The sequence below is a fragment of the Moraxella sp. CTOTU46934 genome, from assembly GCF_031979465.1.
GTDB classification, from domain to species: domain Bacteria; phylum Pseudomonadota; class Gammaproteobacteria; order Pseudomonadales; family Moraxellaceae; genus Faucicola; species Faucicola tetraodonis.
Genome location: NZ_DALZEG010000008.1, coordinates 1 through 57,671 on the forward strand (window position 1 = coordinate 1; position 57,671 = coordinate 57,671).

53 protein-coding genes (1 of these 53 running past the window's edge) are annotated in these 57,671 nt (G+C 44.3%); 35 read left to right on the forward strand and 18 right to left on the reverse strand.

Features of this window, described 5'->3' with window-relative positions:
* The first annotated feature begins 113 nt into the window (after positions 1-113).
* The 5 genes from RTN07_RS07420 (at position 114) to RTN07_RS07440 (ending at position 5,219) form a co-directional block, all read left to right on the forward strand.
* Complete coding sequence (locus RTN07_RS07420; protein WP_312177220.1) at positions 114-1,067, forward strand: c-type cytochrome; 954 nt, start codon at positions 114-116, stop codon at positions 1,065-1,067.
* Positions 1,068-1,280: 213 nt separating this feature from the next.
* Positions 1,281-2,270, forward strand: coding sequence for a formylglycine-generating enzyme family protein (locus RTN07_RS07425; RefSeq protein WP_309593649.1), 990 nt, complete (start codon positions 1,281-1,283; stop codon positions 2,268-2,270).
* 70 nt (positions 2,271-2,340) lie between these two features.
* Positions 2,341-3,057 carry an SCO family protein gene (locus tag RTN07_RS07430; protein WP_138017834.1) on the forward strand — a complete coding sequence of 239 codons (717 nt, stop codon included), beginning with the start codon at positions 2,341-2,343 and terminating at the stop codon, positions 3,055-3,057.
* A gap of 160 nt (positions 3,058-3,217) precedes the next feature.
* Positions 3,218-4,912, forward strand: a complete 1,695-nt coding sequence (locus RTN07_RS07435) for an ATP-binding protein (protein WP_312177042.1) — start codon at positions 3,218-3,220, stop codon at positions 4,910-4,912.
* 97 nt (positions 4,913-5,009) lie between these two features.
* Entirely contained in the window at positions 5,010-5,219 is a 210-nt protein-coding gene (locus RTN07_RS07440) for a hypothetical protein (RefSeq protein ID WP_260856491.1), read from the forward strand.
* A gap of 110 nt (positions 5,220-5,329) precedes the next feature.
* On the opposite strand, the gene RTN07_RS07445 is transcribed toward RTN07_RS07440, so the two are convergent.
* Positions 5,330-6,706 (reverse strand): ATP-binding protein, encoded by a 1,377-nt coding sequence (locus RTN07_RS07445; RefSeq protein ID WP_312177046.1) that lies wholly within the window; start codon positions 6,704-6,706, stop codon positions 5,330-5,332.
* Positions 6,707-6,810: 104 nt separating this feature from the next.
* Between RTN07_RS07445 and RTN07_RS07450 the strand changes: the two genes are divergently transcribed.
* Genes RTN07_RS07450 through RTN07_RS07460 form a run of 3 tightly spaced genes read left to right on the forward strand, consistent with a single transcriptional unit; the run spans position 6,811 to position 9,732 of the window.
* A complete protein-coding gene (locus RTN07_RS07450) occupies positions 6,811-8,145 on the forward strand; it encodes a valine--pyruvate transaminase (protein ID WP_312177049.1) in 1,335 nt (444 codons plus the stop codon).
* A gap of 60 nt (positions 8,146-8,205) precedes the next feature.
* Positions 8,206-9,222, forward strand: a complete 1,017-nt coding sequence (locus tag RTN07_RS07455) for an AAA family ATPase (RefSeq protein ID WP_203171275.1) — start codon at positions 8,206-8,208, stop codon at positions 9,220-9,222.
* Between the two features lie 6 nt (positions 9,223-9,228).
* A complete protein-coding gene (locus RTN07_RS07460; protein ID WP_282842149.1) occupies positions 9,229-9,732 on the forward strand; it encodes a hypothetical protein in 504 nt (167 codons plus the stop codon).
* Positions 9,733-9,754: 22 nt separating this feature from the next.
* Here RTN07_RS07460 and hisH read toward each other — a convergent pair whose 3' ends face one another.
* Complete coding sequence (gene hisH / locus RTN07_RS07465; protein ID WP_312177052.1) at positions 9,755-10,390, reverse strand: imidazole glycerol phosphate synthase subunit HisH; 636 nt, start codon at positions 10,388-10,390, stop codon at positions 9,755-9,757.
* Positions 10,391-10,565: 175 nt separating this feature from the next.
* Here hisH and RTN07_RS07470 point away from each other — a divergent pair, with 175 nt between their 5' ends.
* A complete protein-coding gene (locus RTN07_RS07470) occupies positions 10,566-11,558 on the forward strand; it encodes a J domain-containing protein (protein ID WP_312177055.1) in 993 nt (330 codons plus the stop codon).
* A gap of 112 nt (positions 11,559-11,670) precedes the next feature.
* Positions 11,671-11,997, forward strand: coding sequence for a chaperone modulator CbpM (locus RTN07_RS07475; protein WP_282850525.1), 327 nt, complete (start codon positions 11,671-11,673; stop codon positions 11,995-11,997).
* A gap of 101 nt (positions 11,998-12,098) precedes the next feature.
* Here RTN07_RS07475 and RTN07_RS07480 read toward each other — a convergent pair whose 3' ends face one another.
* The 4 genes from RTN07_RS07480 to lptF form a co-directional block, all read right to left on the reverse strand.
* Positions 12,099-12,920, reverse strand: coding sequence for a DUF305 domain-containing protein (locus RTN07_RS07480; protein WP_312177059.1), 822 nt, complete (start codon positions 12,918-12,920; stop codon positions 12,099-12,101).
* A gap of 190 nt (positions 12,921-13,110) precedes the next feature.
* Positions 13,111-13,776 carry a DNA glycosylase gene (locus RTN07_RS07485; protein ID WP_312177061.1) on the reverse strand — a complete coding sequence of 222 codons (666 nt, stop codon included), beginning with the start codon at positions 13,774-13,776 and terminating at the stop codon, positions 13,111-13,113.
* A 1-nt stretch (position 13,777) separates the two neighbouring features.
* Positions 13,778-14,851 carry an LPS export ABC transporter permease LptG gene (gene lptG / locus RTN07_RS07490; protein ID WP_312177063.1) on the reverse strand — a complete coding sequence of 358 codons (1,074 nt, stop codon included), beginning with the start codon at positions 14,849-14,851 and terminating at the stop codon, positions 13,778-13,780.
* The gene (lptF, locus tag RTN07_RS07495; RefSeq protein ID WP_409455551.1) at positions 14,848-15,963 is read right to left on the reverse strand and encodes an LPS export ABC transporter permease LptF; all 1,116 of its coding nucleotides are present in this window, start codon (positions 15,961-15,963) and stop codon (positions 14,848-14,850) included. Before lptF ends, lptG begins: the two co-directional genes overlap by 4 nt.
* Before the next feature lie 379 nt (positions 15,964-16,342).
* On the opposite strand from lptF, the gene RTN07_RS07500 reads away from it, so the two are divergent.
* The 3 genes from RTN07_RS07500 (at position 16,343) to sstT (ending at position 19,708) form a co-directional block, all read left to right on the forward strand.
* Positions 16,343-17,857: a leucyl aminopeptidase gene (locus tag RTN07_RS07500; protein WP_312177066.1), complete on the forward strand. Its 1,515-nt coding sequence runs from the start codon at positions 16,343-16,345 to the stop codon at positions 17,855-17,857.
* 22 nt (positions 17,858-17,879) lie between these two features.
* Complete coding sequence (locus tag RTN07_RS07505) at positions 17,880-18,347, forward strand: DNA polymerase III subunit chi (protein ID WP_312177069.1); 468 nt, start codon at positions 17,880-17,882, stop codon at positions 18,345-18,347.
* A gap of 125 nt (positions 18,348-18,472) precedes the next feature.
* Positions 18,473-19,708, forward strand: coding sequence for a serine/threonine transporter SstT (gene sstT / locus RTN07_RS07510; protein WP_284034961.1), 1,236 nt, complete (start codon positions 18,473-18,475; stop codon positions 19,706-19,708).
* Positions 19,709-19,880: 172 nt separating this feature from the next.
* Here sstT and RTN07_RS07515 read toward each other — a convergent pair whose 3' ends face one another.
* On the reverse strand, positions 19,881-20,372 hold the full coding sequence (locus tag RTN07_RS07515) for a hypothetical protein (protein WP_099833323.1): 492 nt from the start codon (positions 20,370-20,372) through the stop codon (positions 19,881-19,883).
* 654 nt (positions 20,373-21,026) lie between these two features.
* Between RTN07_RS07515 and RTN07_RS07520 the strand changes: the two genes are divergently transcribed.
* On the forward strand, positions 21,027-21,182 hold the full coding sequence (locus RTN07_RS07520) for a DUF1328 domain-containing protein (RefSeq protein WP_007115844.1): 156 nt from the start codon (positions 21,027-21,029) through the stop codon (positions 21,180-21,182).
* Between the two features lie 152 nt (positions 21,183-21,334).
* Here the strand turns inward: RTN07_RS07520 and RTN07_RS07525 are convergent, their stop codons facing one another.
* Both RTN07_RS07525 and RTN07_RS07530 read right to left on the reverse strand, forming a co-directional pair.
* Positions 21,335-22,321: a putative bifunctional lysylphosphatidylglycerol flippase/synthetase gene (locus RTN07_RS07525; protein WP_099807399.1), complete on the reverse strand. Its 987-nt coding sequence runs from the start codon at positions 22,319-22,321 to the stop codon at positions 21,335-21,337.
* Positions 22,322-22,357: 36 nt separating this feature from the next.
* Complete coding sequence (locus tag RTN07_RS07530; protein WP_312177075.1) at positions 22,358-22,648, reverse strand: DUF1289 domain-containing protein; 291 nt, start codon at positions 22,646-22,648, stop codon at positions 22,358-22,360.
* A gap of 261 nt (positions 22,649-22,909) precedes the next feature.
* Here RTN07_RS07530 and RTN07_RS07535 point away from each other — a divergent pair, with 261 nt between their 5' ends.
* The 6 genes from RTN07_RS07535 (at position 22,910) to RTN07_RS07560 (ending at position 28,852) form a co-directional block, all read left to right on the forward strand.
* On the forward strand, positions 22,910-23,539 hold the full coding sequence (locus RTN07_RS07535) for a YqiA/YcfP family alpha/beta fold hydrolase (RefSeq protein ID WP_312177078.1): 630 nt from the start codon (positions 22,910-22,912) through the stop codon (positions 23,537-23,539).
* A gap of 46 nt (positions 23,540-23,585) precedes the next feature.
* On the forward strand, positions 23,586-25,475 hold the full coding sequence (parE, locus tag RTN07_RS07540) for a DNA topoisomerase IV subunit B (protein WP_312177081.1): 1,890 nt from the start codon (positions 23,586-23,588) through the stop codon (positions 25,473-25,475).
* A gap of 202 nt (positions 25,476-25,677) precedes the next feature.
* On the forward strand, positions 25,678-26,016 hold the full coding sequence (locus RTN07_RS07545; protein WP_065253566.1) for a YnfA family protein: 339 nt from the start codon (positions 25,678-25,680) through the stop codon (positions 26,014-26,016).
* Positions 26,017-26,113: 97 nt separating this feature from the next.
* Positions 26,114-26,749, forward strand: coding sequence for a lysophospholipid acyltransferase family protein (locus tag RTN07_RS07550; RefSeq protein WP_312177084.1), 636 nt, complete (start codon positions 26,114-26,116; stop codon positions 26,747-26,749).
* A 362-nt stretch (positions 26,750-27,111) separates the two neighbouring features.
* Complete coding sequence (locus tag RTN07_RS07555) at positions 27,112-27,957, forward strand: BamJ family beta-barrel-assembly machinery protein (RefSeq protein WP_312177087.1); 846 nt, start codon at positions 27,112-27,114, stop codon at positions 27,955-27,957.
* A gap of 100 nt (positions 27,958-28,057) precedes the next feature.
* Positions 28,058-28,852 (forward strand): BamJ family beta-barrel-assembly machinery protein, encoded by a 795-nt coding sequence (locus tag RTN07_RS07560; RefSeq protein ID WP_076775418.1) that lies wholly within the window; start codon positions 28,058-28,060, stop codon positions 28,850-28,852.
* A gap of 81 nt (positions 28,853-28,933) precedes the next feature.
* On the opposite strand, the gene argA is transcribed toward RTN07_RS07560, so the two are convergent.
* Positions 28,934-30,292, reverse strand: a complete 1,359-nt coding sequence (gene argA, locus RTN07_RS07565) for an amino-acid N-acetyltransferase (RefSeq protein ID WP_096489580.1) — start codon at positions 30,290-30,292, stop codon at positions 28,934-28,936.
* A gap of 516 nt (positions 30,293-30,808) precedes the next feature.
* On the opposite strand from argA, the gene RTN07_RS07570 reads away from it, so the two are divergent.
* The gene (locus RTN07_RS07570) at positions 30,809-31,342 is read left to right on the forward strand and encodes a hypothetical protein (protein WP_065253570.1); all 534 of its coding nucleotides are present in this window, start codon (positions 30,809-30,811) and stop codon (positions 31,340-31,342) included.
* A gap of 95 nt (positions 31,343-31,437) precedes the next feature.
* Here RTN07_RS07570 and RTN07_RS07575 read toward each other — a convergent pair whose 3' ends face one another.
* Positions 31,438-32,334 (reverse strand): patatin-like phospholipase family protein, encoded by an 897-nt coding sequence (locus tag RTN07_RS07575; RefSeq protein ID WP_282850508.1) that lies wholly within the window; start codon positions 32,332-32,334, stop codon positions 31,438-31,440.
* A gap of 155 nt (positions 32,335-32,489) precedes the next feature.
* Between RTN07_RS07575 and recG the strand changes: the two genes are divergently transcribed.
* The 3 genes from recG (at position 32,490) to RTN07_RS07590 (ending at position 37,114) form a co-directional block, all read left to right on the forward strand.
* Positions 32,490-34,643 carry an ATP-dependent DNA helicase RecG gene (gene recG / locus RTN07_RS07580; protein ID WP_312177091.1) on the forward strand — a complete coding sequence of 718 codons (2,154 nt, stop codon included), beginning with the start codon at positions 32,490-32,492 and terminating at the stop codon, positions 34,641-34,643.
* Between the two features lie 208 nt (positions 34,644-34,851).
* Positions 34,852-35,031, forward strand: coding sequence for a hypothetical protein (locus RTN07_RS07585; protein WP_095356461.1), 180 nt, complete (start codon positions 34,852-34,854; stop codon positions 35,029-35,031).
* A gap of 265 nt (positions 35,032-35,296) precedes the next feature.
* Positions 35,297-37,114 (forward strand): alkaline phosphatase D family protein, encoded by a 1,818-nt coding sequence (locus RTN07_RS07590; RefSeq protein ID WP_312177095.1) that lies wholly within the window; start codon positions 35,297-35,299, stop codon positions 37,112-37,114.
* Positions 37,115-37,174: 60 nt separating this feature from the next.
* Here the strand turns inward: RTN07_RS07590 and RTN07_RS07595 are convergent, their stop codons facing one another.
* Positions 37,175-38,836 carry an electron transfer flavoprotein-ubiquinone oxidoreductase gene (locus RTN07_RS07595; protein WP_050325177.1) on the reverse strand — a complete coding sequence of 554 codons (1,662 nt, stop codon included), beginning with the start codon at positions 38,834-38,836 and terminating at the stop codon, positions 37,175-37,177.
* A gap of 547 nt (positions 38,837-39,383) precedes the next feature.
* Here RTN07_RS07595 and RTN07_RS07600 point away from each other — a divergent pair.
* From RTN07_RS07600 to RTN07_RS07615, 4 genes are all read left to right on the forward strand, one after another.
* A complete protein-coding gene (locus tag RTN07_RS07600; RefSeq protein WP_312177098.1) occupies positions 39,384-40,097 on the forward strand; it encodes a DUF1285 domain-containing protein in 714 nt (237 codons plus the stop codon).
* Between the two features lie 188 nt (positions 40,098-40,285).
* Positions 40,286-41,155, forward strand: coding sequence for a glutamate racemase (gene murI / locus RTN07_RS07605; RefSeq protein ID WP_159373986.1), 870 nt, complete (start codon positions 40,286-40,288; stop codon positions 41,153-41,155).
* 128 nt (positions 41,156-41,283) lie between these two features.
* Positions 41,284-42,291 (forward strand): DUF4062 domain-containing protein, encoded by a 1,008-nt coding sequence (locus RTN07_RS07610; RefSeq protein ID WP_312177102.1) that lies wholly within the window; start codon positions 41,284-41,286, stop codon positions 42,289-42,291.
* A gap of 201 nt (positions 42,292-42,492) precedes the next feature.
* Positions 42,493-42,753 carry a hypothetical protein gene (locus RTN07_RS07615; RefSeq protein WP_076775403.1) on the forward strand — a complete coding sequence of 87 codons (261 nt, stop codon included), beginning with the start codon at positions 42,493-42,495 and terminating at the stop codon, positions 42,751-42,753.
* A gap of 189 nt (positions 42,754-42,942) precedes the next feature.
* Here the strand turns inward: RTN07_RS07615 and RTN07_RS07620 are convergent, their stop codons facing one another.
* Positions 42,943-44,325, reverse strand: coding sequence for a lytic murein transglycosylase (locus RTN07_RS07620; RefSeq protein ID WP_312177107.1), 1,383 nt, complete (start codon positions 44,323-44,325; stop codon positions 42,943-42,945).
* 254 nt (positions 44,326-44,579) lie between these two features.
* Entirely contained in the window at positions 44,580-45,110 is a 531-nt protein-coding gene (msrA, locus tag RTN07_RS07625) for a peptide-methionine (S)-S-oxide reductase MsrA (protein ID WP_065262829.1), read from the reverse strand.
* A gap of 268 nt (positions 45,111-45,378) precedes the next feature.
* On the opposite strand from msrA, the gene cmoA reads away from it, so the two are divergent.
* Both cmoA and cmoB read left to right on the forward strand, forming a co-directional pair.
* Positions 45,379-46,152, forward strand: coding sequence for a carboxy-S-adenosyl-L-methionine synthase CmoA (gene cmoA, locus RTN07_RS07630; RefSeq protein WP_050325184.1), 774 nt, complete (start codon positions 45,379-45,381; stop codon positions 46,150-46,152).
* 48 nt (positions 46,153-46,200) lie between these two features.
* Positions 46,201-47,253 (forward strand): tRNA 5-methoxyuridine(34)/uridine 5-oxyacetic acid(34) synthase CmoB, encoded by a 1,053-nt coding sequence (gene cmoB / locus RTN07_RS07635; protein ID WP_312177111.1) that lies wholly within the window; start codon positions 46,201-46,203, stop codon positions 47,251-47,253.
* 79 nt (positions 47,254-47,332) lie between these two features.
* Here the strand turns inward: cmoB and RTN07_RS07640 are convergent, their stop codons facing one another.
* Positions 47,333-47,551 (reverse strand): DUF2788 domain-containing protein, encoded by a 219-nt coding sequence (locus RTN07_RS07640; RefSeq protein WP_007117392.1) that lies wholly within the window; start codon positions 47,549-47,551, stop codon positions 47,333-47,335.
* A gap of 266 nt (positions 47,552-47,817) precedes the next feature.
* On the opposite strand from RTN07_RS07640, the gene argS reads away from it, so the two are divergent.
* Entirely contained in the window at positions 47,818-49,635 is a 1,818-nt protein-coding gene (gene argS / locus RTN07_RS07645; RefSeq protein WP_312177114.1) for an arginine--tRNA ligase, read from the forward strand.
* Positions 49,636-49,697: 62 nt separating this feature from the next.
* On the forward strand, positions 49,698-50,423 hold the full coding sequence (locus RTN07_RS07650) for an SPOR domain-containing protein (protein WP_312177117.1): 726 nt from the start codon (positions 49,698-49,700) through the stop codon (positions 50,421-50,423).
* Positions 50,424-50,483: 60 nt separating this feature from the next.
* On the opposite strand, the gene plsB is transcribed toward RTN07_RS07650, so the two are convergent.
* Complete coding sequence (gene plsB, locus RTN07_RS07655) at positions 50,484-53,255, reverse strand: glycerol-3-phosphate 1-O-acyltransferase PlsB (protein ID WP_312177120.1); 2,772 nt, start codon at positions 53,253-53,255, stop codon at positions 50,484-50,486.
* A gap of 184 nt (positions 53,256-53,439) precedes the next feature.
* On the opposite strand from plsB, the gene RTN07_RS07660 reads away from it, so the two are divergent.
* Positions 53,440-54,414, forward strand: a complete 975-nt coding sequence (locus RTN07_RS07660) for an acyl-CoA thioesterase (protein ID WP_312177123.1) — start codon at positions 53,440-53,442, stop codon at positions 54,412-54,414.
* 56 nt (positions 54,415-54,470) lie between these two features.
* Entirely contained in the window at positions 54,471-54,944 is a 474-nt protein-coding gene (locus tag RTN07_RS07665) for an acyl-CoA thioesterase (protein ID WP_312177126.1), read from the forward strand.
* 80 nt (positions 54,945-55,024) lie between these two features.
* Here RTN07_RS07665 and ribBA read toward each other — a convergent pair whose 3' ends face one another.
* Positions 55,025-56,140, reverse strand: coding sequence for a bifunctional 3,4-dihydroxy-2-butanone-4-phosphate synthase/GTP cyclohydrolase II (gene ribBA / locus RTN07_RS07670; RefSeq protein WP_312177128.1), 1,116 nt, complete (start codon positions 56,138-56,140; stop codon positions 55,025-55,027).
* 449 nt (positions 56,141-56,589) lie between these two features.
* Here ribBA and RTN07_RS07675 point away from each other — a divergent pair, with 449 nt between their 5' ends.
* On the forward strand, positions 56,590-57,243 hold the full coding sequence (locus RTN07_RS07675; protein WP_312177130.1) for a BLUF domain-containing protein: 654 nt from the start codon (positions 56,590-56,592) through the stop codon (positions 57,241-57,243).
* A gap of 38 nt (positions 57,244-57,281) precedes the next feature.
* Here RTN07_RS07675 and RTN07_RS07680 read toward each other — a convergent pair whose 3' ends face one another.
* Positions 57,282-57,671, reverse strand: partial view of a replication-associated recombination protein A gene (locus RTN07_RS07680; protein WP_312177132.1) — the 3' end only. Its footprint extends 894 nt past the window's final position; the window shows 390 of its 1,284 coding nt (coding positions 895-1,284); its start codon lies beyond the right edge, outside the window; it ends in the stop codon at positions 57,282-57,284.

Consider the following 57,671-nt stretch of genomic DNA (forward strand, 5'->3'; position numbering starts at 1 on the left):
AAGTTAATATATTTAATGAAATATATTATTTTTATTTATGAATACAGGTTCTTAGTTTTAAAGCGTTAAATCCTGGTCTATATGTATATCACTGTGCGACCGCGCCTGTGGGTATGCACATCGCCAATGGTATGTATGGGCTAATTTTGGTTGAGCCTAAAGAAGGACTACCAAAAGTTGATAAAGAATATTATGTGATGCAAGGTGACTTCTATACCAAAGGTAAATACGGCCAACAAGGTCTGCAACCATTTGATATGGATAAAGCGATTGAAGAAAAACCTGACTATGTCGTCTTCAACGGCTCTGTCGGAGCATTGACGGGTGAAAACGCGCTCAAAGCAAAAGTGGGTGAAACCGTTCGTCTATTTGTCGGTAATGGTGGACCCAACATGGTGTCTTCATTCCATGTGATTGGCGAAATTTTTGACACAGTCAACGTAGAGGCGGGCAAGCTTGAAAACCACAATGTCCAAACGACCCTAATCCCAGCAGGTGGGGCGGCGATTGCCACCTTCAAAACTGAAGTCCCAGGTGACTTTGTGATGGTTGACCACTCAATCTTCCGTGCTTTTAACAAAGGGGCATTGGGTATCATAAAAGTTGAAGGTGACCCAAACAAAACCGTCTATTCTGGCAAACAAAACGACCAAGTTTATCTACCAGAAGGCGCGCCACAAAATATCGATAACGCAGCTGCACCAGCACAAAAAGTACCTGCAAGCTTGCAAGAAAAAATTGCTATGGGTAAAAATACTTACTTAGCCAACTGTGCTGCCTGTCACCAACCTGATGGTAAAGGTGTGCCAAATGCCTTCCCACCATTGGCAGCCTCTGATTACTTGAACGCTGACCACAAACGTGCAGCGAGCATCGTGGCAAATGGTCTATCAGGCAAAGTGACCGTCAATGGTCAAACCTTTAACAGCGTCATGCCAGCAGTATCGCTCAATGACCAACAAATTGCCAACGTGGTGACATATGTGCTCAACAGTTTTGGCAATAAAGGTGGGGAGCTATCTGCCGAAGAGGTGGCAAAAGCAAAACAGACCAAACCTGCGCTTTAGTAGCTTACATCACCAATAATAATGTGAAAATCGGTAAACACCGTATTTAACATTCTATATAACATTCTATATAACATTGATACCCAATCTATTCTTATCGATGGATTGGGTTTTTGGTTAAAAACTGATCTCAATTTATCAGCTGCTAGTATGCCGATATTATGCCGATATTATGATAGTCAGCCACAACATCCTAGTGCTAGGAGCGGTGAAATGGTTCAAACTATTAATTTTTCCTTAAAAACATTGGCTATAGCGATATGTGTGGTTAGTTTGACTGCCTGCCAGTCAGAATCCACTTCTGCAAACAAAAATAGCCAAGTAGTGGCATCTAAGTCTAGCCAAACTGATGTAAAAAATCAGGTCACGCAAGTTGCCAGTGCAACCTCGTCACAAGCAAATGTACAACAAACCAATGTCAACAGTGATACCACAACACCCGTAGCACCTTTGCCGAAGGAACTTGTAACTCGCTATCCGACCAATACCGATATGGTAAAAATCGAAAGTGGATCTTATCGTCCTTTATACTTAAGTAAAGATAGTCCAATTGTGCAAGTGAGAGCGTTTAAGCTAGATAAAACGCCAGTAACTAACGCGCAGTTTTATCAATTTGTGCAAGCCAATCCAAAATGGCAAAAACAAAATATTGCCAAGCTCTTCACCGAAGCGGATTATCTTAAACATTGGCAAAAAAATACCCAGCAAGGATACCAGCCAGTAGTCGCCGACTTGCAAAAACCCGTAGTCTATGTGTCTTGGTATGCCGCCAATGAATACTGTCAAGCCCAAGGTAAAAAATTACCAACCGTGGCGCAGTGGGAGTACGTTGCCCAAGCTTCAGAAACCCGCAAAAATGGTAGTAGCGAAAAAGGCTATAATCAAAAAATCTTGGCTTGGTATGGCGACTCTGCCAAAAAACCACTGACAGACATCGCACAGGATAAAGCCAATTTTTGGGGGGTGCATAACATGCATGGCCTGATTTGGGAATGGACAGATGACTTCAATAGCAACCTTGTCACGGGTGAGTCACGTTCGGACGGCAGCCTAAATCAAGGCCTGTTTTGTGGTTCTGGGGCAGCAGGGGCGGTCGATCCTTCAGACTATGCGGCATTTATGCGCTATGGTTTCCGCTCAAGTTTGGCGTCAAAGTTTGCCCTATCAAGTCTTGGTTTTCGCTGTGCAAAAGCAGAGGACTAACCTAGATGGCTAAGCCAAATAAATACTATAATTGATTGGATTAATGATCCTTATGTTAAAGGAGTTGAAGATGTTAAATAACTTTTCTATTTTTACCTTGTGTGTTGCCATCGGCAGTCTAGCACTAACGGGTTGTCAAAAACCCGACACCAAAGCCGATGTCAAAACCGACACGCCAGTAGCCGCTTCTGCGGCAATGGATCATAGCAAGATGACGCATGACAATATGGCAGGTATGGACCATAGCAAAATGAATCATCAAGATGTGGGGACAGCAAGCACGCCTGCATTGGCAAGTACAGAATCTGTCTATCTAACCAATGGCAAATGGACGGATCAAACGAGCAAGCTATTTGATCTCAATGCTTTAAAAGGTAGAAAACAAGTCACGGCGTTTATCTATACCAGCTGTCAGCAAGTTTGCCCAATTATGATGAAAACCATGAAGGACATGCAAGACAAACTACCAGCAGATATCAAAGCGAAAACGGGTTTTTTAGTGGTGAGTTTGGATCCAAAACGCGATACCCCACAAGTATTGGCAAAATTTGGTGAGCATTACAAAACCGATGGTAACTGGGTATTTTTAAGCGGCAGTGATGATGATATCCGTATGCTTGCCAATACCATGAATATCCGTTATCAATTTGCCGAAGGTGGCATGATCAATCACTCGAATGTGATTTCGGTACTCGATGAAAACGGCAACATGATTGAGCAAGCGATTGGCAATAGCAAAGGTGAAGCGGCAATTTTGGCAGCCTTGCAAAAACCCGCCGCCCAGTAATCAGCGGCAAGCTGTGGCATTGTTAAAAGTAGCAAAACTGCTACCAATCACTACTTTGTTGCTAAATACCAAGCTAGTTTTTCAACAATTTCACATTGTAATCTCTGCATTGGTAAGTAATAATACGGCTATCAATTATTGACCTTAACCCTAGATTTTTATGCCGCTATTATCCTCCTTAAACCAGTCTATTTTTCTGCGAATTTATGCAGGTCTGTTACTTATCTGTTTGTTGGTTGCGTTGTTTGCGCAATTGCTTATCACCACTATCAACGCAGAACGCGTACAGACTTATCGCGAGGATATGGCATCAGCGGCATTTTATCTCATTGACTCAGGGTTGTCGCGCCAAGTAACGGCGCAAGAGCGTAATTTTTGGCTCTCTGATGTCAGTACCTTATTTGATACTAAGTTTGAAATCGAACCTACCTCAAAAGCGGATTTTAAAACCAGCGAAATTAATCGACTCAACAAACAACAAGCCGTAGTACGTTTTAATGGCGATACCAATACCGCAGAGATTTATCATAAAGTCTCGGGTGAGAATAACGTCTTGCATGTCAGCGTCAATAAACTCAATGAGCAACAAATTAAAGGGATAGGTGTGTTGCTGCTCGATGATTTGTCTTACTATCGCACCTTGGCAGAAAAACAGCAACGCTTGCAACAAATTCAAAAATTTTTCCCTTTTAAGCTCACCTTGCAATCCGTTAATAAACTGCAACTTGATACCGACCAAAAAGCGCGACTGTATCGCAAAGATATCGTGATTATGTTCCGTGACAATACCAGTGTAGAGAATTCATCGATTCGGGTACTAGCGCCGACTGAACTCCAAGATACTGTGGTGGATTTGGGACCCATTCCACTGTTTAACTGGTTTCCGCTTAATCTGATTATTAGTATCACGCTCATTAGTATGTTCTTAATCAGTCTAGGGGTGTATGCGCTGATTTTCCCATTAGAGCGTAAACTGCAGCTCATTCAAAGCGGTATCACCAAAGTGCGCGAAGGTAAGCTCAATACCAAAGTAAAAGTCGTGGGCGAAGATGAAATTGCTCATCTAGCGGCAACCTTTAATAGTATGACTGAGCACATCCGCCGTTTGATTGAATCCCAGCGCGAGTTGACCCGTGCCGTATCCCATGAGCTGCGTACCCCAGTAGCACGTATTCGCTTTGCCGTAGATATGTTGGCTGATACGGATGATTATGACGATCGGATGAGTCAGCGTGATTATATCGACCAAGATATCGAATCGCTCAATGGCTTGATTGATGAAATTTTGACCTATGCCAAGCTTGAGGAAGGCTCACCTAAAATGGACTGGGAAGAAGTCGATTTGCAAGAACTTGTTTCGCAGATTGCCCGTGAGACCAATGCGCTTGGTAAACCCGTTAACGTCAAAATAGGCAAGGTACAAAAAGGTGCATTTGCACAAGCCGATAGACGCTATTTACACCGCGTGTTGCAAAACTTGGCAGGCAATGCCACCCGTTATGCCGAAAGCACCATTATCATCTCAGCAGGCTTAGAAAAAAATGAAGCCTTTATCAGTGTGGAAGATGATGGACAGGGTATTCCAGAAAAAGACCGTGAAAAAGTCTTTATCCCATTTGCGCGTCTGGATGATAGTCGTACCCGTGCCTCGGGTGGTTATGGTCTCGGCTTATCAATCGTGTCTCGAATTGCGTTTTGGTTTAACGGCCGCATGTCAGTGGATGAAAGCCCGACCTTGGGTGGCGCACGATTTATCATGAAATGGCCGAAAAGCCAGCTAGCGTCAAGTATTGAAGCCGATGAAATTACCCAAAAAAGTAGCGAGAAAAAATATACGCAAGCGCAAGGGTCATAAGCTCGTTACCAGTAACGCTTGCAAATTTGCTCAGACTGGGCTAAATTTCAGTGAGTTATTCAATGGTTTAGCGAAATTTGCGCATATCGATTAACCGATGAGCGAAATCATCACAAGCGAGGATGGCATGCGTTATCTATTTTTAGCCTTAGTGGTACTCAACATGGCTGTTTTTGGTTATTATAGTTTTTTGCGCAAACCTACTGAAAGCCAGTCCGTCTCACAGGCGCGTGCAGCCTTGGTTCATCCTGTCACAGCCACCGATGTGTCAAGTGAACTACCCCCCATGATTGGTACTAAAAAGTAAAAATGGCTACCCAAACCAAAGTTATCAAAACCGAAGCTATCAACACCAAAGTTACTAAAGAATCATGATTAGCCTAACCTATTAAGCAACCAATTAGTCTTTTGTCATCTTTATTCTATAATCGGAATATTCACCACCACTACTAAACCGCCGCCATTGGGCTGATTACGAGCGATGACGCTACCATTGTGCAGGTGAGTAATGCGGCTTACAATCGCAAGCCCAAGTCCACTCCCTTGCGTGGTACGTGCCGTTTCGCCCCGCTCAAACGGCTGCATAATCCGCTCAAGCTGATCTTCGGCAACGCCTTGCCCTTCATCGCTAACTTTGATGGTTAAGTATTTTTGTCTAGAGGTTATCTCTGGCGTTAGACTTTCATTAGTGACCACTTGCTCGGTAGGCTGTAGAGCATTATCAATGCTAATCTCAATATGAATGGGCGGCTGACCATAGCGACAAGCATTATTGACCAAATTAACAATGAGACGTTTAATGGATAAAGGTCGCAATGGCACACTGGGCAAATCGTCTTGGATATCGATAATAAATGGGGTGGGGGCAAACTGCACCACAATCTCGTTAATGATGGGGCGCAGGTTGGTCAATCTTACCGCTTCATCTGAGCCATCTTTCATAAATGAAATAAACTGCTCTAAAATCGCGTCCATGTCCTCAATGTCATACACTAGCCCTTCCCGCAAAAACTCATCGGGTAGCATCTCAGCTGTGAGTCGCATCCGCGTCAGTGGCGTGCGCAAATCATGGGAAATACCAGCGAGCATAATATTGCGTTCTTTTTGGGTTTGGGTCAGGTTATGAAACAGTCGGTTAAATGCCAAATTCACCTGACGAATCTCTGTTGAGCCTTCATTGGTCGCCAAATTGTTGGCATGTCCAAGGGTGATGTAATCAATCGCCACTTTTTGTAGGCGTTTGAGCGGGCGATTTAATTGTCTGACCAAAAACAAAATGGTCAGCAACGTGGCAAGCGGAATCCCCAATAAGAAAAAATAAATCGACGTTGGGCTATATTTGGCATAAAACTTGACAGGCTCTTGCAGCCAAACATCCGGATGCGCGCTGTCTTGAATATACAAAATCGGTACGGGTTTGAATTTAAAATTGACCGATACAGGACGCTGCATCACGGTTTCCATCTGTGTTGCCATCTGCTGGGTAAAATAATCTACCAAGGTTTTTTCTTGAAAAGAGGGTATCTGTTGTGGGTCAGTAATCACGTTAATATGTGAGGCGTCAATAATCCAATTTTTAAGCTCGGGATTGTTTTTAAAATCTTTATCCGCTTTATCAATCATCAACAGCTGATTGGCAAGATAAGTCGCATGGTTTTGTAGCTCTGGTAAATACAGACTGCGCCAAAAAAACCATAGCGACAATGCCACGCTCACCAGCACCATCAACATCACCATCAAGGTGGTTTGCCAAGTGTGGCTATAGCCTTTGAGTTTGGGTAAATGCGGTTTCATGCTGGGGTATCCTGATGGTGGGTTTACAGCTTAGCCAAAACGGGCAACGGCACTGGCATCCTGTTATAATACGCAGATAGCTTGGCAAAATTAAAGGGGCAATCATGCAGTTTTCAAAGTTTGGTGAAAAGTTTACCAAAAATAGCGGTATTTTGCAGTTAATGGATGATTTGGGCAATGCGCTTAACAGCGAGCAACCGATTAATATGCTCGGCGGTGGCAATCCAGCACGGATTGATACAGTTAACCAAACCTATTGGTCGGTGTTTAAAACCTTAGCTAAAGGTGATATGGGCTCAATGGCCATCGAAAATATCGGAAACTATTCAACGCCGCAGGGCGATGCCAAGTTTATTGCCGCATTGGTAGATTTTTTTAATCGCCATTATGATTGGGGACTTACCACAGACAATATCGCCCTGACCAATGGCTCACAAAACGCATTTTTTTATTTATTTAACTTGTTTGGTGGGCAGTTTGACGATACCACACAAGGCAGCCTGGATAAGAAAATTCTATTACCACTTGCCCCAGAATACGTGGGTTATGCCGATGCCCATGTGGATGGGCAGCATTTTATCGCAGTGCCACCCAGCATCGAATTTGTGCAACATCAAGGTGAAGACGGCTTTTTTAAATACCGAGTCGATTTTGATACGCTAGAAAATTTGGCTGAATTGCACAACGGCGAAATCGGGGCAATTTGTTGCTCACGCCCCACCAACCCAACAGGCAACGTGCTGACCGATGACGAAATGGCGCGCCTTGAAGCGATTGCCAAGCGCTTTGATATCCCACTGATTATCGATAATGCGTATGGGATGCCATTCCCCAATATCATCTATAGCCAAGCCACACTCAATTGGAATGAGCAAATTATTTTGTGCTTTAGCCTATCAAAAATCGGTTTGCCTGGGGTGCGTACAGGGATTGTGGTCGCCAATCCGCAGGTGGTCAAAGCGATTAGCAGCCTAAATGCGATTGTTAATCTAGCGCCGACCCGTTTTGGCGCGGCGATTGCTACGCCACTGCTACAAGATGACCGGCTAAAAGATTTGTCAGACAATCACATTCGTCCGTTTTATCAAGGACAAGCCAAATTAGCCGTGCAGCTGCTAAAGCAAGAACTGGGCGACTTGCCAAGCCCCTATAACAATGCGATGAAAATCCACAAGCCTGAAGGCGCGATTTTCTTGTGGGTATGGTTTAAAGATTTACCGATAACCACGGTGGAATTGTATGAACGACTAAAAGCCAAAGGCACATTAATTATCCCTAGCGAGCATTTCTTTGTTGGCGTGGATACTGAAAACTTTAAACACGCCCATGAGTGTATCCGCCTAAGCATCGCCCAAGATGATGAGACCTTGAAAAAAGGGATTGCCACGATTGGGGAGGTGGTGAGGGAAGTTTATAAAGTACAAAATCGATTTAATTGATTGATTTATTAAGTTATATTAGTTTATCAATTTCATAAAATTTAATGATGTGAGATCAGAATGCTTAAGGATTTTGAATTAAAAAATTATGGACCAATTAATGAAGTTCATGGAAAAAGACTAGGAAAAATTAATCTAATTCTTGGCAAAAATAGTACAGGTAAGACTTTTTTACTCAAGGCATTATATAGTGTACTTCGTAGCCATGAAGAATCTAACAGAGGTAATTCTAATCAAGATTTTTCTGAAGTTTTAAGTGATAAACTATATTGGACTTTTCAAACTGAAAAAATTGGTGATATCGTCACAAAAGGTGATGGTAAGAAACTGTCAACAACCATTACTTTAGAGGATGAAAGCTCGCTATTTTTCAGTTTTGGCAAAGATACTAGTGTAAAAGTAGCTAATATAGAGAATAATCTTACCAAAAGGGAATCTAATTCTATTTTTTTACCACCTAAAGAAGTTTTGTCATTGATAGATGTAATTTACAAATCTGCTGTTATTGATAAACTTTTTGGTTTTGATGCTACCTATGTTGATTTAGTTAAAGCACTAAAAATACCAACTCAAAAAGGGCGGAATTTAGATGCTTTTGCAAGCTCTCGTAAGCAACTGGAAAAAATGTTTTCAGGGAAGGTAGAGTTTGATGCTAAAGGTCAAAGTTGGATTTATAAAAAAGGAAATAGTAAGTTTTCCATAATGACAACTGCAGAAGGTATTAAAAAGGTTGCTATTCTTGATACACTTTTGGGAAATAGATATTTAGATAAAGATTCAATCGTATTTATTGATGAGCCTGAATCTGCTTTGCATCCTACTGCTATTGTTGAGTTGCTTGATATTATTTATGTACTGTCTCAAGCAGGGATTCAGTTTTTTTTAGCGACTCATTCTTATTATGTCATTAAAAAGCTATTGTTAATCGCTAATAAAAATCAAATGCATATTCCCACACTAATGGCCAATGAAAATGGTGAATGGGAGCAAACTTGTCTTCTTGAAGATGGATTACCAGAGACTGAAATTATCAATGAGTCTATTCGGTTATTTGAGCAAGAGTTTCAAGGAATTTAAGTTAGAATGATTACAATAAAAGAATCTGGCGTGACATTTGGACATTTTGATGAAAAAGATATTTATAAAATAGAGAATTCCGCAGGACATCAAGGATTGGGTGATGGTTTTAAAATTGTTGAATTTACTTATTTAAGAAGTAATGTATTATTTTTTATTGAAGCAAAGTCATCTATACCAAAACCAGAATCAACTTCAGATTATGAAGCTTTTTGGCAAGAAATTTTAGAGAAATTTGAAAATGCGTTACTATTGGAGTTAATGGGATGTTTGCGAAGGAATCAGCAAGTCTATAATGAATTAGCCGACAATCATAAAAATATTGATTGGGAAACTATAGATATTCATCTTAGACTCGTCATAAAACCTGTTCCAAAAAAACATTTACCACCTATTACCGATAAATTTAGAGCAAGATTTAAGAAAGTGTTAAAACTATGGGCTATAAATCCCAATAATCTTTTCGTAATTAATGAAGAATTAGCAATTCAAGAAAAGCTTGCGATTTAAAAAAGGGATACATGTCCCTTTTTTAAACGTTCCACTCCACAAAATTCTTCAATAGTTGCAACCCTGCGGTATGGCTTTTTTCGGGGTGGAATTGGGTCGCAAACAAATTATCTTTAATCACACTGGCACAAAACTCGACGCCATAATCACAGGTTGCCGCCACAATCGAGGTATCAGACGGCACACAATAAAAACTATGCACAAAATAAAAATGGGTATTATCTTCAATCCCTTGCCATAGCGGATGCGCCAAATCCATATGGGTGATAGTATTCCAGCCCATATGCGGCACTTTAATGCGTTCGTTTTTGTCATCTAGCCAATGATCATCAAAGCGTTTGACGTCACCGCCCAATACCCCTAGACAGTCTACCCCGTCATTTTCTTCTGAGCGCCCAAACAACGCCTGCATCCCGACACAAATCGCCATCACAGGCTTATTAAATACAGCCGTTTTGACAGCATCAGCGATACCTGCTGCCTGCATCTCTGCCATGCAGTCGCGCATTGCCCCTACGCCAGGGAAGACGATTTTGTCTGCTGCCGCAATCACCGCAGGGTCACGCGTGATCGACACATCAGCGCCCACTGCCGTCAAGGCTTTACCCGCCGAATGTAAATTACCCATGCCATAATCTAACAATGCAACCTTTGTCATCTGTTATCCTGTTGTCAAAAAAAGCCCAAAACTTCGATTAAGCGCTGATATCACTTGGCGCTCATCATCGTCAATTACCAAAGAAGTTTTGAAAAATGCCAAAATAGCCATTATATTAATATCATCACATTGCTGCGCAAATAGCACTATTCGCAAAATTGTAAGGACAATAATAATGGCAGAAAAAAACTATTATGACATTTTAGGCGTCGATAAAAAAGCCAGTGAAGCAGATATTAAAAAAGCCTATCGCAAACTGGTACGACAATATCACCCTGATATCAACGACTCACCCGATGCCGACGCCAAAATGGGTGAAATCAATAACGCCTATGAAACGCTCAAGGACGCTGAAAAACGCGCCCAATACGACATGATGCTCGACAATCCTTATATGGGTCAAGGCCTTGGCGGTATGGGGGGCGGTCAGGGCTTTAATGCCAATATGAGCCAAGCGGATTTGGATGAAATCCTCCGTCAGTTTGGTGGTGCCGGTGGGTTTGGCGGTCGTCAATCGCAAGGCGGAGGTGCGGGTGGCTTTAGATTTGATGATATTTTCTCGACATTCGGGGGCGGGGCAGGCGGATTTGGTGGCAGACAGTCGCAACGCTCGACCAAAGGCGACGATCAGCATGCCGAGTTATCAATTGATTTAAAAGCCACTTATGAAGGCGATACCCGTAAAATCAGCCTAAATTTACCCGTACAAACCGCGACAGGGCTGGATTATCAAACCAAAACCATTGAAGTCAAAATCCCCAAAGGTATTGCCGAAGGGCAACAAATTCGCTTGGTAAAACAAGGCAATCCAAGCCCGTATGGCGGTGATAATGGCGATTTGTACCTAAAAATTAAATTTAATCATTCAGACAATATCCGTGTAGAAGGCAAAGACGTTTTTCAAACGGTAGACGTTGCGCCTTGGGAAGCAGCCATGGGCGGTCAAATCACGGTCAACACGCCTGCTGGCAAGGTCAATGTCAATGTACCAAAAAATAGCCGCACCGGTACCAATCTTCGCCTTAAAGGTAAAGGTATCCCAGCCAAAGAAGCCGGTGATTTGTATTTAAGCTTAAATATCGTGTTGCCAAAAATCGATACAGACGCAGATATCCAAGCGTTTGAAGCGTTCAAATCGGCATTTGCCTCATTTGTGCCAACGCGCTAATCTATTGATAATTAAGCTGTATTGATAACTAAGCAAAAAAAACAGGCAGTACAATAAAAAAAATGACAAACCAGCACCAAACATAACTATAGAGACACAACAGGAGTGCAACATGGCTCAAACCACCAATATGGATTTATCGTTACGGTTAACCTTAGATGATTTGATTACGGCGAGTAGTTGGGATAAAAGCTGGGTATTAGCGCTAATGGATGAAGATATTATTTATGCTGAAACGCCTGCCATCGACAGCCAGCCCTATTTTAATAGTGCACAATTGACAACGGTGCGCCTTGCCTCACGCCTACGCCGTGATTTTGATGCCAGTCCACAAGCGATTGGCTTAATACTATCGCTGCTTGATGAGTTAAGACCGCTTCGACAGTTACAGCGGCAAATCACGCTCACGCGAATGATTCATGATGTGGATGACAGCTAGCAAACATCAAGTTAGCCAACACCAATTTGGGTGAATTTAATGCTAAAAAAGGGCAGGTTATTGCGCGATAATCCGCCCTTTTTGTCTGCTACAGCAAACGATTATTGGGCGTAACCGTGGTTACGGAGCCAGTTTTGTAGAAGTTGAATTTCGGCTTGTTGGGTATCGATTAGGGTATTGGTAAGGCTACGCACTTTGTCATCGTTACCATATTTGGCAACCACTTGTGAGAACGCAATCGCGCCTTTATGATGAATCAGCACGGTTTGGGCAAATGCTTGGTCGGCATTTTTAGTCATGACTGTGTCCACCATTTCTTGCTGCATATCATCGATAATGCTATCGATTTCTTGCTGGGCTGCCACACTATCTGCCATCGGCTGATTAGGGTCCGCGGTGTTTTGAATCAGTTGCATGGCAAGCCAATTCTGTAATATTTGTGATTCATTTTGGCGTGAACTAATAATGTCTCGGGCTAAACCTAGCAACTCAGGGTTTTTGCCGTATCGCTGCTCAATACTGGCAAGCGCGATGGTTTCATCAAAATGACTCAGCATAGTTTTGACAAAAATCATATCAGGCGAGATAGGTATATAGTCAAATTGATTGAGGGCGTTTGGGTCACTCGCTGCAGCCGCATCGATGCTTGGCTGCTTGATAACAGTAAAATACGCTTCTTGATAGTCATTGATGGTACTTGAGTCAGGCATCACGTAACCTTGCGCCAGTTGACTGACGGTAAGCATGTTTTTATTGATTGCCTGTGTGTCTAATACTTGAGGCAATGGTTTATCATCAAATTCTTGGGGCGCGCTCACGGCGGCAGCGGTAGGGGGTGCTGGCTGCTGAGAATCAGATTGCTCACAACCAATCATGCTGATAATTGCGATGACAAGCGAGATTGATGGTGCGGGGTTGGACATGCATCGGCTCCCATGCCTTGATTTTTATACGATGTGTTTTGAAATGATGATTGTAAGCATTAACTGTAAGCATTGATTATCAGTCTTGGGCAAGAGTATAAAATAGGGCAAGCACAGTGACTATATCAATTGTGTCATGGCAGCTTGCTTATCATTTGCTAACTGCTGATTGTGCTAACTGTCGATTATGCTAACTGCCGCTTGCGGGCAATATCCCCGCCAAAGTAAAAAACGCCCGATAAGCGGCTACTTTTTTCTCCAAGCTTTGCGGGTAAGCGCGCGAGGTCGATGGCAACCGATAAATACCAAATGCTCGCCCAAAAGCGTTAACTTCAAGAAACTGATTGGTTTTTGGTAGTTTATAGAGTGTTTGACTGGGATCAAAATAGGGTGACGCGGGATCGCTGATACTTTGGTTCACCAGCGCTATCAGCATTTCTGTGGCCTTGCCACCGGTGGTATAAATCCACTTGACCTGCTCAAGCTGTGCCAAAACTTTACCCAAATCAACTGTAGCCACCACGGTTAAATGTTCATCAGCCGCATTGCCTTTTTCGCGGATGACGTGAGTGACTGAGGGACATTCACCGATTTTATAAGCCTGTAAAAATGCTTTAATTTTTTCGGCATCAAAGCGTTTTTCGTCACCGACTCGAAAATAATCGATATCATCAAAAAACACCTTGCCCATGACACGCCACATATCATTATAAAAGTTGGGGTAATGAAATGCCATGCACCATTTATCAGGTGTGGGCGGCATGGTACCCATCATCAAAACTTTGGTATCAGCAAAAAAGAAGTTACCAAACGGATGGGCTTCGACACGCGGGTCAGTCAATAAATCAGCAGACATATCAGTTTTTATTTCTAATTAAATACACGCCAAGCGCGGCACTGGCAATAATCGGTAACAGCACCATAAAAAACGGTGAAAACCCCGTGCTTAGACTGACAAACCCGACCAAATCTTGCAGATAACTAAATACCAAGCCAAAGAGCAGAGCAATCACAATGCGATAACCCAAGCTTTGGTTACGCAAGGAGCCAAATACAAATGAACAAGCAACCAACACTAGCGATAGCATGGCAAAAGGCGACAATAGTTTTTTCCAAAAGGCAACTTCATGCTCAAGCGAGCGGCGTTTGTCTTTGGCTAAGAGCTGTTGGTGCTGCCATAATTCGGTCACTGACATGTTATCAGGGCTGCGTGTTAACAGATAAATCGCTGACGGCTCAATGGGTAATTGCAGCGTCATAGTCGGGATGGTAGTCAACTGACTGTGCCCATCGGCGGCAATGGTTAATTGTTTGATTTGTTGCAGCTGCCAGCCCGATGTTTTATCGGCGGTATTTTGACTGACAAAGCGGCCCGTATCGGCTTGCAGCACTTGCTGGATATGGGCAGTGTCGTCTAGCTGCCAAACTTTGATATTTTTGAGCTCGCCTTTGGTATTGGCATAGTCAATATTGATGATGCGGTTGGCTTGTTTGTCCCAATAACCGTTGATGGCACTTGATAGCAAAGGTTTGTCATGTTTGACTTGGTGCGCTAACTGATTGCTAGTTGGCACTACATACTGCCCAAGTAATAAACCGATAATGACAAAAAGAATCGCTGGTTGCATCACCCAACCGACTATTTTAAAGCGGCTGATACCTGCCGCTTGAATCACCGTCAACTCACTGGTGTTGGCAAGCAAGCCTAGACCTACCACTGCGCCTAATAGCGTGCCAAATGGCATATAGTCGAGTAAATCACTGGGTGCACTATAGGCAATAAAACGCAAGGCATCTAAATAATTGTAATGATCATTGAGATCCTGCAACTCTGCCAGATAATCAAAGACGACTTTAAGTAGCCAAAGACCAATGATAGCCCCTGTCATGGCAAAAAGCGCTTGTTTTTTAACGTAACGAGATAAAATCATGGCTGACCGCCTGTGGACAACTGACGACTTTGGCGACGATAGCGGACACGATGTACCACGCGGCTTTGCCAATTTAACAACAATGCAAATGCGATAAAACCAACGATTAGCCAAATATACGCGTACTCACTAATGCGCTCTTTACTAATGGCAGTGCGTAACGAAATGATACTAATCGCACAGCTAGCAAATATGAGCACTGAAGGTAACAAACGAAGCCAGCGTCCTTGACGGGGGCGTACCTGTGCAAGCGGGGTAGCAAGCATCGCCGCAATGATAATCAGCCAAGGCATAGTAAAGCGATAGCCCAGCTCGGCTTTGACTTCGGGTTTTTGGGTATGGGCGAGCAGTTTGGCAGTGGTTTGGGTTTCAACATTGGTTTCGGTAATTTTTTCACTGGCAGGTTTTTCTAGGGTGATGCGATATTTTTCAAAACTGGCTTGGTTGTACTTGGCGTTGTTGGTGCCAAGCTCATAGCGACGACCCTGAAACAAATCTAGCTGCATTGAGCTATCCGTGTCTTTACTGGGTACTTGATAGGCGCGCGCGGCCGTGATGATAACATCATTTTTGGCGATTTTGCCGCTTTTATCGGTTTGCTGCTGCACCACGTATAGGTTTTTGAGTTCACGTTTTTCTTTATCAAACTCATCGACATACAGGTGATAGTTGCCGCTGCTGATAAAGGTTTTTGGACGCACTAAATCGAGTAAACTACCGAGCGACTGGGTTTGCCAAATCTGCTCACTGTTAGACAGTCCCCATGGTTTTGCCCAAAGACTAATTCCCATTTGAAATACAAATAACCCAGTAATCAGCGGAATCATCAAACGCGTCAAACGGCCACGACTGATGCCACTGGCAAACAGAACGCTCATTTCATGATCCACGTACATACGACCGAGCACGAGCATCAGTGCGATAAAAAATGACAGCGGTAAAATTAGCTCAAGAAAGGTTGGAATGTTATAGCCAATAATGGCAAATAGCAAACCCACATCCAGCCTGCCTTCTGCAGCGATACCAAAATAGCGGATTAGACGACCGCCGAGCATCAGCGCCATCAGAAATAACAGCACAATCGCAGTATTAGCGGCGACTTGTTGCGTCATATAGCGTCGTAATATCACAAGTAACCACCTAATATTACTCAAAAATTAATCAATTCAAACAGCTAGGGAAGTAAATGCCAATATTGTACGACATCATACCATTCGGCGCATCTGTTAATCGGCTATTTTAGCGCGTCACCGACAGATTATGAATATGAATACTGTAAGGTAACATTTCACAATGACTTTTCACCACCACTTTTTACAGCCGCTTTATCAAAGCCATTTTTTACAAAGACTTTTTACAACTGCATTTTACTCTACACAATGACGCCTGCTATCCCATCGCGCAGTGATAACCCAATGCTATAACCCAAATACCATAATAGGTATGCTATGATAATAGTTATTTCTTGATGACAATAATTAAGGAGCTTAAATGAGTTTGACATTAACACTAGCGACCGCGCTTAAAAAAACGGTCAAGAACAGCTATCACGTGGTATTGGTAGATGACAATAGCCAAACTATGGGGCAACTAACGAGCGAGCTACAGACCGCTGTCAGTCGCCTAATTGAAGCGAGTCGTTTTAAGGGTAAGCTTGCCGATACCGCAATCAATTATGGTACTGACAACAATGTGGGTTTATTGTTGGTTGGCGTGGGCAGTCAAGATAAATTAAACGGCGGTAGCTTGCAAAAAATTGCCAAAGCAATTTATGCAAGTTTGAGTCGTCTTACCAAATCTGCGGTGATTAGTTTAGGCGATAGTATGGATGAAGTGAGTTTTGGTCAGTTTGCATTAGCCCTGTTGAATCAAAGCTATACCTTTGATATTTATAAATCGCAAAAAGCGGATAAACCGACGCTAAAAGACGTGACCTTATTGGTCAGCGCAGACAACCAAGCCGCGTTTGACGCCCTGCTACAGCTGCAACAGGCGACTGCCCAAGGTCAATCACTCACCAAAGATTTGGCAAATCAGCCACCGAATGTGTGTTTCCCTGCCTATCTTGCAGAGCAAGCGCAAAGCTTGGCCAATCAATACCCAGAGCTATTGACGGTCAAGGTATTGGGTGAAAAAGACATGCAGCAATTAGGGATGAACTGCTTTTTGGCAGTCGCTCGCGGCTCCGCGCATGAAGCTAAGCTGGTATTACTTGAGTACAATGGCAAAGCCGCCAAAAAAGACAAAAACAGCAAAACCAAAGGCAAAAAATCAAGCCTAGAGCAACCGATTGTACTGGTGGGTAAAGGTATCACCTTTGACAGTGGTGGTATCTCACTCAAACCAGGTTTGGGTATGGGTGAGATGAAATACGACATGGGCGGTGCGGCTGCAGTCATGGGGATGATTAAAGCGCTATGTGAAGCGCGTCTACCGCTGCAAGTCGTTGGCGCACTCGCTTGTGCAGAGAATATGCCTTCAGGAACAGCGACTCGCCCTGGTGATATCGTCACCGCCATGAATGGTAAAACCGTGGAAATCCTCAATACGGATGCCGAAGGTCGTTTGGTACTGTGCGACACCTTGGTGTATGTGCAGCGCTATCAGCCAAAAGTGATTATCGACATGGCAACCTTGACTGGGGCGTGTATCGTGGCGCTGGGTTATGTGCGCTCAGGTCTATACAGTAACAATGAAGATGTGATTTTTGAGCTTGAACAAGCTAGCGAATCAGCGTATGACCGTGTTTGGCACATGCCACTGGATGATGACTACCAAGAGCAGCTTAAATCCAACATGGCAGATATGCAAAACATTGGCGGTATGCCAGCAGGGTCAGTCACAGCGGCGTGTTTTTTATCGAAGTTTGTCGAAGATATTCCTTGGGCGCACTTGGATATTGCAGGGACAGCGTGGCAGTCGGGCAAAGAGCCAACCGCAACGGGTCGTCCAGTGCCGTTGTTGATGCATTATCTCTATCGCCAAGCTACCCAAGATGCAGTTTAGGTGATAGGATGCTGACCACCCCATGATGGCATCACAAATTAGTTTTTATATTTTATCCCCGCAAAAAAAACAGCTGGCGTTCGTCTGCCAGCTAATTTCAACCGTGCTAGCCAAAAGCGAGGATAGCATTATTGTGGTGGCAGCGTCCGAGCTATTACCCTCACTTGATGAGCGACTATGGTCATTGAGTGATGTGGCATTTATTCCCCACCAAATTATCCAGCGACTTGATGCCTTTTACCACCAAAAACTCCCTGCCAGTGTGGTACTTACTGATAATATCGAACTTGTCACCCAATTTGATGGCGTCGTCATCAATCTCACTAACGAAGCAATTGTAGATACCCAAGCTAGCCGCCTGCTAGAAGTCATCGACGCCGCCCCCGAACAGGTTGAAAGTGGTCGTCACAAATACCGCGTTTATCAAGCACAATTACAATCACTAGCAACCAACAGCGCACCTGCCATCCAAGTTTTTCAAATCCGATAACCTCTCTACCCAACACTTTGATAGAGTTAAGTTGACAAGTTGACGATTTTAAAAATAATTTATGCAAATTGTTAAAAAATGTTAATATATCAGCCATTTTTGCGGTGAAATATTAAGAGGTTATTATGTTAAAGCTTATCCAAGCGTATCAGCGCGTGGGGTTGGTGCCTTTGATTGTGATAGGGCTGATACTTGGTATTTTAGTCGGTTCATTAGCCAATCCGACTATCATCGGCGGTTTATCGATGAGTGTGGCGCAAACCATCTCAATTTTGGGTGCGTTGTTTGTCGGTGCGTTAAAAGCGATTGCACCGTTGTTGGTGTTTATCTTAATCATTGCCGCTATCAGTCAGCATAAATCAGGCACTCAGGTCAATGTCCGCTCAACCTTGGTGCTGTATATGGCAGGTACGTTCTTGGCAGCTTTGACGGCGGTAGTAGCAAGCTTTTTATTCCCAACCGAATTGATTTTAAAAGCCGGTGAGGTCAGTCAGACGCCACCGTCATCCTTAGCAGAAGTGATAAAAGTACTCTTGACCAACATGGTGGAAAATCCTGTCAAATCGATCGTCAATGCCAACTACATGGGCGTGCTATCTTGGGCAGCAATTTTGGGTCTTGCCTTGCGCCATGCCTCAGACCATACCAAGCAAATGATTAACGATTTGGCAGAAGCGGTCTCAAGCGTGGTCAAATGGGTGATTTGGTTTGCGCCATTGGGTGTGTTTGGCTTGGTGACACAAACCATCGCTGAAACGGGGCTGTCGGTGTTATTAAGTTATGCCCGTTTGTTAGCAGTGTTGGTCGGCTCTATGGCATTTATCGCGTTGGTTGTAAACCCATTGATTGTATTTGTCAAAACCCGCAAAAATCCTTATCCACTGGTGTTTACCTGTCTTAAAGAAAGTGGCATCACCGCCTTCTTTACTCGCAGTTCAGCTGCCAATATTCCTGTGAATCTAAACCTTGCGCATAAGTTGGGTTTGCATGAAGATACCTATTCAATCACTATCCCGTTAGGTGCCACCATTAATATGGCAGGGGCAGCGATTACCATCAATGTCATGACATTGGCAGCGGCACATACGTTAGGTATTCATGTGGACTTCGGGTCTGCGCTGTTGTTAGCGGTAGTATCTACCTTAGCCGCGGCGGGGGCATCGGGTGTTGCAGGGGGTTCATTGCTATTGATACCATTGGCCTGTAGTTTCTTTAATATTCCTGATACCATTGCCATGCAGGTAGTCGCGATTGGCTTTATTATTGGGGTAGTACAAGACTCGGTTGAAACAGCACTCAACTCATCAACGGACGTGTTATTCACCGCGGCCGCGGATCCCAAATATGCTTATCATCGCTAAAGGTTGCTAAAGATTTTGAGCTATATAACAATAAAAAAGGAACAATAAAAAAGAGTATCAAACGTGTCTTTTTTATTGTCCAAATAATCAATAGACTAATTAGCTAATAATCCACAAAAAAAAGATGCCACGCAGGCATCTTTTTTTATAAAAATAACTTAACAATTAGCGATTATGGTTTTACTACAACAGGTACGATTTGTACATCAACGGGTACGGCCGTTGTTGTTGAGGCAATCGCTGTATTGTCGTCAATAGGTTTAACGGTGACTGATTGAACGGCAGGACCTTTTGGGATAACTTTTACTACAGGTACCACAACCACAGGAGTGGGTTGAGCATTCATAGGTGCGGTTGGCGCAACAGATTTGTTAGTGCTTTCGTCGATTTTTAGGTCAGCTGGGATATCAATGTTTACTTCACTGGTTCTTGGAGCTACTTTGCTGCCTTTTTTAGCCTTGGCTGAAGCTTTGGTGCTGTGAGTATTTTTTGATGCTTTTGTGGATTTTTGGGTAGCTTTTTGCGGTTTTGCTTTTGCCGTTGCTACGTTTTTGTGTGTGGTAGTCGATTTGGTCGTAGTCGTTACTTTAGTCGCTGCTTGGGCACTCACGGTAAGACCTGTTGCTATGACTAATGCAGTAAGCGTTGTGGCTAATTTTTTCATAATTTTTTCCTCATTGTTGATTACTAGGTTGATGGCTAGCTTGTTTTCTATAGTTATAGTAGGTAGTTAGTATAATTCCCAAATATGACAGTATTATAAAGAGAATAATGGTCAAGGAAATACTAAAAGCCTAGATGCCATTATAAAACAATCATCGGCAGCAACAATGTAAGGATTAGGGACAAAATGTTGAGAATACGTAAATAGATCCTAATGCCATTAAGGAAGTTATTCGGTGGCGTTAACAATCAGTGAGCTTATCAATGCAAAGAGGTAAATTTTTATTGTAGGCTAAATTCTATGGTCTAGGCATAGGGCGGGAGCAAAAGACAAGTAATCTGACGGCATTAACAAAGCTACAGCTACATTAACATAGCATTGCAATACTTACTAATGTTTACCAGAAACATGCACATCATTAACCATGCATGGTTTTTTTTTGCACTTTTTTATACACGGGTTATGAGAAAGCCACAAACCTTACAAAAGTGCTCGTTACAACGCTATAGAGTTATTTTAATATGTACTCATGCAATAAAGCATAGGTTAACAGGCTTTAATTAAAACTAAAATGTAAAGCGTTAAAGTATCTAAATGCAAAATGTCTAACTGCAGTGCATGACATTTAAAACAATAAAAAAAAGGAGAATTATCATGTTTCGTTGGGCTATTATTTTTGCTGTAATCGCACTCATTGCTAGTTTCTTAGGGTTTGGTGGTGTGGCAGGTTTATCGGCAAACTTGGCATATGTGTTCTTGGCAGTAGCGGTGATTTTATTTATTATTGCCTTTATTAGCCGAAAAGTTTAAACACTGAAGTTTAGATACTGCTAAATGGTAATACGATAGGTCGATTTGACAGGTCTATTTAACTTGGTATGATCGTACCAAACACGCTTAAAATAACCTTTTACCATATGAAAACACGTTTGTTTGATGCAAAGTGTTAAAAATGTAAAAGGTTATTTTTTTTTATCAGAATTTTCACTTAAATATAGCTTTGCCTCATATGCCAACAATGCCAGTAAAGCAACCAAAAATGGCATGATGTAATACAGTAATCTAAAAATCAATAACACCGCCAGCATCTGTGTCCGATCGACTTTGGGCAAAGCCGTAATCATAACCACTTCAAACACCCCCAAACCGCCAGGGACATGACTTAAAATACCGATGGCCATTGATTGGATAAACGCAGAAAAGGTCGCCCAATAGCTGATATGTTCAGAAGGCGGCAATAGTAAGTATAGTACCAACGCCACGGTACTTAAATCTAAAATGGCAATCGCAATCTGTTGCAGCACAATTTTGGCGGGCGGTAAGTCAAAACGCCAACCGCGAATCACCACATGTTTGCCTTGCTTGCCAGCATATACAATAATCGCCGCAATAACACTTAACATGATGATGCCAAGCACGCGCACATAGAAAGTATGCTCAAAGATGCCAAGCGATTTATCCAGCTCAGACAATAGTTGAATGGTAATCTCAGGATGGCTAGTTAAAGACGCCCCAATCAACGTGGTAATACCAAAGGTAAATGCCATCGACACCATCCAGACGATGTTGGCAATTTCATTATGAGTCAGATTAAAACGGCGATAGTTACGATAACGGATACCACTCGCGGTGACAAGATTGAGCCCAATGGTGTGGCTAATGGCATAAGCGGTAAAAGAGGTAAGAGCGACATGGCGGTAATCAAGTTTTTTGCCGAGTTGGCGTAGTGCAATAAAATCATAAATGGTAAGTACTAAATAACCAAAAGCCACCACGATGGCGGCGATAATAAGATGGAAGGTAGGAATATGCGCGATAGCGTCTAGAACGTCTTGATAGTGCACAGTTTTGGTCAAACGATAAAGCGCACGAATTGCCATGAAAAAAATCAATACCGTAATCGCTGTTAATGCAAGTCGCCAAACCTGCTTAAACCAAGAACTATTCATGCATTCAACCTAATTTTTTTTTAGTAGACATTACGATCATTTAATCAATGAGTCGCCAACATTATTTTCATTATCTTCAAACAATGTCAAATTTATCTCATCATCTTGCGCAGTAGGGGTTTGGTGCGCCAAACGCTGAGCACGCAGTCGTTTGAGTCGTCGGATAGTCAATAACTTAAGTACTTGCCGCTTTTGTGAGTCATTCATCATAAGCCAAAGGTCACGCTCGGTACGATTGCGCAAACAGCCTTTACAATACCCCTGTTTATCAAGCTCGCAGACTTGAATACAAGGACTGGCAATCTCAAATAACTCTTGCTGCTCCATCGCGGTGATAACTCCTGACTACGTCATGCCAATGGACGAGTAATCCACCTATGCAGAGATAGGGTTAACTGGGCGGAAAATCAAATAACACAGACAAAAACGTACCACCAAACACGGCTATCTAACTAACACGACAAATTTTAACGTGTTGAGACCTCGCATCGTGGCTATTTTAGCCAAGCAATGCTAAGATTAAATGTTAGCCAAATCAACAACAGTCGATATGATAATTTACTATAATTAAAAATTTGAGATAAAGCCATGCAAATTGTGTATATTCACGGACTTGATAGCAATCCAAACGCCGAAAAAGCGCAAAAACTCAAAGATTTTTGTGCCAAAAATTTCCCACAAATCAAGGTTGTTGCGCCCGATTTGAATCGTTCACCCAATGAGTCGATTGCTTTAATCCAAGAAATTATTGCCAAAGACCCGAATACAGGTTTGGTCGGTAGTTCGCTCGGTGGATTTTATGGCAATATTTTGGCAAATTTGACAGGCAAAAAAACGGTATTGCTCAATCCAAGTGTGCACAGTGGCACAAGTCTCAAACGTTTTTTTGGGGAAGATTTTGACAGTTTGCCCGATGATTATATCGGTCACGTGACCCCCGATGGCTGGCATATTAGCAAAAAAGATATTGAGTGGCTGGTAGCAAATCGCCCCGAACAATCGCTCAATCCGCAAAATTTATTGGTAATTTTGAAAAAAGGCGATGAGCTGCTTAATTTCCAAGATGCGGTCAATTATTTTAGTCAAAGCGCTTTGGAAAAAAGCAATGCCCAAAGCCATATCATTGTAGAAGAGGGTGGCGACCATCGTATGAGTGATTTTGAAACCAAATTACCGCAAATTGTGCAATTTTTGTTTGGCTTGCCGTTGATTCAATAAAAAATGTTGGTCAAATTAAAGTTTAGTGTTATTTAATGGGAAAAAAATGAGCAATTATACATCCACCTCACTTGAAGTATTAGAAGGTCTTGACCCGGTACGCCGTCGTCCTGGTATGTACACTGATACCACACGCCCCAACCACCTGGCACAAGAAGTCATCGACAACTCGGTGGACGAAGCCCTTGCAGGTCACGCCAAAAACATTACTGTCATTCTACACACCGACGGCTCGCTGTCAGTCGAAGATGACGGACGAGGCATGCCCACCGACATTCACCCCGAATTTAACCAATCGGGCATTGAGCTGATTTTGACACGCCTACACGCAGGCGGTAAATTTTCTACCGACAACTACCAAGTCTCAGGCGGTCTGCATGGCGTGGGGATTTCAGTCGTTAATGCCTTGTCGCACAAAGTCGATGTCACTGTGTGGCGAAATGGCGAAGTGTTCACCATGCAATTTGTCGATGGTAATGCCGTTGCTCCGCTGGCGATTGCCCCGTCTTCTAACAAGAAAAAACGCGGTACGTTGGTGCGGTTTTGGGTCAATGAAACATACTTTGATTCACCAAAATTTAACATTAAACAACTCAAACACCATCTTAAAGCCAAAGCCGTGTTATCGGCAGGGCTGACCATTACTTTTATCAATGACATTGACGGCGACAAAGACGTTTGGCAATTTACCGATGGGCTATCGCAATATCTCACCGAGCAACTGGTCGAAGAAATCATTCTCCCAGAACAGCCATTTGTGTTTAATTACGATGCCAAAAAAGGCGAGCGAGCAGGTTTAAGTTTTGCCATTTGTTGGCTTAGCGAGGGTGGTACGCCTGTACAAGAAAGCTACGTTAACTTGATTCCTACAGCACAAGGTGGCACCCACGTCAATGGACTACGCACAGGTATTACTGACGCGTTAAAAGAATTTTGTGAACTGCACAATCTACTGCCGCGCAACGTCAAACTCGCTCCTGAAGATGTGTGGGATGGGGTCAATTATATTTTATCGCTAAAATTCTCCGAACCCCAATTTAGCGGGCAGACCAAAGAACGCCTATCGAGCCGAGAAGCGGCGGGCGTGGTACAAGCCTTTGCCAAAGATGGCTTTAGCCTGTGGCTCAATCAAAACTCGGAGATTGCCAAACAAATCGCTGAATTGGCGATTAATAAAGCGGGCAAACGCCTCAAATCCGCCAAAAAAGTCGAGCGTAAAAAAATCACCCAAGGACCGGCGTTGCCAGGCAAATTGGCGGATTGTCGCGGTGATTTGCGAGATGGCGCAGAGCTGTTTTTGGTGGAAGGGGATTCGGCAGGTGGCTCGGCAAAACAAGCACGTGACCGTCATTTCCAAGCCATTATGCCCCTGCGAGGCAAGATTTTGAACACTTGGGAAGTATCGCCCGATACGGTGCTTGCCAGTGAAGAGATTCATAACATCGCCATTGCCATTGGTGTTGATCCTGATTCGGACGACTTAAGCGAACTGCGTTATGATAAAATCTGTATTTTGGCAGATGCCGATTCGGATGGACTGCATATTGCCACGCTGCTGTGTGCGCTGTTTGTCAAACACTTTAAAGCAGTCGTTGATGCAGGGCATTTGTATGTCGCTATGCCACCACTATACCGCATTGATATTGGTAAAGATGTGGAGTACGCCCTTGATAATGACGAGCTTGAGCAAATCTTGAAAAAAGTGGCAAAAAATAAAAAGCCGCAAATTACCCGTTTTAAAGGTTTGGGCGAGATGAGTGCCGAACAGCTACGTGAAACCACGATGAATCCTGATACGCGACGTTTGGTGCAGCTAGACCTTGATGACCCAACGGCAACCGATAGCGTGATGGATATGCTGCTTGCCAAAAAACGCGCCAGCGACCGTAAAGTATGGCTTGAGCAAAAAGGCGATTTGGCGGAAATTGGGGTTTAATGGCTAGGCAAAAATGATTGACGTTAAGCTTACACTGATAGCGTGTACTTTTGACAGTGTATGGCTATCTGATACGTTTAAACATTATCAAGTAGATAAATCCTATGACGCGTTAGACTTTTCAAAAGAAAATGACGCTCGTGATGCGATTTATCAACTTTCTCCTTCAGCCTAACATCTAACATGGGGCAAATCTGCGAATATGACTAAACTGTTGATTACCCTGCTTTTATTCTTTATCACCGCCATTGCCGAGATTGTCAGTTGTTATCTTGGCTATCTGATGCTCAAACAGCATAAACCGCTTTGGCTCATTGTACCTATGACCATCACGCTCGCCGTGTTCGTATGGTTATTGACCCTTCATCCCACCGCGACAGGGCGAGTGTATGCCGCATATGGTGGCATATATATTGCGACGGCTTTGGTATGGCTAAAATTTGTCGATGGCGTTTCTCTGACGCACTGGGACAGCATTGGCGGTTTGGTAATATTGTTGGGTGCAAGTATTATCATCCTTCAGCCCAAAAGTTTATTATAAATTCCTCCAATCAACAAATTTGCTAATTTCAGTGAACTAATGTAAACTGAAAATTTTAGCCTAGTATCTTAATTTTAGTATCTCAAAGAGTATATTCATGGATATCAACCAAACGCCAGTAGACCCTAGCCAATTTGGGTCTAACGTGCCGCGCCGTCATGACCCAAAAATTGCCAAACTTGCCGCAAAATACTTACAAATAACGGGTTGGCAAGTGGTCGGTGACGTACCTAATGTCAAACAACTGGTGATGCTCGCTGCCCCGCACACCTCCAATGAAGATGGCTGGAATGCGGTCATGGGCATTTTATCGGTTGGCATTGATTTTAAATTGATGGGTAAAAAAGAGTTGTTTCGTCTCCCCCTCATCGGGTCTTTCTTAAAATGGGGTGGGATGATTTCGATTGACCGTCAGAAAAAAGGTTCAACTTTGCAGGCCGCCATTGAGCAATTTAACCAACAAGAGCAGCTTTGGTTAGGGTTGGCACCTGAAGGGACACGCAGTTATACCGAAAAATGGAAAACAGGGTTTTATCATATTGCCGTAGGGGCGGGCGTACCGATTTTACCGATTGCGATGGACTATAAGACCAAACAAATGCGCTTTATGCCCTTGTTTTACCCAACGGGCGACTATGACGCCGATTTGCCCAAAATTTTAGAAAACTATCGTGGCGTTTTGGGTAAGCATTTTGAAAAAATGTCACAGCCGTTACAAGATTTGCATGGCTAACTGTCTTAGCTACCCCATAAATTTCTTATGCTGTCTTTACGTTAAGCTACTTTTAGTTAAGGTAGCTTTATATTAAGGGCTTAACAACTCTGCTGTCACATTCAATCCATTTCTTATTAGCGGGCTGATAGGGTAAAAAAAGGGTAAAAATTCGCTATGAAAGTCCTTTTGCTGACAATACGTTCAACAAAAGGGTATCAAGGTAAAGACCGTTTTGCTATCGCCCCTATTTGCACACAAAAAAACCTAAACCTGACGATGTCATAGGTTTTACAAACTATTTCTGCTATGATAGATACAATTTTGAGACGATTTTTTAGTAATTATTAGACCTTAATTGGACATATCAGATAGGAAATTTTATGAGCAATAATACAGTTCCCGTATTGGCAGCAGTTGTGTTAGGTGCTTTGGCATTATCACCCGTTTTTATCAAAAGTTTTGGCAATGACCCACAAGTAGCCGCCATCGGTAGCCGTCAGTTGGCTAGTAATTCATCCGCTATCAATGCCCAAAGCAGTGAAGTGGCAAAGGTAGGTTATAGCCTAGGTTATATGATGGGTCAAAACATCAAAAAAGACGCCAAAGACCTCAATCCTGCTGATATCAATCAAGGTATCAATGACGGTTTTAATGGTAAAGAATCGACCATGACCCGTGAAGAAATGATTAAAGCGGTACAAACCTATGAGCAAACCCAAATGCAAAAACGCCTACAAGACAACCAAGCCAAAGGCGAGGCTTTCCTAGCGCAAAACGCTAAAAAAGCAGGGGTCAAAACTACCGCGTCTGGCTTGCAGTATGAAGTGCTCAAAGAAGGTAGCGGCGCGCAGCCAAAAGCCACAGATATCGTAGCGGTACAATATGAAGGTAAATTGCTAGACGGTAAAGTATTTGATAGCACTGCACAGCATGGCGGTCAACCTGCTGTATTCCCGCTTAACCAAGTTATCCCAGGTTGGACTGAAGGCTTACAATTGATGAAAGAAGGCGGCAAATATCGCTTCTACATTCCATCAAAACTTGCTTACGGTGAGCAAGGCGCCCCCCAAGGTGGTATTGAGCCAAATAGTGTGCTCATCTTTGATGTTGATTTGCTAAAAGTCAATCCACCGGCTGATGCCGCACAGCCTGCCGCAGCAGATATCCAAGCCCAATTACAACAACAAATTGAAGCCATGCAGTCAGCTTCTCAACCTGCTCAATAGGTGGGGTTGGTATCAGATAGGTGATCTCAATCAGCTGGGCAAGCGCAACTATCGAATTCGCTCGCCCTACTCATCGGCACTATGGCAAAGGAACATCACAATGATTTTAGGATATAAAAAAGTAAGTTTAGAGACTGGCATCGCTACTGGCATGCTGTTAGCAGTTACCTCAATCAGTGCAAATGCCGCACCGGCCAGCACTGGTACAAACAAAGTTGCGTCCTCTGTTTATGTACCAAAATCAACAGTAACGGCAACTAGCCCAGCATTGGCACAAGTCGGCTATAGCTTTGGCTATCTGATGGGTGAGAGCAACAAAGACAGTATTGATGACTTAAATCTTGATGCGTTTTTTCAGGGATTTCGGGATGCCTACTCAGCGCAGTCGCCCAATCTTGACAAAAAACAAATGCAAAAAGTATTGCTAGACTATCAAAAAAACAAAGAAATTGCCTATGCCAAAGAAGTACAAGCGTTAGCAGCTAGCAATGCGGCAAAAGGCAAACAGTTCTTGCTACAAAACGGCAAAAAATCAGGCGTAATGACTACCGCATCGGGTCTACAATACCAAGTGCTAACACAAGGGAGAGGCAAATCGCCTAAAGCGACGGACAAAGTCAAAGTCCACTACGAAGGGCGATTGATTGACGGTACCATTTTTGACAGCTCTTATAAACGTGGCGAGCCTGTGACTTTCCCACTCAATCAAGTGATTAAAGGTTGGACAGAAGGGCTACAGTTGATGAAAGAAGGGGGTAAATACCGGCTGTTTATCCCCGCTAATTTGGGGTATGGCGAAGCAGGCAATGCCGATATCGAACCCAATAGCGTGTTGATTTTTGATATTGAGCTGTTACAAGTCAATCCACCTGTGACCCAACCCGTCAAACTTTAAGAAGTTTTCTCCAGTTGGCTATAAAAAAACGCTCATATTCCTATTGAGCGTTTTTTATATGAGGGCTTGAAAAGCGTACCTTTAAAGCACCTTTTTTAATACTTTAGAATTGCGAGTATTGTCATAAAAGGCATAGCGGTCAGCCGGTAGCGATTCAGCAGGGACTTCCATAAACCCCTGCTCGACAAACCAATGCGCGGTGCGAGTAGTCAATACATAGAGTTCATGGAGGCCGCGGCTACGCGCTTGTTGCTCTAAGAATGCTATTAAATCTGCACCACGGCTACCATTGCGATAATCGGGATGGACAGCCACACAAGCCACTTCCGCGGCTTGGTCGTTGAGTGGGTATAAAGCCGCGCAGCCTAATACCATGCCATCACGCTCAATCACACTAAAGTTTTCGATATCGCTCTCTAAACCCTCACGTGAACGACGGACCAAAATACCTTGTTCTTCGAGTGGCTCTAGCAGTTCAATCAAACCTACCACATCATCGATATCGGCACGGCGAATTTCTTCATACGGGTCATGGGAGATTAGCGTCCCTGAGCCGTCACGGGTAAATAACTCTTCAAGTAGTGCACCATCTTTGGCATAGGAGATGATATGGGTACGGTGGATGCCGTATTGACAAGCATCGCTGGCTGCCCGTAAGAAACGCGCGATTTCTGAGCTTTCAGGAACATCACGTAAGAAGCGTGTCACTTCATGCGGAATCATTTCTTTAAGCAGGTGAGTGCCATCTTTATAGATACCTGTTTGCTCACCCAAGAAAATTAATTTATCCGCTTTTAGACTAATCGCGGCTTGTAGCGCCACATCTTCAGCCAGCAGGTTAAATACTTCGCCGGTCGCAGAATAGCCCATACTACCCAAAATTACCACATGATCATGGATTAAATTGTTGTGGATGGCTTCGGCATCAATCGCGCGCACTTCCCCAGTAAATTGATAATCGATGCCATTACGGATACCGTAAGGGCGGGCGGTGACGAAGTTGCCTGAGATGGCATCAATACGAGAGCCATACATCGGCGAGTTGGCAAGTCCCATCGATAGCTGCGCTTCAATTTGCAGGCGAATTGAGCCAACAGCTTTTAGGATATACGGCATGGCTTCTTTTGTAGTGATGCGCACATCATCCGCCATCGGTGTTTCGATATGGTTCTCGGCAAGATTGGCATCAATTTGCGGACGCGCACCGTGTACGAGTACGAGCTTAATGCCAAGACTATGTAGCAGCGCAAAATCATGAATCAAATGGCTAAAATTGTCGTGATTGACCGCTTCGCCATTGAACATAATGACAAAGGTCTTGCCACGATGGGTGTTGATATAGGGCGCAAAGTTACGAAACCATAATACATAAGGCGGGGTAACATAAGCTGGGGTTGTGGCAGCGGCATTTTGTTGGGCAGTATTGGGTAAATCAATCATAGCGTGATAGGCAAGTATAGGGTTATTGTCAGTCATGGTTTCGCCATCGGCAAGTGGTGCATTGCCATGGGTAAAACTTGCTGAAGTATCGGTTGAAGTTGGCATGATAACAGTAGACATGATAAAAAAGTAGACGTACAAACAGCGCACGATAAAGTTTTTGTCTCTTTTAATTAAACATACATGTAATTAAACATACATGTATGTTTAACAGCGTGATTGCGATATGTCGCTAAGAGACTAACGATAAGGCTATCAATAAACCTTACAAAATACAATAGCTAATCTTACTGATTTTGGCTGCGCTGTTTGTATTTAGTAAATTCATCCCGCAACTTTCAACTTGATAGTGAGTTAAATGGTAAAGTTTGTTATGCTAATCTATAGTCGAGCCTTAACCTATTTGACCACCCAATCAGCGGTGTATGCCAACCTGCCAAAAAAAGAGAATACGCTAACACCCGCTGACACAACAATTTTGAACATTTGAAAATCATGATTTAATGGAGAATATTCATGCAAAAGCTTTCAGTATTCGCGCTAATGACCGCCTCACTTGGGGCATCAGCCGCCGCAATGGCTGTGCTACCAACGGTGGCATTAGACCCTGTTGATAATAATCAAGCAGCGCCTATCTCAGCACCCGCTGCTGGTCAAGTTCAAACCCGCATTTTAGCCTCTGTTGTTGGTCAGGATCCACAAGGTCAAGAAGTATTAAGCCCCGTCAATGCACAAACGCGCCTTGCATCTGGCAACGTCGTAGAGTATCGCGGCTACTTAACCAATAACAGCCCTGACCGTATCCGCAACATGAAAGTAACCATGAACATCCCAGCCAATATGGAATTAGTGAGCACGAGCGATGTGGAGCCAACCCGTGCGTTTGGTAGTATGGACGGTGCCAATTTTCAATATATGCCACTAAAAACCAACATGAATGGCGTGCTACAGAACCTACCGATGGCTTACTATAAAGCCATACAATGGGATGTACCAGGTTTGGGTCTTAATGAGGTAGCGATGGTAAAGTATCGTTTAAAAGTAAAATAATAAGCGCTCAATACCTAGAAGCAATGCCTAGAAGGGCTCAACGCATAAAACCGCTCGAAGCGTAGCACTGCTCAATGATTGAGCGGTTTTTTTAGTTACAATTTTTGAAACTTGCCGATTTTTTGCTCAATATCGCTGAGCTTTGCTAAGGTTGCGACTTCCCCTGCTTTTATCGTCGCCTCTCTGGCTACGGTATTGGTGGTGCCAATATCACCAACGGCTGGGCGTATCACCACGTCCGCTAATTTAATTTCAGCAGCGTTTGCTTGATTGGGGATGACGGCAAATGTCTTATCCAGTAGCGCCCAAAAATCTTGTGGATGGCTGTTTTTTGGCGGGCTTGAGACATCTACTGCGATGATAATATCTGCGCCCATTTGTTTGGCAGTTTGCACAGGCACAAGGCTTGTCAGACCGCCATCGCCATAGCGTTTGTTGTTGATACGTGGCGGTACAAAAACGCCATACACGCTACTGGATGCACGCACCGCAAGACCTGTATTGCCTTTATCAAAGACGGCTTTTTGCTTGGTGGTTAAATCCGTGGCGACGCTGGCAAAACGGATGGGGAGTTTTTCAATCGGTTGATTGTCGACTTGGGTATTTACCCAGTTTTGTAATTTGATACCTTCGATAAAGCCTTGTTTGCTCCAGCTATAATCGAGCAATTCATTATTGCTAACATGGGTCGCGATGTCTTCAAGTTCGCTAGCGGACTTGCCACTGGCGTATAAACTACCGACTAGACTGCCGCTACTGGTACCGACAATTAAGTCGGGGGTGATGCCATTTTTTTCCAGTACCTTGATGACGCCGACATGAGCAAAACCTTTGGCACCGCCACCGCCTAATACAAGGGCGATTTTGGGTTTTGTTGATGGTTGAACGGGTGGTTTTATAGGTTGAGTGGGTATCACTGGCGTTTGGGTGCAGGCGGGGAGTGTAAAGTAAATGCTAGTAGTTATCAGGGCAAAAAAAGAAAGCGGTTTCATAGCAAGCCTAATCAATCAAAACAGCAATATTATTAAATGATAAATTTGTTGAGTTCATCGGTTATAAAGCGTAAATTGTGTCGCTATGTATTCTAACTTAATCTGGTGTTTTTTCATGCTATTTTTATTATAGGCGGATAAGCTAACTTTATAATATGACGCTAAAACCTGACATCTTTAATCTCCCTGTTACTGCGCTTGCTGGCGTGGGTAGCAAAATCGCTGAACAGCTTGACCAACTTGGTATTGAGCGCGTGTTTGATTTGTTGCTACATTTGCCGCGTGATTATGAAGATCGCAGCCGACTGGTCAACATGTGTGATGTCGTCGATGGACAATCGGCATTGCTACAAGGCACCGTTGTCCGCGTCGACAACAAAAAGATGGGTCTGAGTGTGACATTGCAAGATAGGACAGCGCAAACAACATTACGCTTTTTCAAAGTCTATCGTGGATTGACCGAAACCATGGCGGTGGGCAATACCTTGCGTATCTTTGGTGAAATCAGTATCAGTAAGTATGGCACCCAAATCAGCCACCCTGAATATGAAATTATTACTGGACATCAACCCCTGACCAATACAGGGCTCATACCTGTTTATCCAACGGTCAAAAACTTGCACCAAAATAAACTGCGTAGCTTGATTCGACTTGCACTGCAAACCGTTAAACAAGCCAATCCTGTGATGGCTACTATCAGTGATGCTGAGTGGCAAATTGTACAAAGCGCGCTGAGCCAACAGTTTCCGTTACTGGCAGGTAGCCACAACCCATTTGGGGACTTTAGCTTGCTAGAAGCCATTAGCTTTATCCATCAGCCACCGATTTATACCGATTTGAACAAGCAAATGTTGGTATTAGAGGCATTAAAAAATCGCAGCCATCCGACATGTCAGCGCCTCATTATCGAAGAAATGCTCGCGCATCAGCTGAGTCTACTGTATCGCAAACAACAGCTTTATCAGCACAAAGCACCGCGCTGCGATGCCACAAGCGCGCTTGCCAATCGGCTGTTAGCCAATTTACCTTTTACCCCGACCCATGCCCAAAATCGGGTCGTGGCGGAAATCGTCAAAGATTTGTCAACGTCAGTACCCATGCTGCGACTCGTGCAAGGCGATGTTGGCGCAGGCAAAACCTTGGTAGCAGCTTTGGCGGCGTGTTATGCGCTTGATAGCGGCTGGCAAGTGGCAGTGATGGCACCGACAGAGATTTTGGCGGAGCAACATCTTAATAACTTTAAAAGCTGGTTTAAACCGCTTGGCATCGGTGTGGGTTGGCTGGCGGGCAAACAAACAGCCAAAGCGCGTGAAAAAGCCTTGCAACAAGTACAAGACAACGAGGTGCAAATCGTGGTCGGTACGCATGCGCTCTTTCAAGAGCATGTCAATTTTGCCAAGTTGGGCTTGGTGATTATTGATGAGCAGCACCGTTTTGGGGTGGAGCAGCGAATGGCGCTCGTAGATAAAGGCTTGGCGCATACCACACCGCATCAGCTGATTATGACAGCCACACCCATACCGCGTACCCTTGCGATGAGTGCATTTGGTGATATGGATACGTCCATTATTGATGAGCTGCCGCCCAACCGTACCCCCATCACCACCGTCACCATAAGCCGTGACCGACGCGATGAAGTGATTGAACGTATCGCTGCCAACTGCGAGCAAGGCAAACAAGCTTACTGGGTGTGCCCACTGGTCGAAGAGTCTACCGTGCTTGACGCCCAAGCCGCTGAAGCGACTTATGCCGATTTGAATGACAGGCTCAATCTCAACATTGGCTTGGTGCATGGCAAAATGAAACCCAATGACAAACAAGCGGTCATGGCGGATTTTAAAGCGGGTAAAACCGCTTTGCTGGTGGCTACCACCGTGATTGAAGTCGGGGTCGATGTGCCCAATGCCTCTCTGATGGTGATTGAAAATGCTGAGCGATTAGGGTTATCGCAATTGCACCAACTACGCGGACGCGTGGGGCGTGGCACCCAAAAAAGCTTTTGCGTATTGCTTTATCAAACGCCACTGTCAGAAACGGGTATCGAGCGCCTCAATGTGCTGCGAGATAGCAATGATGGCTTTGTGATTGCGCAAAAAGATTTGGAACTGCGCGGTGCAGGGGAGCTTTTGGGTAAACGGCAGACAGGGTTTGATAGCTACTATGTCAGTGACCTAGCCAGAGATGAAAGCTTGCTAATCGTGGCGCAAGCGATTGCTAAATGCCTAATTGCTGATGAAAATCGCAAATCACAAGTGCAGCAATATATCAGTCATTGGACACCCGATGCCATCAAATACATTAACGCATGATAGCCCATAGTAGAGGCTTAAATTCTGATAAAGCGTTGTTTTTACGGATAAAGCGACTATTCACATCCGCAATTTTTTGTTATTTTATGCCATATGACTGATGGATGAATGGACACTTGCATGGCTATTGGTTTTAGTTGATTTTTTATACACGGGGCAATATCACTGTTATTAATATAGAATTATCAATATTTTAAGGATATATGTTATGCCACAAACCAAATATGATGTACCTATCGCAGACAAAGCGCATGCGGATGAAATCATCAAAAAAACCGAAGACATCAAAGGGGTCAAGTTTGTCAATGTTAACCCTAATGGCACCATCGTTGTGACCCATGGTGACGACTTTGATGAGGCTGCATTTAAAGCGGCTGCAGGTATCTAACTAGTGGGCTTGATAAGCGACTAGGTTTTAAGCCTAGTTTTATTGCCTGAATGTTTTATTACATAGATTTTTGACTGCACAAAAGCTGACTTCGGTCAGCTTTTTTATTGGCTAGAATTTGCCGTAAATTGTTCATTCAATCGTCATACGGTTGTCACCTTCGTCAGCTAATGTTTCCTAGCGATAGCGTATCTTTTTATTACAATTTAACTTATCACAATTTGACTTTTCATATTGTGGCTTTGCCTAACCTTGAGGAAATCCCATGACTGACCAACCCGCTGAGCAAACTTCTCCTATCCACAATTTGATTAAAGACACTCAGCCATCAACCCCAAGTATCAACCGTCGCCGTTTTTTACAATCAACATCGCTTGCGACTGCCGCAGGTGCATCGATGTTGCTGGTGGGTTGTAATAATGACAATGATGATAATGATAACACAGCGCAGGTTAGCTTTTTACATGGCGTAGCCAGTGGCGACCCGCTTGCTGATAAAGTGATTTTATGGACTCGGGTGACACCGGTGAGCAGTGGCAGCAGCCTTGATGTCGATTGGCAAATTGCCAGTGATAATACGTTTAACACCATCATCAATAAAGGCACGAGCAAAACAAACGGTGGGCAAGATTATACGGTCAAAGTGGATGCCACGGGTTTACAGCCGAATACGCCTTACTTTTATCGATTTATATGTGGTGGTATCACCAGTCCGATTGGCAAAACCAAAACCCTACCTGTCACGAATGTCAATCAAGTGAAACTTGCGGTGGTGAGCTGTTCAAACTATCCTGCAGGCTATTTTCATGCATATGCCGATATTGCCAAGCGCAGCGACGTCGATGTGCTGCTGCACTTAGGTGATTATATCTATGAATATGGTCGTCATACCATCGATGACCAAGGTAAAACGGTGCCTGCCTATGCTTCAAGCCAGGCCGCACAGCTCAAGCGCGAAGTCATCCCAGTGGAAGAATTGCTCACCATTACTGGCTATCGCTTGCGCTATGCCCAATATCGTACCGATAAAGATTTGCAGGCTGTACATGCCGCCATGCCAATGATTGCGGTATGGGACGACCATGAGATTAGTAATGATACTTATAAAGCGGGTGCTGAAAACCACCAATCCAATGAAGGCGATTGGAATCAGCGCAAAATGGACGCCATGAAAGCCTATCATGAATGGATGCCCACGCGTAATAGTGTGATGACGCAAATTTATCGTAGTTTTGATTTTGGTAATTTGCTGAGTCTGCATATGCTAGACACCCGTGTCATTGCCCGTGACAAACAGCTAGATTACAATAATTTTTTAATTAAAGACGCCAATGGTCAGCTCACTTTAGATGGTGCAAAATTCACCGCAGCAATGCAAGATACCAGCCGCCAATTGATCGGTTTGCCACAACAAAACTGGCTGGCAGGTCAATTGCAAGCGTCAAAGTCCACTTGGCAAATTTTGGGTCAGCAAGTGGTGATGGGGCAGATGTTTATTCCTGCCCCCGTACTGCTCAATTTTATGAATCCTGCCTTGGGCGTAGATGCCGTCACTTATCTGACCCTAATGCAAAAAGCGCAAACCGCCCCAACTACCTTAACGCCGCAAGAGCAGAGGATGGTACAACAGTTGCAGCAAGCCCCATTCATCCCTTATAACCTAGATGCGTGGGATGGTTATTCGGTGGCACGCGAGATGATTTATGGTATTGCCAACGCGATGCAAAAAAACTTAGTGGTATTGGCAGGCGATACCCATAACGCTTGGGCGAATAATCTAGTCAATGTCAAAGGCGAACCCGTTGGGGTGGAGTTTGCGGTACAGTCAGTGACATCGCCAGGTTTTGAAGAATACTTAGCAACAGTTGACCCAAAACAGCTAGCACTGGGGCTACCCATGCTAGTCAAAGGCGGTACGTTAAAATGGTGTGATAGCTCTCAGCGCGGTTATATGATTGTGACAGCGACCCCTGAGCAATGCACCAGCGAGTGGGTGTTTGTCAGCGATATCACCAAGCCCACCTATACAAGCAATGTTGGTAAAACCATGCGTGTCAAAGTGGGTGAGCCTTATTTGGTTTAGACAGCTTTGACAAAACCCAATAAAAAAGCCGCTAACTTAGCGGCTTTTTTTGATACATCATTACATATTTGGGTAGTTTGGACCACCACCGCCTTCTGGGGTGACCCAAGTGATGTTTTGTGAGGGGTCTTTGATATCACAAGTTTTACAGTGCACACAGTTTTGTGAGTTGATCACAAATTTTGCGCCGCTGTCACTTTGCACCACTTCATATACCCCTGCTGGACAGTAACGCTGTGCAGGCTCAGCAAAGATTTTGAGGTTACGCTTAATTGGCACGTCTGGATCGGTTAATTTTAGATGACAAGGTTGATCTTCAGCGTGGTTAGTATTGGAGATAAACACAGAAGATAATTTATCAAAGGTCAGCTTACCATCGGGCTTTGGATACTCAGGGATATAAGCGTGGTCTGCGCGCTCAAGCACATCGTAGTCTGGCATTCTGTCACGAATAGTCAGAGGCATTTTACCCTTAAATATATTTTGCTCTAGGAAGTTGAACGCACCGCCCATCCAAATACCCATGCGGTGCATCGCATTTGCGAAGTTACGCGCTTGGTACATGTCGTTGTAGAGCCATGATGCTTTGAATTTTTGCTCATAGGTTGGCACTTCGTCATGTTGACGACCGGCAGCAATCGCTTCATACACGGCTTCCGCGGCTAACATACCTGACTTAATGGCGGTATGAGTACCTTTGATTTTTGCTGGGTTTAGGAAACCTGCATCGTCCCCCACTAACACACCACCGGCAAAATATAGTTTTGGTAATGAGTTTAAACCGCCTTTGGTCAAGGCACGCGCACCGTAAGATAAGCGTTTACCGCCTTCTAAAATATTGCGAATGAGCGGGTGGGTTTTTAGACGTTGTAACTCATCAAATGGCGATAGGTAAGGGTTGTGATAAGACAAGTCAATCACCATACCAAATGACACTTGGTTGTTTTCATCGAAGTATAACCACCAACCACCGTTACTATGCGTCTCGCTAAGTGGCCAACCTGAACCGTGCAGCACCATGCCTTCTTGGTGTTTGGCAGGGTCAATTTCCCAAAGCTCTTTTAAGCCAATACCGTAATGCTGCGGGTCTTTGCCTTCTGATAGGTTAAAACGGCTGATTAAGCGTTTACCTAAGTGACCACGGCACCCTTCAGCAAAAATGGTGTATTTTGCCAGTAGCTCATAGCCTGGCTCATAGCCTGATTTTGGTTGACCTTCGGCATTGACGCCCATGTCACCTGTCAATACGCCACGAACAGAACCATCTTCGTTGTAGAGGATTTCAGCGGCAGAAAAACCTGGGAACATCATCACTTCAAGCTCTTCGGCTTGGGTGGCTAACCAACGTACAAGGTTACCCAATGAGATAATGTAGTTGCCGTGGTTGTGCATCAAGCTTGGGACGATTTTTTCTGGCAATTCGCGGTATTTGGTCTCATTTTTGAGCATATAGACGCGGTCGCCTTTGGTTTGCACGCGAACGGGCGCACCTTTTTCTTTCCAATCAGGAATCAGTTCAGTCAGTGCATTAGGCTCCATGACCGCACCTGATAAGATATGGGCACCAAATTCTGACCCTTTTTCAACGATACACACGCTAAAATCAGGATTGCCAGCAGCAATGGCAAGTTGACGTAGACGAATTGCCGCAGATAGGCCTGAAGGTCCGCCACCCACGATAACTACGTCAAACTCCATTTGCTCGCGTTCGATGTCTTGCATACAAACTCCTTAGAAAAATAAAATTCAGTGATGACAACTTACTTAACCTTGCTCGCATTGGGTTAAACAATGCGATTTATCAGCTTATATCTGACAATACATATAAGTTGCATCACGATGATTTTTGCAAGGCTAGTGATTGGGAAGGTTAGCCTTTGATTATCAGTTCATCAAATAATTGCTGGCGCAGGCTGGCAATGTTATCAATGGTTTTCTTGATTTTAACATATAATGAATCGTTATATGAATTCAGAAAAAATACTACTTAGTATAATAGATTCACCCTTTAACTACCTAATATTTTTGCAGGAGAAAATGACTGCCGGGCTTAATTTATCGTATCCAATTTGGCTTGTCTTATGCTATCTGTCACCTTTATATACAATAAATCGACACAGGTACTAACAGCGACTATTTGAAACCCAGCGTTGAATTGTCTACTATGTACTACAAAGTGATGTCAACACAGCGCATCATGGCATTTATAAACCCATACAATACTCTAAATCCTAATCTAAATAAAAACTACCATAATACGAGCTATAAAATGACTAATACTGATACTAATAATGTCGCATCTAAACCCAACTTTGATACTAGCTTTGATATAGGCGAGCTAAGCCAACAAATCGAGCAATCGGTCGCTTCGCAAGCGGTAGCAGCCGCAAATCATCCGACACGCCAAATTCCACCGCTTGAAAAATGGCAACCCAAACTCAGCGGTGCGATGGATATGGTGGTCAAAGCCAATGGCGAGTGGTGGCATGAAGGCAGTCAAATCACCCGTCCACTACTCATTGATCTGTTTGCCAAAGTGTTGTGGTCAGAGGTTGATGACAACCACCACATTGAGTATTTTTTAAAAACCCCTGTTGAAAAATGGCAAATCCAAGTAGAAGACGTGCCACTGCTAGTGAATCAAGTGGACGTCATTAACAAGCAATTTGGCGCTACTAGCAAACCGGTGTTGCAGTTCACCACCACGCAAGGCGATGTGGTGATTGCTGACGAGCAGCATCCGATTCGTTTGGGTCTGCCATTTACCCATGCTACCCAGCATGATGCGTCCTTACAGCAAAAACAAGCCAGCCAGCCTTATCTGTTGGTGCGGCAAAATGGTGATTCAGCATTATACGGACTCATTCATCGCAATGTGTTTTACCATTTGATTGAACTGGGTGAGTTGGTAGAGGGCGAAGAGGGTACGTCATTGATTTTGCACAGTGGTGATAGCACTTTTACCTTGACGATGACCGCCTAAGTAGCCGCTTTAGTCAAATTTTGGTAGTTGTGAACCAGCGAAGTGACGAATTTGCTATCAAATTCAGCAACTGCATTTTTTTGTAGTGAGCGTCTAAAAATTGGTATAAGATAGTGGTCTATTTTATGGGTAGGCGATTATTTTGCGGTTTAAAATAGCAACACCCTGCGAGTTGGACTGATTAGGCTATGGTAGAGTTGGCAAGCGCGCCGATAGGCGTATTTGATTCTGGGTTGGGCGGATTGTCGGTATTGACCCATTTGCAGCGACGCTTGCCATTTGAACGTTATATCTATCTCGCCGATACCCTGCACGTACCCTATGGCTCACGCAGTGAAGCAGAGATTCGTGAACTTACCTTGCAGGCTGTTGACTGGCTACATTCGCAAGGCTGTAAACTTATTGTGATAGCTTGCAATAGTGCCTCTGCGCATGGATTACAGGCGGCAAGGCGGCAGTATCCTCAAGTGCCGATTGTCGGCTTAGTCCCTGCATTAAAACCTGCGGTGATGCAATCGGTCACCAAGCAAGTCGCGGTATTAGCAACCCCAGCGACCTTACACGGGTATTTACTCAATGAAGTCATTGAACAAGTCGCCAAACCGCAGCAAGTGACTGTCCACAAATATAGCTTTAACAGCCTAGTGCCTTGGGTAGAATTAGGTATGCCAAGCAATCACCTAGCCGTGACTGATTTAGATCACTTGCTAAGTGAGTTACACGCTAAAAAAGTCGACCAACTGGTACTGGGCTGTACCCATTTTCCTTTTTTTAAAGCCTATTTGGCACAGCGTATCGACGAGCTGGTGACCCACCAAGCTATGGGGCAAGTGGCATTGATTGATTCGGGGGATGCCATTGCCAAACGGGTGTATGATTTGCTTGAGCGAGCCAATCAGCTTGCCTCTCATAAAGAGCGACCACGATTACAGTTTTATGCCACCGCCAACTTACCTACTACTGAGCAGGCGGCAACGCGTCTTTTGCAGCGATTTTTGCCAGAGTTGGGGATTGATTTTTTTACCTTGTGTGTGACTCAACATCGTGCAGTGAATTGAGCTTGTTGGTTAGTCAGCATGGCTTTTTACCCTTTTAAGTTTTAACGATTTAACTTCTAACGATTCAGCTTTTAACCCTTTACTTTTTTAATTAATTGCGTTCATTAGAGCGTTATGGAGAAGATAGCATGTCTCAAAAGAAACGTTATCATATTCATATCTCTTTGGTGAGAAATGAAAATGTCAACTTAGAGAATGCCCTAGAGTATGCGCTATCGACGGATTATTTTTTGACTTGGGATTTGCTTGCGACCCATACCAATTTTGTTGAATACAGCCGCCAACAAATTGACCAATGTGATTATATGATTTTTATTTTGGGCAATGATTACGGTCATTTAAGCCTATCTGGTGTCAGTTATCTGCACTTATCTTATATATATGCGTCTTCAAAACGGGTGCCGATGATTGCGTTGGTCAATACCCAACCAAGCCAACATGAGCTATTACGCCAACGGTTGGATTTGTTTAATTTGGTGATTAAAGAACAGGGTTTGCGGGTAATTCACTTCGGTCAGACCCATGATGGCGTGTCAGAATGCGTGCGTATGCTTGGGGAAATCAAAGAGAAATTTCCGCGATTAGGTTGGGTCAAAGACACCCGTTCATTGAGCACGCTACCGGCAGCTGCTAGTGGCGATTTAAAGTCGATGTTTGTCTCGGATAGATTTCATATCCGTAATGGCGTGCAACCCGCCTTAACTGATAGCAGTCTAGATGGCACTCAACAGTCCCCTGAAGCTGAAGCCAGACCGACCCAGGTTACGCCAAAAGAGCTCAATGAGGCGTTATTGGTCAACTATACTGCACACGCGTTTGAAGGCGGCAATTTGCAAGAAATCAGCGCAACTTACACCTTTAGCTGGGGTAATATTGTGCAAACGCTACAAGCATTACCACAGCCGTTTACCAGTAATATGATGTTGACCCAAATTAATGATGCCCTCAAAGATGCTGCAATGGCAGAAGCGCTCAAAATCTCACCCAATATCCATGCGGTCTCGCGCTGTCAAATCAGTAGTATCGATTATCAATGGATAAAAAGCCAACTGGTGAAAAAAAGATGGTTGTGCTCGGTCAAAGAAGAGCGAAGTATCCGCGAGCTGTGGCAGATTAACATCATCGTACAAGCTTAATCCGTCGTTTCTAACACGCATTTTTTAGTGTTTTATCTCAGTGTTTTATGCAAGTATTTTATATCAGCTTTGACCAAGCCATGATTTACTCATGTCATGACAATATTATACAGACCTGCTATCTAGCGTCACATTTGTTTATGCTATGATAATCTCATAACACACATAACGATAACATTGAGGATAAAAGAGGATAAAATTATGAGTACGCATGTCACCCCGCAAGCGGACGATCTTGAAAACAAAATCAATCAACTTGAAGATACCATGCACGAAGCCCAGCAGTTTCGCACCCTTGAAGAGCAAGTCGAAGACATGAAACGCCGTGGCATCAACCCACGTGATAACTTCAAAAAATGGGATGAAGACGAAGAGGACAATTGGGGCAGCAATTCAAAAGGCGAAGTCAAACCGATCCAAATGGATGATGGTGAAGAGCCCACCCCGCCACCTATTGTATAAGGTTGTACAATGCGCGGATATTAACAAAACCCTGTCACTATCAACAAAAAACCCTTAATCTCAGCATTAAGGGTTTTTTATTGGGTAATGAAAAATTGATGAACATTGTAGATGACTACGGCTTAAATAACTCAGGTTTAAATCATTTAAGGTTTAATGCCTAATACTGAAACACTAAAGTTTCAATGATTAGGGCGTTGTTACCCCACCTTGTCCATTGTCGATACGATAGTAACTCGTGCGACCATTGGCATCGCGTACCACTTTAGTCGGCGTGGTAGTAACCGTTGAATTCGGTACAGACTGATATCGAACGGGCGTTTGGGTCGGGTATTGGGTTGGATACTGACCATTCACTGGCTGAGTTATTAGCATACGGTATAGCTTCATACCCGCACGACCATCAGGGTTGACACCTTGCTGACGCTGAAAATCTTGAATGGCATAGCGCGTTTTATCGCCAATCATGCCATCGACTTGACCAATATCATACCCACGATTAAGCAGTGCTTGCTGGATTTCACGGGCTTGACGGCGGCTAATACCGGCATCATCCGTGGGCCAAGGTGTGACAAAGCCGACATTGCTAGTACGGTTTTGGCTAATCATATCGGACAAATGCGCAATCGCTAGCGCGTAGTTCTCTGACGCATTGTAACTATAAAACGCATCGAAGTTTTTACCCACTAAGAACGCAGGGCCTTTAATACCTGCCGGTAATAGCAAACCTGCACTATCAAGGCTAAAGGGTAGCGGCTGACCATTAGCAAGGGTCAGACCTTGGCTGCGCCAGTAGCTCATCGGTTTTTTGGCTTTGCGGTTGCTATCTGCCCAAAACCCTGCAGGCAACTTGACCTCAAACCCCCAAGGCTCGCCCGTGCGATAACCGGCTTTATCCAAGAAATTGGCCGTTGACGCGAGCGCATCAGCTTGGCTGTTGACCAAATCTTTACGTCCATCACCGTCAAAATCTTGCGCCAAGCGTAAGAAGGTACTTGGCATAAACTGGGTTTGCCCAAACGCACCTGCCCATGAGCCAGTCATATCATCACGGCGGATATCACCATTTTGCAAGATACGCAGCGCATTGGCGTATTCCGTGCGAAAGTACGACTGACGACGGTCAAAGCAAGACAAGGTCGCTAACGACTGGATTAAGTCTTTTTTACCCAGCTGCTTACCAAAGTTCGACTCTACCCCCCAGACGCCAAGTACATCCGTCCCTTTCACGCCATAGCGCTGCTCGATGCGGCTTAGCGTGCTTTGCAGTTGGTTTTTGGCATTGATACCGTCTTGCACACGCTCTTCATCGACCAGACCTGAGAGATAGTCCCACACTTCTTTTTGAAACTCAGGTTGATAGTTGAGCGAGACAATCACGCTAGGGTCAGGCTCAGTTGGGCGATATTGTTCTAAAGTGCTGGCTACACCGCGAAAGGTGCTGCTGTTTTTGAGATTGGATAAACACTGTTGAAATTGGGCATTGCTAAGATTAGGCGGTGTCGGTGCGGCATTGGCTTGGCTAACCATCGCCACGCCTGCCAGCGCCATAAAAATCGGAAGTAAACGCATAACAAACCTTGAATAGTGATAGATAAAGACATCAACAAACGGGGTGAATTTTGACTCATTCAAGGGTATAAAAAAAGCCCGCTTAGTGAAAGGAGTAAATGCATTTAATTACATTTTTTCACATTGGGTGATAAAGCGTTAATTTTTGCACTTCTATGGTAAGTCCAATTATTTAACGCGAAAAAATTGGGCATTAACGCGGTAAAGCCCAATTTTGGAAAGACTAATAAGTATCAATAAAATCACAATACGCGTTATTGTTCGATCATAAAACCGCTAAAATATTGTTTAAGCTTAGCAAGCTTGGGCGGAATCACAAAGTTGCAATAGCTTTGGGTCGGGTTGTTGGCGTAATAGTCTTGGTGGTAGTCTTCTGCAACGAAAAACTGCGCAGCAGGATGCACTTCGGTCACCACCTTGATGCCTTGCTCATCACGAAGCTCACCAATCACACGGTCAATGGTCGGTTTTTGCTGCGCTTCATCGGTGTAAAACACCACAGAGGCATATTGTCTGCCGACATCATTACCTTGACGGTCTTGTGTCGTCGGATCATGGGTGGCAAAGAAAATATCCAATACCGTCTCAAGCGGAATAATGGTCTCATCAAAATCGACTTTAATCACTTCGATATGACCGGTATCACCGCCACAGACGGCTTTGTAGTTGGCGGTTACTTCATCACCGCCCATATACCCTGATGTGACATCGGTCACACCTTTGACATGGCTAAATACTGATTCGGTACACCAAAAACAGCCACCACCTAAAATAATCGTTTGCATATTAGTACCTTTTTATGGTTATCTCATTGGTTTGATATAAGGATTAAAATAAATTATTAAAAGTAAAACGGGTGAAAATGTTAGAATAGCAAAGTTTACTCGCCATTCAAGTTAGGCAATGTAAACCAAGTTTCCGCTATCTAAAAACCTGACAGTTTAAGCGTTCCTTAAGCGTTTCATTGTTGAAGCGATCATAAAACTGTCAGCGATACTAAGTCAGCGATACTGAGTCTTAGTAACGCTCAATCAGCCATAGTGAGTCAGCCCCATGAGTCAGCCCCAAGCCAAACCACCCCACGATACCTTATTTACCACGCCGCTCGATGCCAATGCGCGGTTTAGCTTTGATGAGCAAGTGGTGGCTTGTTTTCCCGATATGATTCGCCGCAGTGTGCCTGGGTATGGGCAGATGCTCGCCATGTTGCCGATTTTTGCCAAACGCCATTGCCAGTTTCGCCAAACCAATAGCGACGGCAATAAAGTTAGCCGCGTCTATGACTTGGGCTGTTCACTCGGGGCGGTGAGTTTTGCGCTCGCAGGCGAGTTTGCGCCGCAAGATTTGCAAATCAAAGCCATTGATATCTCAGAGCCGATGATCGCCAAAGCGCAAAGTGTACTGATGCAGCATTATCCTGAGCATGATATCGAGCTGATTTGCGCTGATGTGTGTGAGGTGGCATTTGAGCGGTGCGATATGATTGTGCTCAATTTAACCTTGCAGTTTTTATCCCCTGACAAGCGCGAGCAGTTACTCAAACGCTGTTATGATGCGTTGGTTGAAGGCGGTATTTTGATTTTGACCGAAAAAACCCATTTGCTCGATGAAGCGGACGATGCCTGGCGTGTTGAGCGGTATTATGATTTTAAACGCGCCAATGGCTATAGTGAGATGGAAATCAGTGGTAAACGCAATGCACTGGAGAATGTACTTATCACCGATACCCTCGATTTTCATCATCAGCGGCTAGCAACAGTGGGGTTTGACCGCCATTTGACGTGGTTTCAGTTTTTAAACTTTGCGTCGATTATTGCGTTTAAGTGATGATTGCCCTTAAACAATAAAAACCTGTCATTGCTAAAAGAGTCAACCATGAATGCTACCATCAAAACTGCCGAAACCGACGTCTATCTTACCTTGCTGCAATTGGCGGAAAAATACCCAGTTGCCAATGAATGGCTTGCCCAGTTGCCTAATTGGCTGGCTACCATCAAAGACAAATCACGCTACGCCCATGCGCCATTTTATCAATCGCTCATTGAGCGCTTGCCCGTAGTTGACAACGCGCAAGTAGAGTTGAATCAACCCTGTATCACCGTAGCATTTGATTGGCAAGAGAATGAATACAAGCAAACCCATGCGCTACTCAAACGTTTGATGCCGTGGCGCAAAGGCGGTTTTTTACTGGGTCGAGATGACCTGCAAATCCATATTGATACCGAATGGCGCAGTGATTGGAAATGGGATAGGGTATTGCCGCATATCAGCCCACTTCACGGCAAACGCGTGCTAGACGTGGGTGGCGGTTCGGGCTATCACGGCTGGCGTATGGCGGGCGCAGGGGCAAGCACGGTGATTGTGATTGACCCATCGTGTCTGTTTTATCACCAGTTTATGGCGATTCGGCACTTCGTCAGAGACGCTGACCGTAACGATTTTGGACGCAACAGGGTGCACTATGTGCCCGTACCGCTTGAAGCCTTGCCCAATCCTAGCTTGACTAGCGGGCAAGCAGGGCTGTTTCATACCGTGTTTAGTATGGGCGTGCTATATCACCGCGCATCACCGTTTGAGCATCTTGAGCAATTATATAATCAGCTAGCAAAAGGCGGAGAATTGGTACTAGAAACCTTGGTGATTGAAGGGGATGCGACATCCGTGCTGGTACCAAGTGAGCGCTATGCACAGATGAATAACGTCTATTTTATCCCGTCAGTTGCGGCACTGTCGCTGTGGCTGTACAAAGTAGGCTTTGTAGCGGTGCGCTGTGTCGATGTGGATGTGACATCGACGGATGAACAACGCAAAACCGACTGGATGGATTATCAATCTTTAAGCGATTTTCTTGACCCCAAGGATAGCAGCAAAACCATCGAGGGCTATCAACGCCCGACCCGTGCAGTGATGATAGCCAAACGACCGTAACGGTACATGAACAAGTAACAAGGGTAATGCAGTTTGAGGTAATGGCGTTTTAGGCTAGTAAGGTTTAGAGTAGGAGACTTTAAAGCGTCCTACTAAAATACCACTCCAAGACCATTTTGATAAGAAAGCCAAAAAAACCGCCGCCCAATGCCAAAAAAATCCAAAATGTGCCTTGTTTGCCTGCATTGTTTTTCTTGGAAATATCGTACATGATAAAAAATAAAAACGCGATAAAGATAGGCAGCAGCACATACATACCAAGTTTGGTGATTAACTCACTAGAGACTAAAACAAACATGTTATTATCCTATGATTGTCATCAGACATTACAAAATTTTAGCCCGTATTATACGCCAAAAAACCGCGTTTCCTTGTAATGGCATGTATCTTTTGACAGGATTATAATGAAAAAACCATCAAAAATTGGTATATTGAACGCCAAAATCAATCTCCCTCGATTGTGAGCGAGTGATAGCCTCAAATCGGTGGTGATTCATTGATTTATCGTGCTTTTTTAGCTATCAATCCTGCAACAAAACCTGTAAGCCAACAAAGAGAATTTCCATGTCAGAACAACAACCCGTCATTTCGCAAGCCTTAGCATTAGTGGTGGAATCACTAAAACAACAGCAAATTTTGCCAATCGATTGGGTTGATAACAGCACCATCAGCCGCACCAAAGACCAAGCGCACGGCGATTTTGCCAGTAACCTTGCTATGATAGCTGCCAAGACTGCCAAGAAAAACCCGCGTGAACTGGCGCAAACCATCGTGGCGATGCTGCCTGCCTCGGACATGATTAGCAAAGTCGAGATCGCAGGACCGGGGTTTATTAACTTTTTCTTAGATGATAACGCGCGTTTTGCTATCTTAGACACCATCATGGAGCAAAAAGGCGACTTTGGTACATCCGAAGAATTTGCCGGTCAAAAAATCCAAGTTGAGTTTGTCTCTGCCAACCCAACCTCAAGCCTGCACGTGGGTCACGGTCGCGGCGCTGCGTTTGGCATGAGCGTGGCCAATTTGCTAGAGGCGGTTGGCTACCAAGTCGGGCGTGAGTATTACGTCAATGATGCGGGTCGTCAGATGGATATTTTGGCAACCAGTACCTATTTGCGCTACCTTGAGCTGTGCGGTGAGCCAATTGTATTTCCCACCAATGCGTACCAAGGCGATTATGTCAAAGATATTGCCAAACCCATCAAAAAACAGCATGGCGATAGCCTAAAAACCGCCTGGGAACATATGCTACTCAATGTACCTGCCGATGCCCAGTACCAAATCGATGCCAACGGCGAAAAAGTATGTGTGTCAGGTGATAAAGAAGCCCATATTGACGGGCTGATTGCCAATGCCAAAGCCAATTTGGGCGATAACTATCAGATTTTTCATGAAGCCGCACTTAGTACCATCTTGGCAGATATCCAAGATGATTTGGCGGATTTTAATGTCCATTTTGACCAATGGTTTAGCGAAAAATCAATCCAAGATGCCATTGTGCCTGCTTTGGAATTATTAGAGCAGCGGGGGTTTTTATACCAAAAAGACGGCAACTTGTGGTTTAAATCCACCGAATTTGGCGATGAAAAAGACCGTGTTATCCGCCGTGCCAATGGTCAATTTACTTATTTTGCCTCGGATATTGCCTACCACAAAGACAAGCTTGACCGCGGCTATGACAAAATTATTGATGTTTGGGGCTCAGACCACCACGGCTACATCAAACGCGTGAAAGCGGCATTAACGGCGATGGGCTACGATGCCCAGCGTATGGATGTGATTTTGGTGCAGTTTGTCACCCTATGGCGCGGTACAGAGCAAATCCAGATGTCATCACGCTCAGGTCAGTTTGTGACCTTACGTGAACTGCGTCAAGAAGTCGGCAATGATGCTGCGCGGTTCTATTATGTCGCGCGTAAACCAGAACAGCACATTGACTTTGACTTAGAACTTGCCAAATCCCATACCAAAGATAATGCAGTGTATTATATTCAATATGCGCATGCGCGTATTTGCCGTGTGCTTGAGCGTACTGAAGAGCGCGGTATTAAGGTCGATGACAAAGCCGGCAAAGCACACCAGCATCTGTTGACCCAACCTGCTGAAACGGATTTATTGAGCTTACTGGCTTCTTACCCTGAGGTGCTACGCCGTGCTGCCGTTAATTATGAGCCGCATTTATTGACCAATTACCTCAAAGATTTGGCAAGCTTGTTCCACGGTTGGTACAACGACAACCGTATCTTACCTAAAGATGGCGAAACCCCAACCCAAGACGAGCTTGACTTGATGCAAGCGCGTCTGCGGTTATCAAAGTCGGTACGCCAAGTGATTCAAAATGGCTTAATTTTGTTGGGATTAACGGCACCAACCAGTATGTGATATGATTAGGATACGCTAAAAACGCTGTAATATTACCGTATCCCATGTCGTAGGAGATGATGATGGCAAGACCCAAAGGAGCGACCCCGCGTAAAGCGCCAAGCACGATGTCGTTTTTTGCTGCCATGTTGGTGGGCATGATATTGACCGTGGGGATTGGTCTGTTTGTTTATTTGTGGAATCCATTTAACCAAGGCAAAACCACGAGCAGCGACGAAGCGCCGATGGTGCAGCCAAAGGTGCAAGACAAACCCAAAACCAATAACTACGAGTTCTATGACTTACTCAAAGAACAGCAGGTCAGTGCAGTCCCCGATGAGGCTGCTGCTAGTCAGCCAGTCTCGGCGCAGCCTGATGTGGTGTTGACCCAGGCTGACAGCACCAGTGCGACCAAATCAGCGAATGTCAGCGTGGTCGATAATCCGTTGTTGTCTGATGATAACGGAACCAAGCCACGCGCTTCAGCCAACGATAGTACGATAGACACCAGCACAGCTGCCGATGACAAAAGCAGTGCCGATGCCATAGTGATTGGCAATGAAGAGCCTACGCGGACTTATATCTTGCAAATCAATAGCTTTGATAATGCTGATGATGCGGATAAACGCCGTGCTGAAGTGCTAATGGCAGGGGTGGATGCCCAAATCGTCAAAAAACGCTTAAGCAATGACCAAACTGTCTATCAAGTTATCTCTCGCGCCATGAGTAGCCCAGAGATGGCGGCACAAGCCCAGCGCCAACTACAAAATAGCCGCATTGATTCACTGATTGTCGAGCAGCGTCGCTAGGCTGATTTGCAGGCAAAAAAACCGTGTTATTGCAACACGGTTTTTTATTTTTTGGTGGCATTAAGCTTTTTTACGACTAAATTTGCGTTGCTTTTTGTTTTGCAGTTCAGTCAAGGTGCGTTTGATTTCCTCATCAGTCAGTTGTGAAATTTGCTGTAAGATATGCATCACGTCCATATTAAGGATAAATCGCGCGCTTTTTGCCATGGTATGAATGCGAGCATCAAACTCAATCACCCCGCTAGCCGACACCGTAATATAGCCCAAACGCTCTAGCGCATCCATAAAGCTAGTAAACAAGGCACGGTCAAAGAAATCTGGCATGTCATCTTCGTATAGCACGGATAGGCGCTGACCGAGCAGATGACCCAAATCAATCACTTGATCTTTGGTGAGTTTGCCTGAGCCTTGCTGACTCAGCAGCGCAAGTACCATAAAGTAGCGCTCTAAACTTTGCTCAACTGAGTTGGCAAGCACTGTCAACTGCTGATAGCTACGGGTATTCGGCTCTGGCGTGGTCAGCATACGATGGCCTTCGGGGCTCATCCCTTTATCGACGATGATGTTTTCTTCGACCAACGTATCGATATGCTCACGCAAAGTGTCATTTAGGGTGCGCAGTGGGTATTTCAAAAACAACTCTGCTTGCAAGAAGGGGTACATGATACCTACCACCCGCTCAATGGTGTTTAGGCTCATGGTGCCATTACGCTGTATCAATGAGGCACACAGTGACGCGATGATATAAATATGCAAAATATTGTTGCGAAAATAGCTCAGTAGCGGTGCTTGACCGTCCGCAATACGAATCAAGTCCCCGAGCACATGGGGGGTGCGCTCGATGAGTTTAAGCTTGACACCATAATTGATAATGGATTCTGGGCTTTGCTGGGTGATTGATACATCATCATCATACGGGATTTTTTCTGCGATACGTTGATACAGCGCCAACTGTTCACGACAGCTTTGCTCATCGAGTGCACCATGAGGCGTGTCGAGCAGTACCAAAGATAGCAAAGTGACTGGGTTAAGCACCGCAGAGCGGTTGATACGCTGCATGATTTTGATGCCCAAATTGTCAATCATGTGAGTGACATTGGCAGGCATATCACTATCGGTACGGTCTTTGGGTAGGGTATTTGGGGCAACCTCAAATTTTTTCATAAAATCAGCTAGATACAGCGGCTGACCAAAACTGACATGCACATGACCGAAGATGCGCTCAATTTTTCGACTGGCTTTTAACAGACCCAATAACGACTCAGATTCTTTGGGTTTACCTTTAAGCTCACCCACATAAGTGCCGCCTTCCATAATACGTTCATAACCGATGTAGGTCGGGATAAAGACAATCGGTTTGCCCGCTTGGCGTAGATGGCTTTGTACCGTCATCGCTAGCATTCCTTTTTTGGGCGGTAACAAGCGACCTGAGCGCGAGCGTCCACCTTCGATAAAGTACTCAATCGGCGTGTTACGCATCAGCATACTATGCACGTATTCACGAAACACCGCAGAGTATAGCGGATTGCCTTTAAAACTGCGACGCATAAAGAAAGCGCCGCCATTACGTAGTATTTGACCTAGCACGGGGATGTTTAGGTTCTCGCCTGCGGCAACGTAGGGCACCCGTAACCCACGTTTATAAATTACGTATGACAGCAGCAGATAGTCCATGTGACTGCGGTGGCAAGGCACATAGATGATTTCATGGTCGGATGCCAGTTCGCGTACCCGCTCAAAGTGCGCCACTTCAACCCCGTCATACAACTGTGTCCATAGCCAGGTCAAAAAGCGGTCAAAAAAGCGCACGGTTGCATACGAGTAATCACTGGCTATCTCGTTCAAATAGCCACGCGCCAGTTTTCGGCTTTTGGCGAGTTCACGCGAGTTTTCTTTGCTATCGATATTGATGGCATGCTGAATGGCAGGGGTATACAGAATTTTATCGACCACATTGCGACGGTCTGATAAGTCAGGACCCAAGATGGCTTCTTGTTGTTTATCCAGATAACCTTCTAAACGCTGCTGTACCCGTGCAGTAATGGTGTGTAAATGCTGGCGGTCTTCACTAGCATCATCAGTGGATGCTAGGCTACCTGATTGCAGCGCAGGGTTTTTGCTAATCTCATCTTCGATGATGCCACGCAGGTCTTTGGGTGAGTGAAACTGCACATAGGTATCTCGCCCTTTGACCCCGATATTAAATAGCTGTTTACTGATGGTGGGCACTTGCCATTCATCAGCGGTGAGGAGGTTAAACAGCGAATCTTCTTTTTCTGGTGCGCGTCCCCACAAGATAGTGACAGGGATAAAATCAATGTGTAGCGTTGGGTATTGCTCGACGGCTTCAATCAAGCGTAATAGGCGAGGTGAAAATACGGCGCTGTCATGAGACAGTTTTTCTGTTTTATGGTGATGCAAAAAAATCATTGCGGTATTTTCATCAATACCATGCGCCCGATCGATGACATTGGCTAGGGCAGGGGGTAGGTCGTATTGTTTGGTTTCTAGGTCAATTAAAATACTGTTGCTACGAGAATATTCTTTGAGCACATAAAAGGTGAGTCGCTGGCTTGAGGTATCGCTATCGATATCCATATTGGTATTGGCGCTTGCTAAGTTATCGCTAGCTGGCGGTAGCTTATCATCGCCACCATGGGTGCTAGCTTCGCTAATATTGGGGATGTCACCGATAAGTTTGGATTTGACGGCGAGCCCCAATAATTTGCCAGAGACTTGTCGGTATAGATTTTTTAACAGCGGGGTCGCAGCAGGATGGGTACCTTTGCTGTTCGCTTGGGTAGTGCCTGAATTTTTCCCTACGTGATTCATAGTATGCCTAGTGATTGCGTGAGTTTTTTTGTAAGTTTTTTAAAGATAAATACAAGGTTTAAAATATGTCTTATCATGCCATAGATTGATGAATTTCTAAACCTTATCACTCAAAAATTCTTGTATAATGAGTGACTTTAATCCATTTTATCTACCCAAAATAACGTTAATGATAAGAGCGTCTATGGCAAGCCAGCAAGATATAAACCATACCCATACCATTGATATCACTCACCAACCACAGGTGCCCGTAACAGCCGTAACGCAGCAGTTTGAGCCGCAAGCGATTTGGCAACAATTAGTCACGCAGGTATTGGAAACCTTAACCCTCGTGCCGTATCAAGATAATGTATTTATTGGGCAAAGCCACGACTATGTGGGTGCGCGTATTTTTGGTGGGCAAGTACTGGGACAAGCATTGATGGCCGCCAGCCATACTGTGGAGCATTCAAAACCTTGCCACTCGTTCCATGGCTATTTTTTGCGCGGTGGCGATATCAATAAGCCTGTATATTACCAAGTCGAGAAATTACGTGATGGTCGTAGCCTTGCTTCACGTCAAGTGACAGCACGCCAATATGATGACGATAACCAACCGAGCATAATTTTTACCATGATGGCGTCTTTTTCACCGTTCGAAGAAGGGCTTGAGTATCAAGAAACCATGCCGAATTTTCCAAGTCCGGACACGCTACTGACCGAGCAGCAGCTCAAAGACCAAGTGGTAGGCAAAATCCCCGATGCGCTCAAAGCACGCTATATGCGCCAGCGTCATATCGAAATTAAACCGATACAGCCGCGTGACCCGATTCATCCAAAAATCATGAAACCAAGCCAAGCCAACTGGCTACGTATTCCGCAGCTGAGTAAACAGTCAATTCAAGTGCAACAGGCACTGCTCGCATTTTCTTCTGATTTTTATTTGATTGGTACAGGGCTGATGCCACACGGGATTAGCTTTATGACCAAAGGATTGCAAGCGGCAAGTATCGACCATAGTATGCATTTTCACCGCCCATTTGATATGAATGATTGGTTACTCTACAACATGTGGTGCGATACCACGTCACAGTCAAAAAGCCTAAACCACGGTCAATTTTGGCAAAATGGCAAATTGGTCGCCACAACCCAGCAGCAAGGGTTAATGCGACTGCGCTAGTGATTCAATAGTTTTTACCTTGTGTTAAACAGTAACCGTATGAGAGAGAGAAATATATGTCCAATCCCCCAATGAGTGATGCCGCCCGCAAGGATATCGCCCAACAACACAATCACCCATTAAAAGGCTTTGCTGTTATCTATGAGCAAAAAGTGGAATGGGGCGATATGGATGCGTTCAATCACGTCAATAACGTGGTGTATTACAACTATGCCCAGCGCGCACGTATCCACTACCTTGAACAAGTTGATATGTTTAACTTACAAACTTACACCGTGCTTGCTTCGTCATCTTGCCAGTATTTGAATTCGGTCACTTTCCCCGATGTGCTTTGGATTGGCATTCGTGCCAAAAAAATAGGCAATACCAGCTTGACCCATGAGTATGTTTACTTTAGCACGGCCCAGCAAAAAGTCGTCGCTACCGTGTCGTCCGTCATTGTATTTTTTGACCAAAACGGCAAAAACAAACAACCGATTTCTGATGGTCAACGCCAACAACTTGCCGAGTTAGAAAGTCATACGGTTTAACTGTTACTAAAATTGTTAAAAAAAAGCCACAAGCTGCAATGCTGGTGGCTTTTTTGTCTGATAAATTGCTATCTCGTAAATCACTCTTTGTGGTTTGGGTTGGCAACGGTTTCGACCAAGTTTAGGTTAAACCCTGATAACGCGTTGAATTTAAGCGGTGATGACAGCAAACGCATATCACGCACGCCCAGATAACGTAAAATCTGTGAACCAACCCCAATGCTGCGGTAGGGTTGGTGTTTAAGCGGTGAGTTGGGTTTGTCAGCGACAAAGTTATCGAGCGCTTCGCCCATATCAATTGCTTGTTGATGCCCAATCCAGACAAACACGCCACGCTCGGATTGGCTAATTTCTTTGAGTGAGGCATGGATATCCCAATTACTCTTACCGCTGTTGGGTAGCTGCACGGTGAATAAATCGCGCAATGGCTGGAAGCTATGCACCCGCACAGTGCTCACGCCTTCTTGTGGGTTGCCCTTGACCAGTGCCAAATGGGTATCCTCTGAATTTTTTTCTTTAAAACGATAAGCAGTAAACTCACCAAACTCAGTTTGCATGGGGTAATTGGCAATGGCTTCTACCGTTTGCTCATTGGCAATACGGTAATTAATCAAATCGGCGATGGTACCGATTTTTAAGCCATGTTCTTTGGCAAAAATCTCTAGGTCATCACGGCGCGCCATTTCGCCATCTTCTTTGATAATTTCACAAATCACTGCCGCAGGTTCAAGTCCTGCCAAGCGTGTTAGGTCACAGCCGGCTTCAGTATGACCGGCACGGTGTAGCACACCGCCATTTTGTGCCACGATCGGGAATACATGACCAGGTTGTACGATGTCTTCTGGCTTGGCAGTCGAAGATACCGCTGTTTGGATGGTTCTGGCGCGATCCGCTGCTGAGATACCTGTGGTGACCCCTTCTGCCGCTTCGATTGATACCGTGAAGTTGGTGCTAAATTTAGCGCCATTTTTATCCGACATAAGCGGTAAATTGAGCTGTTCACTGCGGTCAGCGGTGATGGTCAAACACACCAAGCCACGCGCATGGGTAATCATAAAGTTAATATCTTCTGGGCGTACATGGGTGGCGGCCATCACCAAGTCGCCTTCGTTCTCACGGTCTTCATCATCCATCAAAACGACCATTTTGCCTGCACGGATGTCATCGATAATTTCTGCCGTTGTATTAAATGCCATAAAAGTGCCTTTGTTAGCGATTTATTAAAATAACATTGATTAAAAAACTGATTGAAAAATAGGGACAGAAAATAAGCGCTATCAGCTAGTATGTATTGTTCAAACTATTGTCTAAATTAATCTTAACAATCACTTCATTAAATTGGGTGAAGCTAGCACAGGCGCTCATTTTTTATTAGATCGCTATTATAGCATTAACTCAGTTAGTCTAAGCAGCGAAATATTGATAGCCATAGACGTTGGTAGCGCATTCAGATAAAACATGCGGATAAATTAGTTGAAAAATTTAACAAAAAGTGCTGATTTTGTATAATTTTTGAGCAAAAATTAAAAAAAACTGGTATATTATTACTTAATAATTAATAAAAATTACATTCTTAATACGTTTGAAGAAAACGCTATTAAAAGTCATAGACGTCTAACCGATTTATTTATCTAAGGATCCTGTGATGTCAGTCTTTTATCTTATCTACACGAGCAAAATCACCTTACAAGCAAGTTTGCATACGATGACGTTGCCTGATATCTATCGTCAGTCAGTCGCGCGCAACACCCAGGCAAATGTCAATAGCGTACTATTTCTCAAGCAAGGCAACTTTCTACACTATATGGAAGGTAGTGAGCCCACTATCACCCAGCTATTTGACAAAATCAAAGCCGATAAAAGACACAAAAATATTCGCGTCATCGAGCAGGGACAGGTGCCCAATGCGCTGTTTGGGCACTGGAAAATGCACTGCATCAATTTAGATAGCGTTAATGATATGGATGATGTCGATGATATCAGCCCCCTGCTAGACTATTTTGAAACTGCGCAATTTGATAGCGCCAGTGTCCCAAGATTGCTTGCGGATGTAGAAAACTATTATCGTTCGGGCAAATGGCAAAGGCATCAACATACCAACTTTGATAAGGGCAGTTATAGCCATGCCAAGCTGCGCCGATTGGGCTTTAAGCATCGTTATTTTTTGTGGATTCAGCTTGGGTTTTTGTTGGTGTTCTTATTGCTGGTGATATACTGGGTATTACAGAATAGGGTTCATCGGGCTGCGCTAAATCATTCGTTGTCTGCTTTGACGGGTTTTTTAGCCGCCGCGCTTTAATCATCGCGCTTTAATCGCCGCTTTTCAAAGACTGCCCTTTAGCCGCTGCTTTTTAACCACTGTATAAAGGCATAGGTTTGCTGTTCTTTGGCATTATCAGCAAAGTCAAACAACCGTGTGCCCAGCAAGTTATCAGGCAGATACTGCTGGGGGTGGTAATGGTTGGGGTAGTCATGCGGATAGATATAATTGGCGCCATAACCTTCGGCGCGCATCAGCTTGGTGACGCCATTACGCAAATGTAGCGGTACAGGCGATTGGTCATTTTCAGCCAGCCGCATCGCTTTATTGATCGCCTGATAACTAGAATTGGACTTCGGCGATGTCGCCAAATACACCACCACTTGCCCCAAAATAATCCGCGCTTCAGGCATACCGATGCTTTGCACGCTTCGCAAGGCAGTATCGGCAAGTAGTAACGCATTGGG

Bases quoted from the DNA above. Each gene is read 5' to 3' on its own strand.
- RTN07_RS07420 (WP_312177220.1), top strand. From the start codon at position 114: ATGCACATCGCCAATGGTATGTATGGGCTAATTTTGGTTGAGCCTAAA.
- RTN07_RS07425 (WP_309593649.1), top strand. From the start codon at position 1,281: ATGGTTCAAACTATTAATTTTTCCTTAAAAACATTGGCTATAGCGATA.
- RTN07_RS07430 (WP_138017834.1), top strand. From the start codon at position 2,341: ATGTTAAATAACTTTTCTATTTTTACCTTGTGTGTTGCCATCGGCAGT.
- RTN07_RS07435 (WP_312177042.1), top strand. From the start codon at position 3,218: ATGCCGCTATTATCCTCCTTAAACCAGTCTATTTTTCTGCGAATTTAT.
- RTN07_RS07440 (WP_260856491.1), top strand. From the start codon at position 5,010: ATGAGCGAAATCATCACAAGCGAGGATGGCATGCGTTATCTATTTTTA.
- RTN07_RS07445 (WP_312177046.1), bottom strand. From the start codon at position 6,706: ATGAAACCGCATTTACCCAAACTCAAAGGCTATAGCCACACTTGGCAA.
- RTN07_RS07450 (WP_312177049.1), top strand. From the start codon at position 6,811: ATGCAGTTTTCAAAGTTTGGTGAAAAGTTTACCAAAAATAGCGGTATT.
- RTN07_RS07455 (WP_203171275.1), top strand. From the start codon at position 8,206: ATGCTTAAGGATTTTGAATTAAAAAATTATGGACCAATTAATGAAGTT.
- RTN07_RS07460 (WP_282842149.1), top strand. From the start codon at position 9,229: ATGATTACAATAAAAGAATCTGGCGTGACATTTGGACATTTTGATGAA.
- hisH (WP_312177052.1), bottom strand. From the start codon at position 10,390: ATGACAAAGGTTGCATTGTTAGATTATGGCATGGGTAATTTACATTCG.
- RTN07_RS07470 (WP_312177055.1), top strand. From the start codon at position 10,566: ATGGCAGAAAAAAACTATTATGACATTTTAGGCGTCGATAAAAAAGCC.
- RTN07_RS07475 (WP_282850525.1), top strand. From the start codon at position 11,671: ATGGCTCAAACCACCAATATGGATTTATCGTTACGGTTAACCTTAGAT.
- RTN07_RS07480 (WP_312177059.1), bottom strand. From the start codon at position 12,920: ATGTCCAACCCCGCACCATCAATCTCGCTTGTCATCGCAATTATCAGC.
- RTN07_RS07485 (WP_312177061.1), bottom strand. From the start codon at position 13,776: ATGTCTGCTGATTTATTGACTGACCCGCGTGTCGAAGCCCATCCGTTT.
- lptG (WP_312177063.1), bottom strand. From the start codon at position 14,851: ATGATTTTATCTCGTTACGTTAAAAAACAAGCGCTTTTTGCCATGACA.
- lptF (WP_409455551.1), bottom strand. From the start codon at position 15,963: ATGACGCAACAAGTCGCCGCTAATACTGCGATTGTGCTGTTATTTCTG.
- RTN07_RS07500 (WP_312177066.1), top strand. From the start codon at position 16,343: ATGAGTTTGACATTAACACTAGCGACCGCGCTTAAAAAAACGGTCAAG.
- RTN07_RS07505 (WP_312177069.1), top strand. From the start codon at position 17,880: ATGATGGCATCACAAATTAGTTTTTATATTTTATCCCCGCAAAAAAAA.
- sstT (WP_284034961.1), top strand. From the start codon at position 18,473: ATGTTAAAGCTTATCCAAGCGTATCAGCGCGTGGGGTTGGTGCCTTTG.
- RTN07_RS07515 (WP_099833323.1), bottom strand. From the start codon at position 20,372: ATGAAAAAATTAGCCACAACGCTTACTGCATTAGTCATAGCAACAGGT.
- RTN07_RS07520 (WP_007115844.1), top strand. From the start codon at position 21,027: ATGTTTCGTTGGGCTATTATTTTTGCTGTAATCGCACTCATTGCTAGT.
- RTN07_RS07525 (WP_099807399.1), bottom strand. From the start codon at position 22,321: ATGAATAGTTCTTGGTTTAAGCAGGTTTGGCGACTTGCATTAACAGCG.
- RTN07_RS07530 (WP_312177075.1), bottom strand. From the start codon at position 22,648: ATGGAGCAGCAAGAGTTATTTGAGATTGCCAGTCCTTGTATTCAAGTC.
- RTN07_RS07535 (WP_312177078.1), top strand. From the start codon at position 22,910: ATGCAAATTGTGTATATTCACGGACTTGATAGCAATCCAAACGCCGAA.
- parE (WP_312177081.1), top strand. From the start codon at position 23,586: ATGAGCAATTATACATCCACCTCACTTGAAGTATTAGAAGGTCTTGAC.
- RTN07_RS07545 (WP_065253566.1), top strand. From the start codon at position 25,678: ATGACTAAACTGTTGATTACCCTGCTTTTATTCTTTATCACCGCCATT.
- RTN07_RS07550 (WP_312177084.1), top strand. From the start codon at position 26,114: ATGGATATCAACCAAACGCCAGTAGACCCTAGCCAATTTGGGTCTAAC.
- RTN07_RS07555 (WP_312177087.1), top strand. From the start codon at position 27,112: ATGAGCAATAATACAGTTCCCGTATTGGCAGCAGTTGTGTTAGGTGCT.
- RTN07_RS07560 (WP_076775418.1), top strand. From the start codon at position 28,058: ATGATTTTAGGATATAAAAAAGTAAGTTTAGAGACTGGCATCGCTACT.
- argA (WP_096489580.1), bottom strand. From the start codon at position 30,292: ATGATTGATTTACCCAATACTGCCCAACAAAATGCCGCTGCCACAACC.
- RTN07_RS07570 (WP_065253570.1), top strand. From the start codon at position 30,809: ATGCAAAAGCTTTCAGTATTCGCGCTAATGACCGCCTCACTTGGGGCA.
- RTN07_RS07575 (WP_282850508.1), bottom strand. From the start codon at position 32,334: ATGAAACCGCTTTCTTTTTTTGCCCTGATAACTACTAGCATTTACTTT.
- recG (WP_312177091.1), top strand. From the start codon at position 32,490: ATGACGCTAAAACCTGACATCTTTAATCTCCCTGTTACTGCGCTTGCT.
- RTN07_RS07585 (WP_095356461.1), top strand. From the start codon at position 34,852: ATGCCACAAACCAAATATGATGTACCTATCGCAGACAAAGCGCATGCG.
- RTN07_RS07590 (WP_312177095.1), top strand. From the start codon at position 35,297: ATGACTGACCAACCCGCTGAGCAAACTTCTCCTATCCACAATTTGATT.
- RTN07_RS07595 (WP_050325177.1), bottom strand. From the start codon at position 38,836: ATGCAAGACATCGAACGCGAGCAAATGGAGTTTGACGTAGTTATCGTG.
- RTN07_RS07600 (WP_312177098.1), top strand. From the start codon at position 39,384: ATGACTAATACTGATACTAATAATGTCGCATCTAAACCCAACTTTGAT.
- murI (WP_159373986.1), top strand. From the start codon at position 40,286: ATGGTAGAGTTGGCAAGCGCGCCGATAGGCGTATTTGATTCTGGGTTG.
- RTN07_RS07610 (WP_312177102.1), top strand. From the start codon at position 41,284: ATGTCTCAAAAGAAACGTTATCATATTCATATCTCTTTGGTGAGAAAT.
- RTN07_RS07615 (WP_076775403.1), top strand. From the start codon at position 42,493: ATGAGTACGCATGTCACCCCGCAAGCGGACGATCTTGAAAACAAAATC.
- RTN07_RS07620 (WP_312177107.1), bottom strand. From the start codon at position 44,325: ATGCGTTTACTTCCGATTTTTATGGCGCTGGCAGGCGTGGCGATGGTT.
- msrA (WP_065262829.1), bottom strand. From the start codon at position 45,110: ATGCAAACGATTATTTTAGGTGGTGGCTGTTTTTGGTGTACCGAATCA.
- cmoA (WP_050325184.1), top strand. From the start codon at position 45,379: ATGAGTCAGCCCCAAGCCAAACCACCCCACGATACCTTATTTACCACG.
- cmoB (WP_312177111.1), top strand. From the start codon at position 46,201: ATGAATGCTACCATCAAAACTGCCGAAACCGACGTCTATCTTACCTTG.
- RTN07_RS07640 (WP_007117392.1), bottom strand. From the start codon at position 47,551: ATGTTTGTTTTAGTCTCTAGTGAGTTAATCACCAAACTTGGTATGTAT.
- argS (WP_312177114.1), top strand. From the start codon at position 47,818: ATGTCAGAACAACAACCCGTCATTTCGCAAGCCTTAGCATTAGTGGTG.
- RTN07_RS07650 (WP_312177117.1), top strand. From the start codon at position 49,698: ATGGCAAGACCCAAAGGAGCGACCCCGCGTAAAGCGCCAAGCACGATG.
- plsB (WP_312177120.1), bottom strand. From the start codon at position 53,255: ATGAATCACGTAGGGAAAAATTCAGGCACTACCCAAGCGAACAGCAAA.
- RTN07_RS07660 (WP_312177123.1), top strand. From the start codon at position 53,440: ATGGCAAGCCAGCAAGATATAAACCATACCCATACCATTGATATCACT.
- RTN07_RS07665 (WP_312177126.1), top strand. From the start codon at position 54,471: ATGTCCAATCCCCCAATGAGTGATGCCGCCCGCAAGGATATCGCCCAA.
- ribBA (WP_312177128.1), bottom strand. From the start codon at position 56,140: ATGGCATTTAATACAACGGCAGAAATTATCGATGACATCCGTGCAGGC.
- RTN07_RS07675 (WP_312177130.1), top strand. From the start codon at position 56,590: ATGTCAGTCTTTTATCTTATCTACACGAGCAAAATCACCTTACAAGCA.